This window comes from Streptomyces sp. NPDC004561 (assembly GCF_053602155.1).
On sequence record NZ_JBSGDB010000008.1, the window covers coordinates 1 to 49,008 of the forward strand.

Here is a 49,008-nt window from a genome sequence, read left to right on the forward strand (position 1 = left end):
CGGCGCCGCGCTCGGCCTCGTCGGCGTCGACTTGCACGGCGAGACGAAGCTGCTGGACGGCTCGAACCGCACCGCACCGTCTCTGATCGCCATCGCCGCCGGCGGGTCGAGCGCGATGCACTCCTGGTCCGCGGTCCACGCCAGGCTGCGGGTGGCCGTCGAGGCCGATCCCCGTATCGAACTTCTTCACCACACCGTCGTGGCGAGCGTCGACCAGGACGCCGATGCCGCCTGGGTGACAACCTCGGACGGCAGGACGTTCCGAGCCGACATCGTCATCGGCGCCGACGGCCACCGCAGTGTCGTACGACGAGGTGTCGCACCCCACAAGCCCGACGCGACCTTCGCCGGCTACGTCCTCTGGCTCGGCATCGCCGAGGAAGCCGACCTCCCGGCGGCGCACCGCCTGCGTCGCAACCAGGAAGGACCCGACATGATGTCGGGCGGAGACGACTACTTCGTCGGCTATCCCCTCCTGGGCAAGGACGGCAGTCGCGCCGTCGGAGCCCGCCAGTTGGGCTTCGCCTGGTTCGACGCGACCCGCAACGACCTCTTTCGTGAGAAGGGTCGCATCGTCGGCGACGTGGTGCGGCGCTCGCTGCGCAACGACGACATCCCGGAGCAGACGTACCGCGAACTCGACGCCCAGGCCCGCGACCTGTGGCCCCAGCCGTGGCGGAGCGCGGTACTCGACCGCATCAGCCGGCGTCAGCTCATCGGCACCCCGATCGCGGAATACGTGCCTGACACGATCGCCAACGGACGTCTCACGCTCGTCGGGAACGCCGCGCACGTTCAGACACCGATGACCGGCCAGGGCTTCGACCAGTCGGTGAAGGACGCCGAGGCCCTCGCCGAGGCCCTCGCGGCCGGTCTGCCCGGATCGACCGTGGCGGAGTGCCTCCGGTCGTACCAGATGACGCGCCTGCACAGTGCCCGTGACCTGGTGCGGTCGGGACAGCAGTTCAGCCGCTCCTTCTCCAGTGAAGTCGCCTGACCCGAGCGGACTGATTCCTCAAGTGCCCGGAGTTCTCGGGCTATGACGCACAGCCCACATGACCGGGGCATCCCGATGGGACGGCGCCCTGATTACCCTGCTTACGCTGTGCCGCGCCCCGGTCCCGGAGCCGGTCCATGACATGCCTTCCCCCACGTCTCATGGTTCACTGAAATGGAGCAGGCTTCCCCAGGATTGCGGTGGAACGGAGGCCCTCATGGAGGTCGTCGTCGACCTGACCCGGTGTCAGGGCTACGCGCAGTGCGCGTTCGCCGCTCCGGACGTGTTCACCATGGTGGGGGACGAGGCGCTGCTCTACGACCCGGATCCGGACGAGGCTCAGCGGGTGAAGGTCGAACAGGCCGCGGCGGCGTGCCCGGTTCAGGCGATCTTCCTCGCCCGAAACGGCCACCGGCAGCCGCGCCCAGACTCCGCCCCCGCCGCGCAGGAAGTCGCCGGAAGCCCGGACGAGATGTTCAAGCAGACGGGGAACATCGTCATCGTCGGGGCGTCGCTGGCCGGGCTGCGGGCCGCTCTCGTGCTGCGCAGGCAGGGGTTCACCGGCAGGCTGACCGTGATCGGGGACGAGCCTCGTCCGCCGTACGACCGGCCACCGCTGACCAAACAGACCCTCCTCGGTGAGGCTTCGGCGGAGGGAACCACTCTGCCTCGCCTCGACGAGACCGATGCACAGTGGCGGCTGGGAGTCGCTGCCACGGGTCTTGACCTGCAAGGCAAGCAGGTCGTGCTCGCCGACGGACAGCGAGTGGGGTTCGACCGGCTGCTCATCGCGACCGGGTTGCGGGCCCGCCCGTGGCCGCGAGAGGCGGAGGCCCGGCTCGACGGGGTGTGCACGGTCCGTACCCCTGAGGACGCGGAGGGTCTGCGGCGGCGGCTGGCCGCGGGACCTGGCCGGGTGCTGGTCGTCGGCGGCGGGTTCACCGGCTCCGAGGTCGCCTCCGCCTGCCGTGAGCTGGACCTGCCGGTGACCCTCGTCGACCGGGGAACAGCGCCCTTGTCGGGTGCTCTGGGCGCGGTGATAGGCCGTGTCGCGGCGCGTATGCAGCGGGATCACGGAGTCGACCTGCGCTGCGGCGTTCAGGTCGAGGCACTGGAGGGTGACGAAGCCGGGCGACTGAGGCGAGCCCGGTTGTCGGACGGCAGCGTGCTGGACGTGGACGTGGCGGTGGCCGCGCTGGGCAGCATCCGCAACGTGGAATGGCTGGAGGGCTCGGGGCTGGCGGCAGGGGTCTGGGGAGTGGCGTGCGATGCCGGCTGCCGGGTCCTGGACGCCAACGGCGTCGTCACCGACGACGTGTTCGTGGCAGGTGACATCGCGCGCTTCCCTCACCCGGTGTACGGCTATCAGTTCCTCGCCCTCGAACACTGGGGCAACGCCGTCGCCCAGGCGGAGATCGCCGCCCACAACATGATCAGCACCGAGAGCCGGCGCTGGCCGCACCTGGCGCTCCCGGAGTTCTGGTCCACCCAGTTCGACACCGAGATCAAGTCCGTGGGCGTGCCCACCTTCGCCGACCAGGTCGTCATCGCTCAGGGGTCGGTCGACCAACGCCGCTTCGTCGCCGTCTACGGTTACCACGGACGCATCACCGCGGCGGTCGCCTTCAACCAGTCCAAGTGGCTGGAGTTCTACGGAGGTCTGATCAACCAGGCGGCTTCCTTCCCGCCCTCGTTCCGGGCCGTCGACCGGCCCGCCGACGCGCATCCCGTCGCCGCCGAGGTCCCGGACCGGCCGACCGCCGACGCCACCGTCGTGGTCACCGGCCACACCCCCAGCGAACGGCGTGCCACGTTGGTTCGCAGGCCGTACCTGTGACCCACCCGGGCCGCACCGCACGTTCCGGAGACACCCATCATGGCCGGTAGCCGAGTCTGGCAGGAGATCCTCGACCACTCCAACCGTGCCGATCCGTACCCGCTCTACCGTGAGCTGCGTGAAACGCCCGTGCTGCGGATCGAGGACGGCACCTATGTGGTGAGCACCTACCGGGAGATCGTCGCCCTGCTGCACGATCCGCGGATGAGTTCGGATGTGCGCAACCTTCCGGAAGTGGGCGCCGATGCCGGCCATGCGTCGGGTGAGGGTGCTCCCGGTCTGCCGCCGAACTTCATCCGGATCGACCCGCCCGAGCACGACCGGATGCGCCGGCTGCTGACGTGGAATTACGGGCCGCCCCACTGCCCTCGTCGCGTCGAGGGCATGGCGCCGCAGATGCTCGACATCGTCACCGGCCTGATCGACGCCTTCACGGACGGGGATCAGGCGGGCACGCGGCGCATGGACCTGGTCGACCAGTTCGCCTATCCGTTCCCTGTCACGGTCATCTGCCGCCTGCTGGACGTCCCGCGGCAGGACGAGCCGCGGTTCCAGGAACTGTCCACCGCCGTGATCAGGGCCACCGACCCGTCCGTGGGCGGCGTCGCGGAGCGCAACCGCCGGCGGAACAAGGCCAACGCCGATCTCGGCGCGTACTTCGCCGAGTTGCTCGATGCGCGCCGCGGTGAACCCACCGGCGACGATCTGCTCTCCGGGCTGCTGCGCGGCGACGGGACCGACGAACCGATGACACGGGGTGAGATCCTCAGCAACGCGGGGCTGTTGCTCGTCGCCGGCCACGAGACGACCGTCAACCTCATCGCCAACGGCATGCTGACGCTCCTGCGGCACCCCGACGTCCTCGACCGGCTGCGCGACGGCTGCGACCCCGATCTGGCCGCCCGGGTGGTCGAGGAACTCCTGCGCTACGAACCACCGGTGCAGATGCTGTCCGGCACCACCCGCGTCGCCCTGGACGACGTCGAGATCGCCGGCACCGCCATCCCCCAGGGCGCGCCGGTCATCCTCGTGCTCGCCGCCGGCAGCCGTGACCCGGCCTTCGTCACCGACCCCGACCGGTTCGACCCCGATCGCGAGCACAACGAACACCTCGGCTTCGGCGGCGGCGTCCACTACTGCTTCGGCGCCCCGCTCGCCCGGCCCGAGACCCGGATCGCCCTCACCCAACTGGCACGCCGGCTGCGAAACCCTCGGCTCGTCGCCGACCCGCCGCCGTATCGGGAGGGGGCAAGCCTGCGCGGCCCCAGTCACCTCCTCGTCGACATCGACGGCATCGACCCCGCGTGACCCCGACGCCCGGTTCCATGGAATCCGGTGGGACCGCGGTGCCCCGGGTCAGCAGGTTGGTATGAAGGCGTTCACGCCGGTCAGTTCGGCCGACAGCCGTCACAGACGTGCCGCGGTCTCGGAGTCAGTCGACGGCGTACGCCGCTCCGCCGCTGGCCATGTCGGCGAACCCGCCGGAGTAGCCACCGGTGACGATCGCGAGCTTGCCGATGAGGTCGATTCCCTGCAGGGCGTCGTCGGCCCCCGTCACGGCGTTCCCACTCCAGCGCTTCATCGTCCCAACCGGCGCCCAGGGCCTGATGGTTGACTCGGACACCGAAGCGCTCGGACGATCAGCGGGCCAGCCAGCCGCCCTCGACCGCGAGGCAGTGGCCCGTGACGAACGATGCCGCGTCGGAGCTGAGCCACAGGACCGCGTTCGCGATCTCCTCCGGCCGGCCCAGCCGCCCGATCGGTTCGAGGGCGACCATGGCGGCGCGTCCCTCCTCGGTTCCTCCGCTGAAGGTGGCGGCCATCGGGGTGTCGATGGCCCCGGGAAGCACGGCGTTGACTCGGATCCCTCGCGTCGCGTAGTCGAGAGCCGCCTTCTTCGTCAGACCCACGACCGCATGCTTGGTCGCGGTGTAGGCGGTGAGGCCGAGCGAGGCGATCTCGCTCGCGACGGAGCCCGTGTTGACGATCGCGCCGCCGCCGGTCGCCAGCATCGCCGCAGCTTCGTACTTCATGCAGTAGAACATCCCGGAGAGATTCACCCCGACCACGCGGTTCCAGGCGTCCACGTCCTGCTCGTCCACGGCCTGGGGCGCGTCGAAGGTCGCGGCGTTGTTGAACGCCATGTCCAGCCGGCCGAGCACCTCGACGGTGGAGGCGACGGCGCGTTCCACCTGGCCGGCGTCCGACACGTCCGTGACCATGGCATGGGACTTGCCTCCGGCTTCGGCGATCAGCGCCGCCGTCTCGTCGAGGCCTTCCGCGTTGAGGTCAAGCAGAGCGACCGCGGCTCCCGACCGGGCGAAGGCCACCGCCGTGGCCCGTCCGATACCAGAGCCGGCTCCGGTGACCAGCGCGACCTTTCCCGTGTAGTCGTACGTGACTGTCATGTGCTGACATCCTTTCGGGCGCGTGGGCCCATCCGATCGCCCCGATCGGCAGGAAGCCGGCAGGGCCGTGTCACCAGGTATGCGAGTGCCTCGCGATGCGCCGCCACGATGTAGACGACGTCTTTCGAGGGCCAACCGCAAGATCGTATATCATATATATACTCCTCGGGAAGGCTCCGCGCACCCGCTTCCGGCCCCATTTCCCCACCGGGAAATCCGGTGTCCAACTTCCTGGACACTTCCGCGCCGAGGTCTTCCTCGCAGGGGGATGCAGTGGATGAGATGGCTCGGCGGGCCACGGACGGGCCCGGCGTCCACGAGCGGTCGAGAACACGCCCGCTGGACTCCCCGATCCTCATACGGAGATGCACCTGATGAACGGACGTTTTTACAGCACCAAGGTCGTGGTGGGCGACCTCGATCGCTCTCTCGCGTTCTACTCGGGCGTGTTCGGCCTGCGGGAAGTCGCGCGATTCAACTTCACCGAACCGGACATCACCGAGGTTCTCCTCGAGGACGAGACCGGGGGGCGTCGCGTCATCCTCATGAACGGCGATGTCCTGCCCGTTCCCTCGTGCCCCGGGTGGTCGCCGCTCGTGCTGGAGGTCGACGACGTCCAGGTCGCCCGGGACGAGCTCGCGGCGGCCGGCTACGAGGTGGCGTTCGAGCCGGTCGGTCTGGGACCTCTCAGCATCTTCATGGCCGCCGACCCGGACGGGTATCTGATCGAGGTCTTCGCCGGCGACATGGTCATCGACAATCTGCCCACGGATCAGAAGATTCCGCACCCCGTTCCGCACATTCACGCGAAGAAGTAGCGGGCGGCACGCGGGCGTATCGGCCAGGAAGGCGACGACCGAAGGCGGCCTTCACCTGATCGTCGACGGTCGCCTTCCACGGAACGCAGCGCCGGCAGGCCGGTACCGGGCGCCCTGCCGGCGCTGGAGCTGGTGGGTTGCCCTGGACCGCCCTGCGAACCCCTGCCATCCGCCGGTGGGACGGAGTGGTGTTTCACCGGACGTCGCCGCAGCTCCCCGGGCTGGACGGCATTCGGAATCACGCGCGAGCACACCCTCGACCAGGCGGCTCAGGCCTACCGCGACCAGCGTGTCGGCGAGATCATTCGAGGCGTCGCCCTCTTCGTCACCTAGCTGCGGAGGGGACCCCGCCACCCATGAAAGAACCGCCCCTGACCTGCAGAGACTGGTCAGGGGCGGTTCTTCGGGGTTGATCAGAGGTGCTTCTTGTAGAACGGGATCAGGTGGCCCAGGGCGATCTTGACCGGCTCGGGCTGGTCGTACAGGTCGTAGTGGGAGAAACCTTCCGCGACGACGAGCTCCTTGTCCTTCGATGCCGCGCGGCGGTAGATCTCCATGCCGTCCCGGTAGGCGCCGAACGCACCAGGCTTGTCGCCGACGACGACGCACAGCGGACGCGTGAGGAGGACCTCGGCGCGGTTGAAGGCGTCCCAGCCGACCGACGTGGCATTCCGGGAGAAGAGGCCTTCGGTGCGGCCGCCGGGGGCCTGGCCGCGGTCGGTGCGGTAGTACTCGGTGGCCTCGAACAGATCGAGCTCGGTGAGGCCGTTCTCCTTGGCCACCTCGGGAGAGGCCGGCAGGTACTGGGTCACCTGGCGCTCGGCTCCACGCGCCTCGGCGGTGCGCTGCGCGGCGATGGCGTCGAGGGCGCCGATGGGGTCGTAGCCGCTGAAGGACTCGTGCATGAGGCGTCCGAAGTTCACGCCGGTCACACTTCCGACGGCCTTGATACGGCGATCGGTCATGGCGGCGTTGATGGAGTAGCCGCCACCACCGCACACGCCGATGACCCCGATGCGGTCGGCGTCGACGTACGGCAGCGTCACCAGGTGGTCGATGACGTAGCTGATGTCCTGGACGCGGAACACCGGGTCCTCGATCGACCGCGGCTCTCCACCGCTCGCGCCCTGGAAGCTGGCGTCGAAGGCGATGACGACGAACCCTTCGTCCGCCAGCGCCGTTCCGTAGACGTTGCCGGAGGTCTGCTCCTTGCACGATCCGATGGGGTGGACGCTGACGATCGCCGGGTAGGTCTTGCTCTCGTCGAACCCCGGCGGGAAGTAAATGTCAGCAGCCAGATCCCAGGCGAGTGCCTTGACGGACACGTGCTCGATGTTATTGGTCATGAGTGCGATTCCTCGTCGAACGGTGAACTCCAGGTCGTTGTCGCGACACCTCCATGTTTGCGTGTGACAAGGCGATCCGCAGCCTCTGAGCGGGGTGCGCTCTATCGGGGGGACTGGCAGCCCCTGCCTCGCGGTGATCAGGGAATGCGCCGTCTTCACCCCTTCCGGGCACCGCCGGCCTACCGGGGAACTCGGCGATGACCACGACGTCGTGCCGACGGGCGCGCCGCACGGTCTCGGCGACGAACGCCATCACGTCGGGGTGCCCGAAGTCGTCGGGGGTGGCCGAGCAGTCCGGCCAGGTCCATCATGCCGAGTGCGCTCGCGCGGAGGCCGTCGGCGGACGATATGTCATCAAGGTCGGCCGACGCCCGCTCACTCTAGATGATCGGGATCAGCATGCACTCGGCGTCCGTGATCAGGGGCTCGGCCGCCTGTCCGGCGGCCTCGCTCGCCGAGCCGTGGGCCTGGAGATCGTCGGTGGGCAGGTGGATCCGACGGTGGCCGTTCGTCGTCGAGGGCAGCGCGGCCACCCCAAGGCCGCGCTCGGCCCACCGGACACACCGGTGGCCGTCACGAAAGGCGGAGGTCAGTGCTTGCCGCCTCGGCGGGCGTGATCGTCGAGTAGTCGAGGTGTTGCTTCATGACTGTGGTGGCGGTGCCGGCGTCGCGGTCCTTGATCGCGGCATGGAGCGCGATGCGGTGCCGGACGGCCTGCTTGCCGACTTCGGCGTCGGTGTCGACGAAGGCCGGCGGGTGCGCCACCCGGTGCAGAGCGGACACGAACACCACCAGCACCCGGTTCTGGGTCGCCTGCGCGACCACCCCGTGAAACTCGGCACTGAGGTGCGGCACGCCGGCGTCCGTGACGGTGGCGATCTTCTCCCGCTCGATGGTCTCGTACAGCGCCACGAGATCCTCCTCGGTGCGGTGCGGCGACGCCAGCCGTGCGCACGGCACCTCCAGCAGGTCTGTGTCGATCGGGAGCGGCTCGCCCGAACTGGTCAACGCCTAGGGGATCGCCCGAAGTCGGAGCACCGACTCGCCGGTGAGACTGGCCTTGTCGGTGAGACCGGCCTTGTCGGCGGCGTCGAAGAGAATGTCGGCCCGGAAGTCCGAGGACTTGTGCGCCGAGTGGCCGAACCCGGGCACCCGCCGCTCCGCGGCCATGTACTCCTGGACGACTGTGGCCGCGGCCTCGTCGAAGTAGCACGCGTCGCGTTCGCGGATCTCCTCCGCGCACCGCAGCAGCGGGTCAAAGTGCTCCGGGGACACGGTGTTGCTGCCGGCGGCGAGGACTCCGCCAGCCACGGCGGGCACGAACTGGGGGTTGCCGGAGGCGATGTAACGGGCCGCTCCGCCTGACCGCTGGTGTCCGTGATGCCGCTGGACAACGGCCCGGTACGAGATGTGCCCCCTGCCCGGACGGGGGCAGGGGGCACATCGGTCGAAGCGGGTGCGCGACGCACCGGCACGATCGAGACCGGCCGTACCCACCGGTCAGTCGTAGAGGACGACGCCGCGTATGTTCTTGCCGTCGTGCAGGTCGCGGTAGCCCTGCTGGATGTCGTCGAGCTTGTACGTCCTGGTGACCATCTCGTCCAGCTTGAGCCTGCCGTCGCGGTAGAGCTGGAGCAGGCGCTTGACGTCCCAGTTGCCGGCCGTGCCGCCGAACAGCGAGCCCTGGATGCGCTTCTGGGAGAGCGTCAGGTCGAAGAGCGAGAGCGACGTGTCCACGGCGTCGTGGATGCCCACCGAGGTCACCACGACCGTTCCCCCCTTGCGGATGGCGGCCAGCGCCTGGGTGACGTGCTCAGGCTTGATCACCCCGACCGTGATGATCGCGGCGTCGGCACCCTGGCCGTTGGTGAACTGCCGTGCCAGCTCCGCCGCTTCCTCGATCGAGGCGACGGCGTGCGTGGCGCCGAACACGGAGGCCTGGTCTCGCTTGAAGGCCACCGGGTCCACCGCGATGACGACCGAGGCTCCGGCGTGCGAGGCACCCTGGAGAGCGCTGGCCCCAATGCCGCCGATGCCCATCACGATCACGACGTCGCCCGGCTGCACCTGCGCGGAGTTGACGGCCGAGCCCCAGCCGGTGCTGACGCCGCAGCCGACGAGGCAGGCCTTGTCCAGCGGGATGTCGTCGTCGATCTTCACGACCGAGTTCACCGACACCGTGGTCGTCTCCACGAAGGTGGAGATGCCGCAGTGCTGACCGACCGGGGTTCCGTCCATGGTGTGCAGGCGGTAGGAGCCGTCGGTCCAGCGCGGGCCGGCCAGGATCCCGGCGGTCAGGTCGCACAGGTTCTGCCGTCCGGACGCGCACCAGCGGCAGTACCCGCAGGACGGAATCGCGGAGAAGACGACGTGGTCGCCCTCCTTGATGCCCTTGGCGTTGGGGAAGGCCCTCGTGACGATGCCCGCGCCCTCGTGACCGAGCGCGAACGGATAGGTGCCGCACGGCAGATCACCGTTGACGTGGTGGTCGTCGGAGTGGCAGAGACCGGAGGCGACCAGCTTCACCTGGACCTCGTCGGGACGCGGATCGTCCAGTTCGAGGTCCACGACCTCCAGCTTGCCGGGGGCTTGGCGAATCACCGCTCCACGCGTGCGCATTGCATGAGCTCCTTGGTTGTTGACGATTTCTGCTGTGCGGACTCAGCGGTCGAGCAGGGTGATCACGGACTTGGTCTCGAGGTACTCCTCAAGACCTTCCAGGCCGTTCTCGCGGCCCCAGCCGGACTGCTTGTAACCACCCACGGGCATCTGCACGCCGCCCGCGCGGTGGACGTTGATGCCGATGCGGCCGGTACGCAGCTTCCGCGCGATGGTGTGAGCGCTCGCGATGTCGCGCGTCCAGACGCTGCCGGCCAGGCCGTACTCGGTGTCGTTGGCCGCGGCCACCGCCTCGGCCACGTCCGTGAACGGCATCGCGCCGAGCACCGGGCCGAAGATCTCCTCGCGCACCACACGCATCGACTGGTCGACGTCGGCCAGCACCGTGGGCTCGAAGAAGTAGCCCTTCTCCCCGATGCGCGCTCCCCCGCTGACCAGCCGGGCACCGTCCCTGAGGCCGCTCTCCACATATCCGGTGACGCGGTCCAACTGCCGCTGCGAGACAAGCGGACCGAGATCCACACCCGGCTCGGTGCCATAGCCGACCTTGAGCGACCGTCCGTATTCCGCGACCCCTTGGACGACTTCCTCGAAGACGTCCCGGTGGACGAACAGGCGCGTCCCGGAGGTGCAGATCTGGCCGGTGTTCCAGAAGATGCCCATCGCGACGCCCGGAATGACCTGGTCCAGGTCCGCGTCCGGGAGCACGATGACGGGTGACTTGCCGCCCAGTTCGAGGGAGAGCTTCTTCAGGTTCCCGGCGGCCGCCTGCACGATCTTCTTGCCGACCGCGGTGGAGCCGGTGAAGCTCACCTTGTCCACGTCGTCATGTGCGGCCAGTGCGGCGCCGGCCGGCGCGTGCCCGGTCACCACGTTGACCACGCCCTCGGGGACACCCGCCTCCAGCAGGACGCGCCCCATCGCCAGCACCGTGAGGGACGCTTCCTCCGACGGCTTGACCACGCAGGCGCAACCGGCGGCCAGCGCCGGCGCCAGCTTCATGGAGACGCCGATCAGTGGCGCGTTCCACGACACGATCAGTCCGGCCACACCGAGCGGTTCCTTGTGCGTGATGCCCTGGAAGCGGCGCTCACCGGGGCCGATCTCCACGTTCTGGCCGTGGATCTTGTCCGCCCAACCGGCGTAATAGCGGAAGAGGTTGACCGCCTCGCCGAGCATGGCCCGCGCCTGTGACACGGGCATGCCCACGTCCAGGCTCTCCAGCCGGGACAGTTCCTCGGCGTTGGCCTCCAGCAGATCGGAGACGCGCCACAGCACCACCGCCCGCTGCTGAGCGGAAAGCCCCGTCCAGCGCTCTTCCTCGAAGGCCTGCCGGGCGGCCCGCACCGCGACATCGACGTCGTCCGCGTCGGCCTCTGGTATCTGTGCGACCACCTCACCCGTGCCGGGGTCGACCGCGGGAAACGTCTTTCCCGACCGTGACGGAATCCACGAGCTGCCGACCAGCATCCGTTCCGGCTCCACCAAGGAGGTGAGCCCCGGCGCCGCACTGTGGACTGTCATTGCCGACTCTCCTTCGGTGTGTGCTGGATATCGCGCTGGATTCGATTGCATGAGCCGAAACCGAGTGCTCAATCGGGTTCCGTGTTATGCGGGTTGCAAGGACGCGGCCGTGATCTCCTTGCCCGCGGAACGCAGCTTTTCCCAGTCCCGCGGATCGTGATTGACCCACACCGTGGTGTCCGGCCGTGTCTTGAGGAGTTTGAGCTTGCGCAGCGAGTCCAGCTTGTTCACGATGTCGGCGTCGAACGGCATACCCACCGTGTCGTCGATGTTCTCCCGCACGTGCGCCGCGTCACCGGTCAGGATCAACGTGCGGTCCTCCAAGCGGAGTTGGAGGCCGAGAGCTCCGGGTGTGTGGCCGGGCAGGGAGAGCAGGGTGACGCTGCCGTCGCCGAACATGTCGTGGTCGTAGCCGGCCGGCAGCTCGTTCCACTGGATCCTCGCGGCCGCTTCGAGGTCCTGGTTCCGGAAGAAGGCCGCTGTGTGGCTGTCGGCGTTGCGGGCGTAGCGCAGTTCACCGGCCCCGATGAAGCCCTCGGCGTGCGGAAAATGCTGAAGTCCGCCGGTGTGGTCGAAGTGCGCGTGCGAGAGCACCACACGCTTGACGTCCGCCGCGCTGAAACCGAGCGCCTCGAGCTGCCGGTCGAGACGGCACGCCTCCGGGAAGTGCATCTCGAACATGGCTGCCAAAGGTCCGTACGCGCCTGCCGGATCTCCGGCGGCTTCGGACGCGAGCCCGGAGTCGAACAGCAGCAACCCTTCGTCATGCTCGATCAGAAAAGACGGCGCGGGAACCGTCACGTTCTCTCCCCCGCTGCCCACCAGCAGAATGCTCTTGTCAGCGGTGATCGTGGGGGCGTCGAGCGCCCATACGCGCCTGATCGTCTTCGAATTCGGCATAGCTGTCTCCGCACCAGAGGGGATGTCGGTTCCGTAGGGTGAAAATCATTCGCAGAGCCGCGAGACGATCTCATTCGGCCGCTGGTCGTCCGCGATCTCCCGTCACCAGATCCGCGAGATCGGCTGCCGCCCGCTGGATCAGCAGCCGGCCTTCTTCGGCGTTCGCCCCGGTGGGATCCCCGAGGACGCCGTTGGCGGTGACGGCGGCCAGCCCGGCCTCGCGGAGCCTCGGAAGGAGGCTCTCGACGGCAGCGGTGTTTCCGGCCTCGGCCGCCTGAAGCCTTACGAGGTGGGGCGCCAGCGCCAGCATGACGGAGGTCTCCGTTCTGCCCGCGTGCGCATCGCCTCCCCAGCGCGGGCCCCATGCCAGGACGTCGTGTCCCTCGCCACGCAGCCGGCCCACGGCCCGGGTGACGGGCTGTGCGTTGCCGCCGTGTGCGGAGACCAGGACGACCCGGGGGAACGTCAGGGTCGCGGACCGCACCAGCTCGACCAGGAGCAGTTCGACGGCTTCCTGACCGATCGACAGCGTGCCGGGGAACCCCTGGTGCTCCCCACTGGATCCGAAGGCCACCGCCGGGGCCACGACGACATCGCGGACCTGCCGGGCCAGGCGCTCGGCCAGGGCGACGGCGATGTCCGTGTCGGTCGACATCGGGAGGTGCGGCCCGTGCTGCTCGGTGGAGCCGACGGGCACGGCGAGGGTGGCCTGCCGTCGGGCGAGACCGGCGGCCTCGATCCACGTCACCGAAGCCAGTTCGGTCCTCATCCTCGGTGCGCCCCAGTCGATGACGGCCCTCCGAGAACGCGGGTGAAGCCCTGCGGGAGGACGACGTCGTCGGGGGTCAGTTCGTGGACCGAGGAGCGTCCGAGGCCCAGCAGGGCCGAGTCGATTCCGTTGCGCAGGATGTCGAGCACGTTCTCCACACCGGCCTGTCCGCCCGCGGCCAGGCCCCACAGGTACGCCCGGCCGATCATCACGGCGCGGGCACCGAGCGCCAGGGCCTTGACCACGTCGCTGCCCCGCCGGACGCCGCCGTCCAGAAGCACCTCGACCTGGTCGCCCACGGCTTCGGCGATGGCGGGCAGGGCGCGGATGGCGGCCGGGGTGCCGTCGAGATTGTTGCCGCCGTGGTTGGAGACCGAGATCGCGTCGGCGCCCACGTCCACGGCACGCTTGGCGTCGTCGAGGCGGATGATGCCCTTGATGAGGAACGGTCCGCCCCACTCCTCGCGCATCCACCGCACGTCGTCCCAGGTGGGCGGCGGGGTCTGCATCCATGCGCCATAGGCGCCGAAGAACGTCGGGGCCTCGTCGCCGACGGCGGTGACGTTCGGGGTGGTGAGATCCGGCAGCCGCCGGGTCTTGGCGAAGGCGAGCAGCCAGCGCGGGTGCGTGATCCCCTCGGGGGCGAAGCGCGCCATGGCCTTCAGGTCGAGGCGTTCGGGGATCCAGGGGCTGCCCCAGTCCCGGCCGTGCGAGAACGACCAGTCCAGGGTGACGATCAGGCCCTTGGCCCCCGCCTCGCGGGCACGCTGCATCTGGGCGAGCATCGAGTCCTTGCCGCCCATCCAGTACATCTGGAAGAACGTCTCCGGGTTGGCCGCGACGACCTCCTCAACTGGCTTGCTGGCGAAGGAACTCAGCCCCATCGCGGTGCCCCGTGCCGCCGCCGCGCGGGCCACCGCGACCTCGCCGTCGGGGTGCACGGCCTGCACTCCGGTCGGAGAGATGATCACCGGGAGCGAGACGGGCTGGCCCAGGACCGTCGTGGTCTGGTCGCGCTCGGCGGACAGGTCCGCGACATGCGGCGCGAAACCGACCTCCGCGAAGGCGGCCATGTTGTCCTGGTAGGTCGTGCCGCGCTCGGATCCGGCGAGCAGCGCGCCGTAGACCGATCCCGGCAACCGTCGCTTCGCCCGGCGCTCCGCCACGGCGACGGTCTCGAACCATGCGTTGGGCATGACGCTCCTTTCCCTCTCGTACGCGGCTGACGTGACGTCAACTCGTTCTGGTTCAGCGGAGGTCGAGTCCGGCCAGCGGACTCTCGTCGCACATGCGGTCGGGGCGGCTGTCCCTGCGCGTGGGGATGCCGAGGAGTACGGGCTGTCCCCGCACCGGTCCCCGGTGGGAGTGATCCTCGCTGGGGCGAGGCGCGCCGGAGCGGTCACCGGCGAGCGCCGCCTCCGCGTGGCCCTGTACGCACTCCGGGTCCGGCCCGTCCAGCGGCAGACCGGTGAAGAACTTGGCGGCCATGCATCCGCCCCGACAGGCGTCGTAGGCCGAACACTTGGTGCAGGCGCCGCCGGTCTGCGGCTCCCGCAGTTCCAGGAACAGCGGCGACTCCCGCCACACCCGGGCGAAGCCGCCCTCGTCGCGCACACTGCCGGCCCGGAAGGCGTCGTGGATGGCGAACGGGCAGGCGTACACCTCGCCCACCGGGTCGATCAGACAGACCACCCGGCCCGCACCGCACAGGTTCAGACCGGGCAACGCCTCACCGTAGGCGGAGAGGTGGAAGAAGGAATCGCCGGTGAGCACCTGCTCGCCGTTCGCCACCAGCCAGTCGTACAGCTGTCGTTGCTGCTCGGCGGTGGGGTGCAGCTCGTCCCACACATCGGCGCCGCGCCCCGACGGACGCAGCCGGGTGAGCCGCAGCTGCGCCCCGTACCGGTCGGTGAGGGCCTTGAACTTATCGAGCTGCCCGATGTTGTGTCGGGTCGCCACCACCGAGATCTTGAACCCGGCGAAGCCCGCCGCGGCGAGGTTCTCCATGGCGCGCAGCACGGTGTCGTACGAACCCTCGCCGCGCACCGCGTCGTTGACCTCGGCGGTGGCTCCGTCCAGGGACAGCTGAACGTCCACGTAGTCGCCGGCCGCCAGCCGCCGCGCGACCTCGGGGGTGATCCGGACCCCGTTGGTGGAGAACTTCACGCCCACGTGGTGGGCGGTGGCGTAGTCGACCAGCTCCCAGAAGTCGGGGCGGACCGTCGGCTCGCCGCCTCCGATGTTGACGTAGAAGACCTGCATGCGCTCCAACTCGTCGATGACCGCCTTGCATTCGTCGGTCGTCAGCTCGCGCGGGTCGCGCCGCCCGGAGCTGGACAGGCAGTGCACGCAGGCCAGATTGCAGGCGTAAGTCAGCTCCCAGGTCAGGCAGATGGGAGCGTCGAGGCCGTGCTGGAAGTGGTCCACGAGGCGGGCCGCCCGGACCGGCCTCGCCGGACTCGCGGAAGCGAGTGACACGTCGCCTCCTCTCTTGACGATGGGCGTCAGCGTGGCGCGGCACGCCCCGCGCGCTCGGTGATCATGTGAGACGCCGCCAGCGTGGCCAGCGCGTCCCGGTAGCGCTTCCACTCGGCGGGTTCGACACCCACGTGCCGGCACGCGTCCGCCGCACTCGGGTGGTCGGCCAGCGACGTCACGGCGGCGAGCAGCTTGCGGTCCTTGAGGAACGACAGCCGCCGGGTGCCGAAGTGGTAGAGCAGCGCCCCGAAGGGTTCGGGGCGGATGGCGACCTGGGGATGTACGTCCCAGGCCGCGTCGAGGTCGAATCGCGCGCCGGCGGTACGCGGGCCGGCGTCCACGGAGGTGTGCGCGGGCATAGCGGGCGTTCTAGTAGACGCCGCACATGCCGTCGATGGACACGTCCTCGACGAGCAACTCGTCCTCGATGAGGTGCTCGTCCGTCACGGCGCGGAGGTCGGTGGTGGCCGTCGGAGCGGAAGTCTGCGGCTCATTGCTCATGAGAGAACCCCTCGTCGTCCGGACGCGGCCGTCCGCCGCGTCGGAGGCACAACGTAACGGCACCGAGTGCCGAAATGAAGACCATGCACAAAATTTGATATGGGAAATATGACGGGCGGAGGAAACCGGCGGCGAAGGCTTGTCGGGAGGCAGCCGGAGGGCCATGCTGAGGACTCGTCCCCCTTTCCCGCACCGACCCCACGGTCGGTTCTCCGTGCTGCACGAGGACGCCTGGTGATCGACGTTCCACCGCTGCCTGCCGCCTTTCGACTCCGCCCCGACCCCGGCCTGAACGTCCTGCGGGACGGAAGAGTCCTGCTCGGCGGCGCTCCGTACCGTTTGATGCGGCTGACGCAACAGGCTGTTCCGGTCATCACCGGATGGCTCGACGGGAAGCCGGTCGGGGGCAGGCGGCCGGCCGGGCTGCTGGCACGTCGTCTGGTCCAGGCGGGGATGATGCATCCGCTGCCCCCGCCGGCCTCACCGCGCCCGTCGGTGACGGTCGTGGTGCCGGTCCGGGACCGGGCCGAGCAGCTCGCGCGGTGTCTGTCCGGCCTCCGGGACGGTCCGGAGGTGATCGTCGTGGACGATGCCTCACTGCGTCCCGAGGCGGTGGCGGACGTCGTACGGGCGGCCGGTGCCAGGCTGGTGCGCCGCGCCGTCAACGGCGGACCCGCGGCCGCGCGGAACACCGGACTCGCCCACGCCACCACGGAGTTGGTCGCGTTCGTCGACTCGGACTGCCTTCCGCGTCCCGGCTGGATCGACGCCCTGCTCCCCCACTTCGCGGACCCCGCCGTCGCCGCGGTGGCGCCGCGGATCGTGGCGGACGGGCCCGCGCATGGGCCTCTCGCCTCGTACGAAGCCGAGCGCTCGGCCCTCGACATGGGGACCAAGGAGTCGATCGTCCGGCCCGGCGCGGCCGTGCCCTACGTACCCAGCGCCGCGCTGCTCGTGCGCCGCGCCGCGGTAGGGCGGGGGTTCGACGCGACCCTGCGTGTCGGGGAGGACGTCGACCTGGTGTGGCGGCTGGCTGCCGCCGGACTCCACGTGCGCTACGACCCGTCGGTGACCGTGGCCCATGTCCACCGCACCCGCCCGCGCCAGTGGGTCGCCCAGCGCATCCAGTACGGCGGCTCCGCCGCGCCGCTCGCCGCCCGGCACCCGGGAAAGCTCCCGGCCGCGGCGATGGCAGGGTGGAGCGCGGTCGCGTGGGGGGTGACGCTCGCGCGACGGCCCCTCGCCGGCGCCCTGGTCACCGTCGGCACGACCGCGCTGCTCGCCCGTAAGCTCGCGGCCTGGTCCGACCGGCCGTGGGCCACGGCGGCCCGGCTGGGCGGCGGCGGTACGTTGCTGGCGGGCGAGCAGCTGGGCCGGACACTGACCAGGGCCTGGTGGCCGCTGGCCCTGCCGCTGGCGGCGGCCGTACCCCGGACGAGGCTTCCGTTGGCCGCGGCCGCGGTGCTCGCCCCGCTGATGGAGTACCGGCGCAGCCGCCCCGGTCTTCCGGTGCTGCCCTGGACGGCGATTCGCCTCGCCGATGACGTCGCCTACAGCCTGGGCGTCTGGCGGGGCTGCCTTCGGGAGCGCACGACAGAGCCGCTGCGGCCGAAGCTCTGGTGGTTCTCCGCCGACGGCATCACTCCTCCTGCCGAGCGCACCCGTGGGTGAGAGCGCCGGGCGAAGGGCCGCCGATGTGATCGTGGTCGGGGCGGGAGCCTCCGGCGCGGCTCTGGCGGCACGGCTGAGCGAGGACTCCGCGCGAACCGTGCTGCTGCTCGACGCCGGGCCGGTCCCCGAGCGTCCACCGCACTTCGCGCCCGAGCGTCCACCGGTCTTCGCGCCCGGGCTTCTCGGCGCCGTTCCCGCCGAGCTACGGGACGCCTTCCCGCCCGAGTTGCTGGACGCACGGCTGGTCCCCGGCGCGCAGCCCGGCCACCCGGCCGTCCAGCGGTACGCCGCGCATCTCACGCCCGAGCGGCCCTACACAGTGGTCCGCGGGCGCGGTCTCGGGGGTTCGACCACCGTGAACGGCGGCTATTTCATCAGGGCCCGGCGCGAGGACTTCGACCGCTGGTCGACGGTCGGCAACCCGGCCTGGGCCTACGAGCGGGTGCTCCCCCTGCTGCGCGCGCTGGAGACGGATCTCGACTACGGCGCCGGTGAACTGCACGGCGGTGACGGTCCGATGCGCATACGCCGCGGATCACTTTCCCATCCCGCCGCGGCGGCCTTTCGGTCGGCGGCGGAGGAACTCGGTCATCCTCTCGAGCCCGACAAGAACGACCAGGCACCGCCGGGCTTCGGCCCCGTACCCTCCAACGCCGTCGACGGTCTGCGGCTCAACACCGGCATCGGTTACCTCCTGCCTGCCCTGGCTCGTCCCAACCTCACCGCCATCGGTGACTGCCTCGTTCGCCGGGTCGTCGTCCGGCGCGGCCGCGCATGCGGGGTGGTCGTCCGGCGAGGCGGCCGAGAGACCGTCCTCCATTGCGGGGAAGTCGTCCTGTGTGCCGGCTCCTTCGTCACCCCTCAGCTGCTCCAGCTGTCCGGCATCGGGCCCCGGCCCGCCCTCGAACGATTCGGCATCCCCGTCGTCAAGGACGCCCCCGCCGTCGGCACCCGCTTCAGCGACCACCCCCAACTCGTCCTGGAGTGGGCTCCCCGGCAGGATGTGGGCGCGCCCGACGCATCGTGGCTCGGCGGCTGCCTGCACCTGTCCTCCTCGGACCGCACGTATCCGGGCGACCTCGAGATCCTGCAGTCCCTCGTGCCGATCGCCGGGCTCGTCGGCGGTACTCCGGCCGTCGCCGGCGCGCCGCTGGCGTTCCTCGTCTCGGTCCAGTCACCGGCCTCGACCGGCCGGCTTCGCATCCAGTCCGCCGACCCCGCCCTGCCCCCGCGCATCGAGTACGGCTATCTCGCCACTCCGGACGACCGCCGCCGCCTGCGTGAGGCCGTCCGCGCCACGGCGGAACTCGTCGCCACCCGCGCCTTCGACCGCGTCTCCGAGGGACGGTTGCTCCAGCCCGGCCCCGAACTCCTTGACAGCGATGACGCGTTGGACCAGTGGATCAGCCGCAACCTCGGTACGTCCCACCATGCCTGTGGGACCGCGCCGATGGGACCGGACGGACGCACGGCGGCGGTCGACCAGTACGGCAGAGTCCACGGTGTACCCGGGCTCCGGGTGGCGGACACCTCCCTCCTCCCCTCGGCTCCGCTGCGCGGTCCGGCGGCTACGGCCGTACTCATCGGGGAGTTCACGGCCGACGCCATGCGCCGCGACCTGACCTGAGCGCGGCCCCGGCAGCCCCGAGCGCCGCTCACCTGGTTCCCGTGACTCCCGCGTCCATGACCGCGAGGCCGACCGTCAGCTGCCGAACGGCCCGGTCCATCAACTCCGTCAGATCGGATTCCGGCTGGGCCAGCCAGCTCTCGTACGCCGCGAGGGCCGCTCCGAGGGAGGCGTGACCGGTCAACCGGGGCCCCATGTCGGACGGACGCGAGCCGGTGCGCCTCGCCGCGAACTCCGTGACGATTTTCCGCCAGGCCCGGTAGCGCAGCGTGGCGTCCGCCTGGAGCGTGGGAACGGTGAGGATCAGCTCCATGCGCTGGCGGTGCCACGGCACTTCGGCGGGGTCGAAACGGTTGAACTCGATCACCGCGCAGCGCAGCGCGTCCATCATCGGCAGCGTGGGGTCCGCCGCGAGCAGGTGCTCCAGGCGGGCCAGTTGACCCCCGAAGTCGCCCCACACGAGATCGTTCTTCGAGGCGAAGTAGCGGAAGAAGGTACGGCGGCCGATGCCGGCGGCGGTGGCGATGTCGTCGACCGTCGTCCGCTCGAAACCTTGCCGGGCGAACAACTCGAACCCGATCCGCTCAAGTGCCTGGACCGACGTGGCCGGCGGACGCCCCGTCCTGGCACCGTTCGGCCGCGACTCCACACGCACTCCCTCCCGCTCAGGAGGGGAGGTTACCCGAGACGGAAGAAGATGGAGCCGTCGGGACGCGGTGACGTGATCGCCTGCCGAACGGGCACCGGCTCATGCATCGGGCGTCAGTGGATGCGCAGCGCGCGCATCCGGTTGTAGAGCGTGGACCGGCTCATTCCGAGTACGCGTGCCGCCTGGAGTTTGTTACCCGCGGCGGCCTCGATGGCCGCCACGATGATCTCCCGCTCCGCTTGGCGGAAGGGCGAGACGGGTGCCGGCACCCCGCGGTGCGAGGCGGGCAGGTCCGAGGCGATGATGTCGCCCGCCGAGCGGGTCCTGGCGACGGTCTGGATCACGCGGCGCAGCTCCGCGAGGTTGCCCGGCCAGGGTTGGGCAGCCAGCACCCGCAGGCTGTCGGGCGTGAGTCGCCTGTGTCCGGGGCCGGTCGCGTCGGCCAGCATGCGCTGGGCCAGTCCGGGGATCTCGTGCCTGCGACGGCGCAGGGGTACCAGATCGCGGCGGGCGCCGCACAAGGCTGCCAGCGATGCGTGGACGCCGTCCAGGTGGCCTCCCGGTGTCGTGGTCATCACGGTCATCCGCCGGGTGCCGCGAAGACATCTCGCCAGGAGCAACGTCACCTGTTCGGAGAGCAGTTGAATGTCCTCGATGACGACGGCGGGGCTGTCCTTCTCGAGCAGTGCCACCAGGTTCGAGACCCAGGCCTGCTCGCCGTGCCGAACGACATCCGTCGCGTCGAGCGTGATCGAACCCGGTCCCACGGCCCGACGTGCCTCGGTCGTGCGGCCGCTGCCCGGCTCCCCGACGACCAGCAAGGGCCAGCCGGTGGCGGTGCCCGCACCCCGAGTGCCGCGTCGGCCGGGGTGCTCCGGGACGATGTCGACCAACGCCCCCTCGACGCCGTCGACCGGTGCGCACCTCAGCCGGACGGTCCGGCCGGAGACCAGGGTCAGCCGATGGGTCACCTCGCCTTCGCCGCGCATTCCCTCCGCGCACGCCTGGACCGCCGCGTGGTCGGCCGGCTCCAGCAGGTCGAGCGCGGCCGGCGTGGCCAGCACGAGGCCGTGCCCGACCACCAGAACCGGACGCCTGGGAGAGCGCGCCGCCGCCTGGAACGCCGCCAGCAACCGGCGCTGGGCGCCGGAGGCGTCGAGCTGAAGCCGGTCCTCGATGTCCCGGACGACGCGTCGCACCAGCGGCGAGAACAGCCGGTGCTCGTCCCCCGCACGGCCTCCGATGTTCACGACGCCTTCGAGACGGCGGGTGATCGGGTGGATGATCGGATGCCCGTAGCAGGCGAACTCGTGGAACGCCGCCATGAAGTGCTCGTCTCCACGTACGAAGAGTCCCTTCCGGGTCTCCACCGGTGTACCGACGGCGTTCGTACCCACCTCGTCCTCACCGAGCCTGACGCCCGGCACGATGCCCAGATCGACGAGGGCCCCGCTGAACGCCTTGTCCGCGCAACGGATGTCGACGACACGTGCGGTGCGGTCGGCGAGCACGAAGGCGAACGGGGTGTCGTCGATTTCCGCCCGCACCCGTTCCAGCACGGGACCGGCCGCGCGGGTCAGACCTCCCGCTCCGGCGACCGATTCCTGCTTGAGCCCCGGAGTGTCGTCCGCGCACAGGCCGTTCAGCCGGGATCGGGTCCACGAGGACGCGATCTCGGGCCGTGCCGGTCCGACGTGGGTTTCCCGGGAGGTCCTGTACACGCGAGGCCACCTCTTCTCGCCAGACACATCGGCCTCTTACTCGTGGCGCCCCCGCGCAGGGGTGCTGACTCGCAGTCGTACGCCGATGCAGTCCCGCTCAGTGTTCTACAGCACGCAATCCTCAGGAAACATTATATACCATCCACGAATTTCAACAGGTCGGCGCACGCCCTGTCCTGCCTGTTCCTCCACCGGCTACCTCAGCCGTGAAGCGCGCGGGGGTGTCCAATTTCCTGGACGTTCACGCGCCTGAATCCTTCCTACCTTTGGGCAGGAGCGGCCGAAGGGGTTCGCCAGCACGACCAGAGGGGCGCAGACAGTGTCGACTGTGACCGAGAAGGCTGCCGTTGAGCGGCAGGGTGTTCCGCACTACAGGATGTTCATCGGGGGCGAGTGGGTGGACTCCGATGAGCAGTACGAGGTGATCAATCCCGCTACGGAGGAGTTGGTCGCCACCGCGGCGAAGGGTACGACGGCGCACGCGGACGTGGCGGTCGCGGCGGCGAAGCGGTCGTTCGAGGAAGGGGTGTGGCGCAACACTCCGCCGGTGGAGCGGGCCGCGGTCCTGGACCGGGTCCTCGCCACGCTGGCGAGCCGGATGGACGAGCTCGCCGAGCTCGGTTCCCGCGAATGCGGCTTCCCGTTGCGTCTGTCCCAGGCGATCAGTGTCGGTTTCCCTCTCATGCACATCCAGCACTTCGCCGACTTGACCCGCGCCTACGAGTGGGAGCGCCCCGGACCGGTCACCGGGCAGGTGCTCAACGCCCAGCTCGTGCGCCGGGAGCCCATCGGTGTCTGCCTGGGCATCGTGCCCTGGAACTTCCCTCTGGTCCTGGGTGCGTGGAAGGCGATCCCAGCGCTCGCGGCCGGCAACAGCGTGGTCATCAAGGTCGACGAGAAGACCCCGACGGCCCAGCTCGAACTCGCCACGATGCTGCGGGAGGCGGGCCTGCCCGACGGCGTCTACAACGTGGTCACCGGGGACGGCGAGACCGTCGGTGCCCATCTGGTCGCCCACCCGGACGTGCGCAAGGTGTCCTTCACCGGTTCCACCGAGGTCGGCCGCGAGGTCATGCGCACCGCCGCGGACACCATCAAGAAGGTCACCCTCGAACTCGGCGGCAAGGGTCCCAACATCGTCCTCGACGACGCCGACCTGGACGCGGCCGTCGACGGCTCCCTCTACGCCTTCCTCCTGCACGCCGGCCAGGCCTGTGAGTCCGGCACGCGGCTGCTGCTGCCCACCGCGCTGCACGACGAGTTCGTCGAGCGGCTGATCGCCCGCCTGAAGACGCTGAAGATCGGCAACCCGCTGGACGCGGGCACCGACATCGGCCCGGTGATGAACGCCGTCCAGCGCGACCGGATCCTCGGCTACATTGAGCGTGGCAAGAAGGAGGGCGCCACCCTCGCCCACGGCGGCACCAGCCCCAGCGGGCCCGGTTTCGAGGAGGGCTTCTGGGTCGAGCCGACCGTCTTCACCGACGTCACCAACGACATGTGCATCGCACGCGAGGAGATCTTCGGCCCGGTCCTGTCCGTGCTGCGCTACGACTCCCTGGACGAAGCCATCAAGATCGCCAACGACACGGAGTACGGCCTGTCCGCCGGCGTGTGGAGCCAGGACGTCCAGCGCGCACTCGACGTCGCCCGCCAGCTCCAGGCCGGCAGCATCTGGATCAACGACTGGCACAACATCTCCCAGCACATGCCCTTCGGCGGCTACAAGCAGAGCGGCAACGGCCGGGAACTCGGCCCCGACGCCCTCGACGAGTTCACCGAGGAGAAGGCCATCACGATCGACCTCACCGGCCACGTCTCCCGACGCGCGTACGGACTCGTCATCGGCACGCCCCCCGCCACCAACTGAGCACACCGCCACTGACCACGGCCGCCCGGCAACTGGTTCTCCGAGTTGCCGGGCGGCCGCCGTCCTGCGGGTGGGCAGCCCGTCAGGCGGCCCGGGCACGGGGCACCACGCACATCGCCCAGCCCTCCACGGCCACGTCGCCGTTCTGCCGGGTGCAACGCAGCTCCAGGTCCACTTCGAGACCGTCGTCACCCGTCCGCCACCCGGTCACTTCGCCGGTGCACGTCAGTACGTCCCCCGGCCAGACCCGCTCCTTGAACCGCATGCGATACCGCCGCACGTTCTCGACGCCGAACCACCGCGCCACCCACGCGCCCAGCAAGCCGCCCTGGTACATGCCGACGGAAAAGGGGCTGGGGTGCCCGGCCTGCCGAGCGAACTCCTCGTCGTGATGGACCGGTTGCATGTCTCCGGACGCACCTTGGTATCTCACGAAGTCGGTCCGCGTCACCGGCCCGACGACCAGAGGATCCGGGCACGCCGGGATGTCCCGCGCGTTCATGCGTGCCCTTCTCCCAGTTCGACGGACGTCTTACGGGACTCCGCCACCAAGTGACCTTCCTCATCTCTGAATTCGGTCACGGCGACCATGAAGGTCATGTCGCCGCCTCGGAGTCCGGTCTTGCGGAAGACTTCCTCGATCTTCGTCGCACAGGTCAGGCGGCTGCCCACGCGAGGAGGCTGGCCGAAGAAGACGAACTCCTGCTCCGCGTGCAGTCCCCGCGTCACATCCAGCCCCGACATGGCGATCGGGTCGGCCGACTCGTCGTGCCAGAGGTCCTGGGTGCACAGAAAGGTCGGAAGGACGCAAGGCGTCTCGTCGGGCGAGTCCGTGGAATCGGTCGCGCCGACCGCTCGTACGAACTCGCGGACTTTGCCGAGTTCCACGAGCATCGTGAACGAGGGACTGGTCTTATCGACGATATCGGCGTCCACAGCTGTTGCGCCTCTCAATCGAAGACGATGATGCCGCGGATGTTCCTGCCGGCCTTCATGTCGTCGTAGCCCTGCCCGACTTCGTCGAGGCGGTAGGTCCGGGTGATCAGTTCGTCGAGCTTGAGCTGCCTGTCGCGGTACATGCGCAGCTGCCGGGGGATGTCGGCGTTGGGGTTGCACTGGCCGAACAGCGACCCCTGGATCCGCTTCTGGAGCATCGCGATCTCCCACGGGTTGATCGGCATCCCGTCCGTGGAGTTCATGTCTCCGAGGCCGGTCACGACGACCGTGCCCGCCTTGCGGATCGCCTGGAAGGCCTGGGCGACATGCACCCCCGTGGTGACACCGACCGTCACGATCGCCTTGTCCGCCCCCTGCCCGTCGGTGACGGACCGCGCGAAATCGGCCGCCTCCTCGATCGTCGGGAAGGAGTGCGTCGCCCCCAGCTTCTCGGCCGTCTCCTGCTTGAACGCGACCGGATCCACCGCGATCAGGGTGCCCGCGCCCGCGTGCGCCGCGCCCTGCACCGCGTTGATGCCGATGCCACCGACGCCCATCACGATCACGACCTCGCCCGGCATCACCTCGGCGGCGTACACCGCCGAGCCCCAGCCGGTACCGACACCGCACCCGACCAGCACCGCTTTGTCCAGCGGCAGGTCCTGGTCCACCTTGACCGCGGACTGGGTCGACACCACCGTGCGCTCGGCGAACGTGCCCAGCCCGCACACCTGGCCCACCGGCTGCCCGTCGAGACTGAACCGGAAGCTGTCGAGGTCGTCGAACCGCGACCCACGCAGTGTGTACGCGCCGAGATTGCACAGGTTGCTCCTGCCCTCGGCACACCACCGGCAACGCCCGCAGCTGGGAAGGAAGGAGAACACGACATGGTCCCCGACCTCCCAGCCAGGTGTGTCGGGGCCCACGGCCTCGACGACTCCGGCGCCCTCGTGCCCCATGACGAGCGGATAGTGAGCGAGTACCAGATCGCCCGTCTGGGCGTGGTCGTCGGAGTGGCACAGACCGGCGGCCGTCAGCTTCACCTGGAGTTCGCCCTGACGCGGCACGTCCAGGTCGAGGTCCACGACCTCGAATTTCCCGGGGCTGTTCCGAATGATCGCGGCTCGAGTCCTCACGATTGCCTCCTTGTACTTCGTGCGTGTGACAGACCGATTCACCAAAGAAGCAGTACGGTTATCGGTCCTCCTTGTCGTGCGGTGTGCCGAGCTCGGCGAGCTCGGGGCAGTCCAGCGTGCCGGGCGGACGCCTGAGGTTCGGGTCGACGACGCTCGGCAGGGTTCCGACTTCGTCGTCCCCGCAGCGGACCCGGTCGGCGGAGTCCGTGTCGATCAGCCCGGACCGTTCGGCTTCGCCGAAGTGGGACACCACGGTCGCCTTGATGCCCGTGGAGGCGAACACCTCCCGCCAACGGGCCGCCGGGTGCTGGAGAAAGGCGTCGGTCAACAGCCTCACCGCATCACGGCCGTTCCCGTCCCCGGCGGCCTCCACGGTCAGACCCAGTACGGAGACGAGCCGGTCCCATGAACGGTCGTGCAGTGCGTACACCGCGACGAACCGCCCGTCGGCCGTGGGGTAGATGTGATAGCGCGCGCTGCCGCCACCCAGGAAGTCCTGCCGCGGATCCGGCCAGGAGCCCCGTGCCTGTCGCTGCACGAAGTGCCGGTAGCCGAGCGCCTGGAGATTGTGGGCCATGGAGATCTCCAGCGAGGTCCCCCGCCCGGTGCGCTCTCGCCGGTGCAGCGCCAACAGGATGTTGATCAGCGCGGGATAGGTGCCGCCGGCGATGTCCGCCACGCTCGTCGCCGGCAGTACCGGGGCGCCCTCAGCGGACAGTGCGGCGCCGAGCAGCCCCGAGTCCGCCATGAACGCCAGGTCGAACCCGGCCCGTTCGGCGTGCGGCCCGGACGAGCCGTATCCGGTGATCGCGCAGTGGATGAGCCTCGGGTTCCTCCGGCTGAGCTCGTCGTAGCCGAGGCCCCGGCGTTCGGCGACACCGGGCCGCTCCTGCACGATCACCACGTCGGCGGCCGCGGCCAGTTCCAGGACCGAAGCCCGGTCCCCGGGATCGGTCATGTCGGCGCCGAAGGCACGCTTTCCGCGATTGAGCATCGCGTACATCGCACTGACCCGCCCCGGTCCCAGCAGGGGTTCGAAGGACCGCAGCGGATCACCGGATCCCGCGGGCTCGATGCGTACGACGTCCGCGCCCGCCTCGGCGAGGACCAGCGACGCGAACGGGCCGGGGAGGAACGCGGAGAAGTCGAGCACGCGTATCCCGTGCAACGGCGCGCCGCCGTCTTCGCCACCAGGTGGCGGGGCGGGCCACCTCCCTGTCATGGAAGGGCGACCGCCCTCCTGACGATCTTTCAGCTCTGCCATGTCTCGACCGTCTCCGCCAGGGTCGCCGTCCGGGATACCAGTGGAGTCGGCGCAGTGGTGCCGGCCGCGGACGAGAAGCGGGGCGCACCGGCCGCGACCAGGCCTTCCGGGCCGTCCACGAGCGTCCCCCGCGCCTCGATGTGCGGATGCGTAGCGGCCTCGTCGAAGGAGAGGACCGGCGTCACACAGGCGTCGAGATCCCGGAAGACCTGTTCCCAGTGACCGCGGGGATGCCGCCCGAACGCGTCGGCGAACGCCTTCTTCACGACCGGTCGGCCGTCGGGGTCGTCCTGCGCCGGGAGATCCACCCCGTCGAGACCCAGTCCTGCGACCAGGTTCGCGTAGAACTGCGGCTCGATGGCGCCCACGGCCATGTGCCGGCCGTCGCTGCAGGCGTAGGTGCGGTAATAGGGCCGTCCGCCGTCGAGCAGGTTGTCCTGCCGACGGTCCGACCACTCTCCCTGACCGCGCAGTTCGAGGATCGGTTGCAGGAGGGTGCAGGTGCCGTCGACGGTGGAGATGTCCACGACTTCGCCCCGTCCGGTGCGGCTCCGCTGCAGCAGTGCCGCCAGTACGCCGGTGACGACGAACATGGCGCCGCCGCCGTAGTTGCCCACCAGGCTCAGCGGGGGCACCGGCTCGTCGGCCGTGCCGATGGCGTGGAGCGCGCCGGTCAGGGCGATGTAGTTGATGTCGTGCCCGCCGCGCCCGGACAGCGGACCGTCCTGTCCCCAGCCCGTCACCCGCGCGTACACGAGGCGCGGGTTGATCGCCCGGCACTCCTGGGGTCCCAGCCCGAGGCGCTCGGCCACCCCTGGCCGGAAGCCCTCGATCAGCACGTCCGCGTGGCGGACGAGGTCCGTGAGGCCGCCGCGGGCACGCTCGTCCTTCAGGTCCGCGACGACGATGGTGCGCCCACGCTGCACGTGCGCGTTGCCCTCGCGCTCGTGAACGGCCGCCGTCGGCCGGACGACGCGTACGACGTCGGCCCCCATGTCCGCCAGCTGCATTCCGGCATGAGGACCCGGTCCCATGCCGGCGAGTTCCAGCACCCGGATGCCTTCCAGGGGCCCGCTCATGCGGTCGTCCTCGCCCGCGGGAGCTGCCGACCGGCCGCCCCTGCGGAGATCCACCGCGCCGCATCCTCACGCAGCCGGTTCTTGAGTACCTTTCTGAGGTCGTTGCGGGGCAGATCCTCCTCGAGAAACTCGACGTACTTGGGGATCTTGTATCCGGCGAGCCGTCGGGCGCAGTACTCCCGCACGGCCTCGGTGTCGAGGGGTTCCTGCGCGGCGGGATCGCGTACGACGAAGGCGAAGACCGCCTCCATCGTCCGGCGGTCGGGCACCCCGACGACCGCGGCGGTCTTGATACCGGGCAACGTGGACAGCACCGTCTCGATCTCCGCGGGAGACACGCTGAACCCGTTCGGCTTGATCAGGTCTTTGAGCCGTCCGAGGTATTTCAGGTAACCGCCGGGCAGCACCTGGCCGAGGTCGGCGGAATGCAGCCAGCCGTCCTCGTCGATCAGCGCCTCGGTCGCCTCCAGGTCCTGGTAGTACCCCTGGGTGACCGCGGTGCCCCGCACCAGGACCTCCCCGGCCTCGCCCTCGGCGACTGCCGTACCGGTCCCGGGATCGGCGATCTTCAGCTCCACTCCGGGCAACGGGGTGCCGACCGTGGCCGTGCGGATCTCGACGGGATCGGCGACGCTCGTCATGGTGCTGACGCCGCCGGACTCGGTCATGCCCCAGCCGTTGTGGTACTCGGGAACGCCGAGTTCCTCCCGGATGGCGGCCGCCACCTCGGGTGTCAGAATGCCGACGCCCGTGCGCAGGGAACCCAGGTCGTAGTCCGGCCGCTCCGGCGCGTCGATGATGTCCTGGAACATCGAGGCGACGCCGTACATCGTCGTGCACCGCTCCTGCTCGATCAGGCGCATGCAGTCGGGCGCCGAGAAGGAGTCGAGCAGCACGAACGTACCGTGATGGCTGAGGATCGCGATCAGCCCGTGGGCGCAGCTGAACGCCGAGGCGAGCGGCAGCACGAACAGCATCCTGTCCTCCGGGGTCAGCCGTTGCCGCTCCCCGCTCAGGAAGTTGTTGGCGACGATGTTGCGATGGCTCAGCATCACCCCCTTGGAACGCGACGTCGTCCCCGAGGTGAACAGGAGCAGGAACATGTCATCCGGGGAGACATCGGCTCTCGGTGCGGGTTCACCGGCGTCGAGTGAGCGGCGGCCGCTCTCCGCCACTTCGAAGAACGAGCGTGTCCCCCGCGCACCGGTCTCACCCACCACGACGACCTCGCGCAGGCTCGGCACGGCGACGCTCGACCACCGGCCGGGCCCGGCCTCGTCGATCTCGGGACAGAGCGAGCGGAGCGCGTCGAGGTAGTCGTGCCGCCGGAACCGGTCCTGCATGACGACGGCCTTCGCCTGGGAGGCGTCGAGAACGTGCCGGCACTCGTCCACGGTGTACCGGGGGTTCAACGCGACCAGGACCGCTCCGAGTCGGGCCACCGCGAAGTAAGTGACGAGCCACTCGGTGCGGTTGACCATCCACACCGCGACCCGGTCGCCTCTGGTGACACCGAGCTCCCTCAATCCCTGTGCGAGCCCGTCGACTTGGGTGTCGAGGTCCTCGTAACTGAGGCGCTCCGACCCACAGACCACCGCCTCGCCTCTCGGCCGGCCCCTCACGGCGGACTCGAAGACATCCAGGACAGTTGCCTCGGCCCACGGCTTCATCATCTGCGCGCCCTCTCTGCTCTGCCTCGAAAACGGGAGCCCCGGGGCCGTCGTGCGGCCGGTGGCCCGGGTCGGTGGTCGGCATCAGGTGACAGCGGTCAGTGGTCGACGACGACGACGACCGTGTCCTCGATGTCCGCCCGAGTGGTGCGGAACCGGTTGACCGGATGCTCGGTGTCGGCGTAACCGAAGGAGACCGCGCACACGATCAGCCGGTCCTGCGGAATCCGGAAGAAATCACGCACGTGGTCCGAGTGCATCGCGATCGCCGCCTGCGGAATCGTCGCGACGCCCAGCGACGTGGCGGCGTTGATGAGGTTCGCGACGTAACCGCCGCAGTCGACCGCCCCGTACACACCCTGATCCCGATCGGTGGTGATCACGGCGACATGCGGCGCACCGAAGAACTCGAAGTTCCTCAGCCGCTGCGCCTCACGAGCGTCCCAGTCCTCCCGCGCGATCCCCAGACTGGCGTACAGCGCGTAACCCGCCCCGCGCCGACGCTCCTTGTAGACACCGCGGTATCCCGCGGGCATGTCGAGATCCGACACCTGCTCATGGGTCTTCGCGTGGTCGGTCAGACTCGCCGCGAACCGTCCGGTCGCCTCGCCCTTCGTCAGATACACCTGCCACGGCTGGGTGTTGCACCAGGACGCCGTCCGCTGCGTGATCCCGAACATCTCCGCGATCACGTCGTCGGAAACCTCGTCCGGCAGAAAGGCGCGGCAACTCCATCGGTCACCGAGCAGTCTCTTGAACCCGACGGATGCAGCCGCCTCCGCGAACCCGCCCGTCGGGTGGTCGGCCACGGAACGTACCTGGACTTCGAGGGCTTCTGACGTGCTCACGAGACTCCCTTTGCGTGCCGCCGTGCGGCGGCCTGTCGGTGCCGATGAGAAGAGCCAACACGGGAATATTATATATTGACGCATGCGCGCAACAGAGGCTCAGCCCTCCGCGCGGCCCAGCAGCTCTCTCAGCTGGGCTTTGTGTACTTTTCCGATCGCTGTCCGGGGCAGTTCCGGCAGGAGTCGGTACTCCTTGGGCGTCTTCAGCAAGCCGAGTTTCTCCCGGCAGTGCTCGTCGAGATCGGCGACCTCCAGCGAGGCACCCTGCCGCGCCACCACGAAGGCCACGGGGACCTCTCCCCATTGCGGGTCGGGCCGGCCCACGATGGCGGCCTCGGCCACCGCCTGGTGCATCATGAGGACCCGTTCCACCTCGGCCGCGCCGATGTTCTCCCCACCCGAAATGATCACGTCTTTGAAGCGTCCGGTGATGAAGAGGTAACCCTCGTCGTCGAGGTAGCCCTCGTCACCGGTCAGGAAGAGCCCTTCGTGCCTGCTCGCGGCCGTCGCCTCGGGGTCCCGCCAATACCCCTGGCTCAGCTTCGGCCCACCGATGGCCACCTGGCCGCGCTCGCCCGGCGCGACGGGCCGCCCCTTCGGATCGAGGACCCGCACGGTCGACTCCGCGACCGTGAGCCCCACACTCGTCGGGCGCACTCCCGCCTGCGACTGCGGAAGCACCGTGTCCCCCGTGCTCGTCTCGGTCAGTCCGTAGACATTGGCGTACCACGTGTTCGGGAAGACCGTCGCGATCCGCTCCATCAGTTCCCTCGGAGTCGGCTCGCCGCCGCCGATCATGAGCCGGGGTCCCTCGCCGAGAACGACGCCCCCGGCCTGTCGAGCCGCTTCGAGCACTCCGCGGATCATCACCGGAGCGAGCCAGACGTGGGTCACACCGTCGTTGCGCAGGTGGTCCAGCACCCGGTCGGCGTCGAACCTGCGCAGCAGGCGGGCGGAGCCGCCGACGTACGCCGCGTTCGTCAGCGTGACGTCCAGCGCGGCGATATGGAAGAGCGGCCCCGCGACCAGACCGTGGTCGCGAAAGCTCAGACCGAACTCGCGTGCCTGCGCGGCACACTTGACGAGGATGTTGCGGTTCGTCAGGGCGACGCCCTTCGGCCGGCTGGTCGTGCCGGACGTGTACATGATCCGGCAGACGTCGTCGAGCCCCGCCTCCACCGGTGCCGCGGGCGCGAGATCGCCGAGCCCTGACTCGGCGGCGGGCCGGAGCTCGGCGACCGCGAGCGAGCCGGGGTGGCCGACCGCGGCCCGGCCAGCGAGCTCCCGGAACTCCGGGTCTGCCACGAGCAGTTGGCTCTCGCTGTGCTCGATCAGGTACGCGATCTCGTCGGCGGACAGCCGATGGTTCAGCGGGACCCCCACCGCGCCCAGGTGATGGCAGGCCAGAAGGGTCTCGACGAGCGCGACGCTGTTCCGGGCCAGCAGCGCCACACGGGATCCCGGCTCGACTCCACGGTCGACGAGCCATGTGGCACGCCGGGCGAGCCGGCGGGACATCTCCGCATAGGTCGCTTCCTCCGTGTCGTCGCGCACGAAGAGGGCGTCCGGTCTGCGCGCCGCGTGGTAGGCAACCATCTCGGACCAGGTGCGCATTGCTCGTCCTTCCGGCAGAGGAAGCGGGTCAAGTCGCAGGGAATATACGGTTCTTCGGGCCGCCATCGGGAGACTCCGGAAGTCTTGAACTCCTGAAATATTTAATATACGGTCCGGCCGGCTCAAGAGCTCTTCCCTGTTCGACGACGCACGCGGATGAGGCCCCATGAATCACACGGAGAACACCCCACCCGCAGACGGCAGTCTGCGTGATCACACGGGCGACGGACAGCGCTCCCCCGCCGCGACAAGACGGAACGTCGCCTTCACCAGCGTGATCGGGACTCTGGTCGAGTTCTACGACTTCGCCATCTACGGGGTGGCGGCGGCGCTGGTCTTCCCCTCCGTCTTCTTCCCCGCTCTGAGTGCGACAGCGGGCGTCCTGGCGTCGTTCGCGACGTTCGGTGTCGCGTTCGTGGCACGACCCATCGGCGGCGCCCTCTTCGGCCACTTCGGAGACCGCCTCGGCCGCAAGAGGACACTTGTCACGACCCTGCTGATGATGGGGATCGCCACCGCGGGAGTCGGCTTGCTGCCGACTCCCGATCTGATCGGTGCCGCGGCACCCGTCGTTCTCGTCGCCCTGCGGATCGTGCAGGGGCTGGCGGCAGGCGGCGAGTGGGCCGGAGCCAACCTCTTCGTGACGGAGTACGCCCCGAAGGACAAGCGCGGATTCTGGGCCACATTCCCCCAGCTCGGCGCGACCCTGTCCTTCCCGCTCGCCAACGCGACATTCCTCGCCACGGGCCTGGGCATGGACAACGAGACCTTCACGAACTACGGCTGGCGCATCCCCTTCATCACGAGCGCCGTGCTGGTCGCGGTCGGCCTCTACGTCCGACTCAAGATCGACGAGACTCCGGTCTTCCAGCGGGAACTGGCTCGCAACGGTGCGGCGCGCATGCCGTTCCTCGACGCCTTCCGGCACCAGGCGCGAGAGATCGTTCTCGCGGCCGGCGTCGGCCTCACGCCGTTCGCCTTCTTCTACGTCTCAGGCACCTACCTGACCAACTACGCGCACGGCGAGCTCGGCTTGTCCCGGACGTTCGTGCTCACGGCAGGAACGGTCAGCGGATTGATGCTGGCACTGGGAGGTCTCGTGGGCGCCGCCGCGTCCGATCGGTTCGGCCGCCGGGCGGTCATCGGAGGGGCGAGCGTCACCGCGGCCGTCTGGGCACTCGCCCTCTTCCCGGTCCTCTCCCACGCTTCCGGCCTCACGTTCACGCTCGCGCTGTGCGTCACGATGCTCCTCAGCGGCATCCAGTTCGCACCGATGGGAGCCTTCCTGCCGGAGCAGTTCCACACCCGGTACCGCTACACCGCGTCAGCGGTCTCGTACAACCTGGGAACCGTCGTCGGAGGTTCCGTCTCACCCCTGATCGCGCCCTCGATGACGGAGTCCTTCGGGGCGCCCGCGTTCGGGGTCTACCTGGCCGCGCTGTGCCTCCTGGCGGCGATCTGCACCTTCCGGCTCCGCGAGACGCGAACGGTCGATCTCGATCAGCTCGATCTCGACCAGGTGAATTATATATAATGCTAGATAGTGCAATGACGGCCGACGAGTAGACACACGGAGGCAGCGTGGCTGCGGAGGACCACCTCCATCACGAGCACATCGCGTTCCGCGGCGCACGAGGTGCGCGGGTGGCCGCCGACCAGTGGAGCCCGACGGCCCCCGAACACGGGGTCGTCCTGCTCATGCACGGCGGCGGCCAGACCCGGCACTCATGGGCACGGACCGCACGGAAACTCGCCGCCGACGGCTGGGTGGCCATCACCGTGGACGCACGCGGGCACGGCGACAGCGAATGGTCCGCCGATGGCGATTACACCCTGGACGGCTTCGTCGCCGATCTGTACTCCGTCGTGGACACGCTCGACCGTCCACCCGTGGTGATAGGTGCGTCCCTGGGGGGACGAACCGCTCTCGTCGCGGAGGGCGAACGCCCCGGCACGACGGCCGGGCTGGTTCTTGTCGACATCGCACCCCGAGTCGACGCGGCCGGCCAGGCGAGGGTTCGCGCGTTCATGGCAAGCGCCCCGAACGGGTTCTCGTCACTGGCGGAAGTGGCCGAGGCGGTCAACGCCTACAGCCCCCGTCGCCGCACCTCGCGCAACTTGGAAGGGCTCAAGAAGAACGTGCGGCAGCGCGCCGACGGGCGCTGGTACTGGCATTGGGACCCGCGGTTCCTCGAGTCCAGCACGGACGAGCGGAACTTCGCCGTCGACAGGCTGCGCCGAGCGGCGAGCAACGTGACCGTGCCGACCATGCTGGTACGCGGCGACCACTCGGACATGGTCACCGCCGAGGCCGCGAACGAACTGCTCGAACTCGTACCCTCGGCGCGCCTGGTCGAGGTCGCGGCGGGTCATATGGTCACGGGCGACGACAACGACGTGTTCACCTCCCACCTCCGCGGCTTTCTCACCGAGCGGATCCAGCACGCCGACAGCGTCTGAACGGCGGGCGGGGGCCGGACTTCACCTCGCCGCCATCTTCATCTGGTCAGCGAGGTGACCCGAAAGAAACCGCCTAGGACTGCGGGGCGTCGAAGCGTACGGAGCGGACCTCCAGGGTGTCCTTGGCCGGCGCGCCGTGGGCCTTCAGCCGCCAGTCGGGCCCCTCACAGTTCGCCCCGAGGTAGACGGTCACGGCGGTGTCGGTCTCGTTGTGTGGGGCGTAGCCCGGCAGTTCCGTGTCGTCGCCCACGGAATAGAGGTTGATGCACTTGCCGCTGTGCGGGTCGTGCAGGGTCGCGTACCGCTCCTGACCGTGGTCGTCCACGTACTTGTAGTGGAAGTTGCCCTGGGCGGCCTGGGCCGAACCAGCCATTGCCAGGGCCAGAGCGAGAGCGCCGAGACCGGAGCCGAGGGTGGAGCGGATCTTCATCGAGGAAGTGCCCTTTTCAGAGTGGCTCGAACGTGGTCGTGTGGTGGTGCGGGACTGACCCTAGGAGGGACGTTGCGTGGCGAATCGATTCGCTGGATCGGCCTCCCTGGCGCGTCACCCCGCCGCCACCTGTTCGGGTCAGAACGCCTGCGGCCCGCGGCCGTCCTCGGGCGGAGGTCCCGACGCGCTCTTTCGAAAGGGCCGGGGGCGCGCAGGATGCCGGTGCACCAGCCACAAGACGCACGAGTGGGTTCGGCGGTGACGAGAGCCGGCAACCTGACACTCGACCGAGCGGGCGCGTCTGGCCGCCGTTCAGCGGGCTGCGCTCATGCCCGAGCTTTGCACCGCAGAGGGCACGATTGAGGACGCCCCGGTGTCGCGGTGAGATCACATCCTCACGAGCGAAAACACGAGAGATGAATCCTGAAGCGACATCGCGAAACAGTTAGGCAGTAAGACAGGGGACTCGCCTCGCGCGGGTCAGTCAGGTAGCTCCTGCGATCACCGGGCTCTTGGTGATGGTCGCCATCTGCCTTCTGGCCGCCCTCGGGCACACGGAAAAGATCACAGCTGTGGCGTTGTTCGGAGGCGCCGTGTTCGCCGGCGGCACGATCGCCAACGTGACCGTTCATATCCGCCGCTGATCTCGCGATCAACCGCAGTTTGCATGCGCATTGCTTTGACCCCGGCAGCTGCGATGCCGGGGTCAAGGCGTTGCCACGGGTGGCTACCCGAGCCAGACGATGTCCAGGACGGACAGGTTCCGGGTGAGCCGATTGATCACGTAGACGACCGACAACTGGCCGATGGAGGCAGCACGGACATCCTCGCCTTCTGGGTCGCCGACGTTCCACTGAGGCCAACCCCACGGGGAGCGCACCGCGATATCCCAGGACGTCGCGGATCATCTCCTTCGCGGGTTCGGGGAGTCCGGCGAGCACCTTCGCGGCCTGCGGCGACAGGCGCACCGCCCATGGCTGTTCGGTCACCGGCGGCCACCGAGGACGTCAGCCAGGTCCACGAAGCCGGTCTCGTCACGGCCGGAGTCCACGTACGCGTCGACGGCCGGGGCCGCAGCGAGGTGTAGTTGCCACGTGCGGACCACGTCGTGCAGCGGGGTGAGGCTGTAGGTGTGGCGGGAGTCCTCCAGAGCCTTGGCCCAATCCCGCTCGAAGGCCGGCACCCAGGTGTCGGCGCGGCAGTCGTTGCGCAGCGCTTGGAGTAGCTGCGCGGGGGCCGGCGGGGCGGGGGCTTCCTCGGACTGCGCGCTCATCAGCACCTCCTGGCGGGTCGTACCGTCACCGTACGCGCGGTGCGGGGCGGCGGGGGCTGTCATGCGCCGATCCATTGCCGGCCCGCGATGGCCGGGAGAATCCGGTACGCCCATGTGGCGTCGGGACGGGAGGCGACGGTGCGGTAGTCAGAGGCGGCCAGGATGGCACCGGGCGCCGTGTTCATCGCCGCGCGGACGGCCTCCCAGCGCAGGACGACATCGTCCTCCAGGCGGTCGTCGGCCACCGAAGTTCGACCCGGCCGACTACCGTGAGCGCCACGCGGTCGAGTGCGGCATCAATCGGCTCAAGAGGAACCGCGCTGTGGCCACGGGGTACGACAAGCTGGCCGTGCGCTACGAAGCGACCGTGTTGGTTGCAGCCATCAACGCGTGGTTGTGACCAGCGATGTCAGGTCAGGCTGCGGCGGGCGACGGCGAGAAAATCGGCTTTGAACGGTTCCAGACGCTCGGCCAGGCTCCCTTCGTCACGCTCTTGCCAGACCGCCTGACTAAGGGCGCGGGCATAGGCGGTCGTCGGTGCGTGCATGCCGGGGGCACACAGCAGCTCGACGCCCTTTTCGGCTATACGAAGACCGTCCATCGCCGGCCTGGCCGTCACATACCAGTCATCGCCGGCCTCCCACCGTGACGGCCGCGCATGCGCCACACCCTCAGCGTCCAGCACGCACCGGATGAACTCCAGCAAGGTCCTGATCTGTTCGTCACGTCGCTCCTCCGTCAGTGCCGCAACCCGTCTTTGTTCCTCAGCCCGGTCGGCTGTCCGCTGCGTGGTGCGTTGTGTCAGATACGTCAACGCACCACCCACAGCTACACCGGCCATCGACATCACGGGGGTCCACACGTCTGCTGCCATGGCCGACTACTACCAGCACCTGCCCACCGCCCGCTGTGGATCTTGCGAGCCGGCCACGCCCGTCGCAGAGGCCGAGCCGTTCCAAGATCCGTTTTTGATACACGACCTAGTCGAGGTTGATGTAGACGGCCTTCGGGTACAGGTAGCCCTCCACGTGCTCTCGGGCCCCCTTCCAGCCGTAGCCGCTCATCTTGGTGCCGCCGAAGCCGACGGCCGGGTCGAGGACGCCGTAGCAGTTGACCCAAATCGTGCCGGCCTTGATGCCCTGTGAGACCTTGTGCGCGGTGGAGAGGTTGCGCGTCCACACACCGCCGGCCAGGCCGAACGGAGTGTCGTTGGCGATCCGCAGCGCGTCGTCCATGTCGTCGAAGGGGATCACCGAGGCGACCGGCCCGAAGATCTCCTCTCGGGCGATCGTCATGTCGTTCGTCGCGCCGGCGAAGACGGTCGGCTCGACGAAGAAGCCAGAGGCCAGATCGCCGCCGAGGCGTGTGCCACCGCTTGCCAGCCGCGCGCCTTCGCCGCCACCCAGGTTGATGTAGTGCATGACGCGCTCCAGCTGCCGCTCCGAAATCAGCGGTCCCAGCTGGGTGTTCGGGTCGAGCCCGTCTCCGACGCGGATGGTCTTCGTGAACTCCTTCATCCGCTCGACGAACTCGTCATGGATCGAACGCTGAACCAGGATGCGCGTACCGGCGACGCAGACCTGACCGCTGTTGGTGTACACGCCCATGGCGGCGCCGGGCACGGCCTTGTCCAGATCCGCGTCGGCGAAGACGATGTCGGGCGACTTGCCTCCCAACTCAAGTTGCAGACGCTTGAAGTTGCCGACCGAGGCACGGATGATCGACTGCGCCGTGCCGGTCGATCCGGTGAAGGCGATCCGGTCGACGTCCTTGTGTTCCGCCAAGGCCTGGCCCGCATCGGCGCCGTAGCCCGTCACGACGTTGATCACGCCGTCGGGCACACCTGCCTCCACCATCAGTTCAGCCACGCGCAGCACCGACAGGGAGGCGTCTTCGGCAGGCTTGAGAACGGCGGTGCATCCCGTGGCGAGTGCCGGGCCGAAGATCCACCAAAGGCCGATCAGGGGGCCGTTCCACGGAATGATCCCGCCGACCACACCGACGGGGGCGAGGTGCTTCAGCGTCAGGAACCGGCCGGGAAGCGAGTTCGGCGCCGTCGACGCGGTCGCGGCGTCGCACTGCGTGGCGAAGAACTGCAGAACCTGTGAGGTCCACTCCTTGAGTCCCTGTGTCCGCGACAGCGGCGCCCCCATGTCCAGTGTCTCGATCAGGGCCAGTTCGTCGAAGTGGTCGATGATGACGTCATGGACCTTCAGTATCAGCTTGCGACGCTGATGCGGCGTCCAGCGACTCCACTCCCCCTCGAAGGCCCGGCGGGCCGCCGCGACGGCAAGATCGACATCCGCGGCATCCCCCTGGGCGATGCTGCAGAGCGATCGCCCTGTCGCCGGGTTGACGGCCTCGATCTGCCGCCCGGATCGGGCCTCGACCCACTTGCCGTCGATCAAATGCCTCTTCGAGCCCGAGACGAAATCCGGGACTGCGGGCGCGGTACCTTCTCGTGCAACCATTCCATGCTCCCCTCTTCCGCCTCGGCCACGGGCGGAGGCGGTCTGGACGGGCGGTCGGGCAGTAGACGAGGGACGTTGGTATATTTTATATGATCCAGCGCAGGCACTTTAAATAACACCGAGCACTCGGTCAAGGAGGACAAGCGGCAGCGGCCGGGCTCATATGTGCCCGGCCGCCGTGACGTCGTGCCGACAGCGGTTCGTCAGCCCTGGTCAGCGGGCTTGACGGTGAGGTGCTCCTTGAAGAACGGGGCGGCCTCCTCGATGGCGCGGTCGACGTACTTCGGGACGTCGTAGAAGTCCATGTGGGTGCCGCCCTCGACGACCACGAGCTTCTTCGGACTGGTCACGCTGCCGTGCAGCCTGGTGGTGTGCCACAGGGATCCGGCGTCGCCGCCGGCCACCATGAGAATCGGCTGGGTGAGCAGGTCCTCGACGAGGTGGAAGGCGTCGAACGCAACCATCTTCGAGATGCTCTTGGCGAAGAGCATCTTGTTCTGCGCGTTGGGGTGCTGGGCACGCGGGGTGAGGTAGTAGTCGCCCGCCTCGACCAGGTCACGCGGGGTGTTCTCGTCGGGCTCCGGCGGGACGTACGGGGCGTAGGCGACCTCCGCGCCCCTGGCTTCGGCGGTCCGCAGCCGGGCGGCCGCGTCGAGCGTGGGTACGGCCGCCGAGTCGAGTTCGCCGCCGTACCAGCCCTGCCGGGCGCTGGCGCCGATGTTGACGGCGCTGACCGTGGTGACCGCTTTGATCCGGTGGTCGGTCATCGTGGCGTTGACGGCATAGCCGCCGCCGGCACAGATCCCCAGGGCGCCGATCCGGTCCGCGTCGACGTAGTCCAGCGTCTGCAGGTAGTCGACGGCCGCGCGCACGTCCTCGACCCGGGTGGCCGGGTCCTCCAGGAAGTGCGGTTCGCCACCGCTGTCGCCCTGGTGGGAGGCGTCGAAGGCGAGCGTGACGTAGCCCTGTTCGGCCACCTTGCTCGCGTACAGGCCCGCGGCCTGCTCCTTCACGCCGCCACCCGGGTGGACGACGACGATCGCCGCGTAGCTGCCCTGGGGGTCGAAGCCCGCGGGGAGGTAGAGGTTGCCCGCCATGGCGACCGGGCCGTTGGGGAAGGTCACGGCTTCCATCGTGTGCTCCTGATGTGGGGAGGGGTCACGGGATGCGCAGGTGCGCGAGGTCGTCCCGGACGCGGGCGGGTTCGGCGTCGACGGGCAGGTTGGCTGCGTCCTTGACCGCGTCGAGGGCGCCGGGCGCATCCGGAACGGTCTCGCCGAACAGCGCGGTGAAGTCGGTGGTGGCGGGTCCGGGGCCGGAGAAGACCTCGAAGGTCCTGCCGATCGCGTCGTCGTGGAACAAGGTCTCGACGAGCAGGAGACCGAGGGCTTCACGGCTCATGTCGCCCTCGACGGTGTCGCCCTGCTCGATGCGCAGGTGCGCCCCCTTCTTGCCCGCGTCGAGCCATCCGGGGCGCACGATCGTGTACGGGGCTCCACTGAGGCGCACGAGGCGTTCGGAGCGGCGTTTCCAGTCCAGGGCGTGGCCGCCGTCGTTGAAGAAGTGGTCACGGTGGGTGATGTAGAACGTCGTCATGAGGACGGTCCGGGGGCGGCGGTCGCCGAGCGCGCGCAGGACGCCCACGACGCCGCCGTAGTCGACGCGCTCGAAGGAGTCGGGGCGGGAGTCGTCGTCGGAGCCGTGGACGAAGATCACCGCGTCGATGTCGCGGACGGCTTCCGTGAGGGTGTCCGCTGCGGTGAGGTCGCCGGTCACGATCTCGGTGCCCGAGGGCAGCACTTCGCGTGCGTGCGCTTCGGAGCGGGCGAGTGCGACGGGCGTCAGGCCGTGCGCGGCCGCCTGCGCGACGACGTGCCGCCCGGTGCGGCCGGTGGCACCGACGACGAGCACGTGGTTGATGGTGGTCATGACACTCTCGGCTTTCGCGGCTGAATTCACTGGATATCCCCCATCGATCATGGCAGGGGTATTCATATATCGACGGCGACAACGTCACGGCTGACGGAATTCCGTCCCGGATTCGACATCCGGTGGCCGGACACCCCGAGGGAACCTCACACGGTGGGGCCTATGTGAAGAGGTTCTCGTTGAACCTGCCTACTCTCCGGGATGCACTCCGGGTCACATCCAGCACTCTGGCACGCACTACACGCATCCACCAGGGGAGACCGCTATCCCGGGAGGGACTCATCCAGGGAGAAAAATCTCCCTCCCACCCGAGTTGCGTCAAGACGGAGGACAGAGCGATCCACGCGGGTCGCTGCCACACTGGAACCATGAATGCCGGCACCGGCGACCCGAAAGAACTGGGCACCTTCCTCAAGGCGCGCCGGGCCGAGCTTGATCCCTTCCAGGTGGGCCTGCCCGACACCGTGACCCCGCGCAAGGTGGCGGGCCTGCGCCGCGAGGAGGTCGCGAAACTGGCGTCCATCAGCACCGACTACTACACGCGGGTCGAGCAGGGGCGCATGCAGGCGTCCGTCCCCGTCCTGCAGGCGCTCGCCCGGGCCCTGCGCCTCAACGACGACCAGCGCGCCTACCTCTTCGACCTCGCCGGCTGCCCGCCGGACGAACCGCCCGCCCCGCCGCGCAGAGCCATCGCACCGCACACCCGCAGGCTGCTCGACCAGCTGACGGAATCTCCCGCCCTCGTGCTGTCCGACACGATGGACGTCCTTGCCTGGAACCGGCTCGCCGCAGCCCTGCTCACCGACTTCGGGCAGGTCCCGGCCGAGGACCGCAACTACGTCTGGCTGCTCTTCAACGACCCCGCGCTGCGCGCCCTGTACGACGACTGGCACGCCGGCGCCCGCGCCTGCGTGGCCTACCTGCGCATGCACACCGCACGCCACCCGGACGACCCACGCCTGCGCGACCTCCTTGCGCGAATGGACCCGCACGCCGACTTCCAGCGCTGGTGGCAGGCGCGCGAGGTCGCCGTCCAGGGCACGGGGAACAAGGTGTTCCACCACCCGGTGGCCGGCACCCTCATCCTGGACTGGGACACTCTGACCAGCTCCACGGCCCCCGACCAGCACATCGTGGTCTGGACCGCGCAGCCTGGCAGTCCCTCGGAACAGGGACTGCGCCGCCTGGCGGCAGACGCGGCCGCGCAGGGATCGGACCAGTGCCCCCGCCCTCCGGCACGTCTTTCGTGAAGGATTCCGCCGGGTCGTCGGGAGTCGTGATCAGCGGTCAGCAGTGAGTGGTCAGTGGTCGACGACGACGACCGTGTCCTCGACGCCCACCCGAGTGGTGCGGAACCGGTTGACCGGATGCTCGGTGTCGGCGTAACCGAAGGAGACCGCGCACACGATCAGCCGGTCCTCCGGAATCCGGAAGAAATCACGCACGTGATCCGAGTGCATCGCGATCGCCGCCTGCGGAATCGTCGCGACGCCCAGCGACGTGGCGGCGTTGATGAAGTTCGCGACGTAACCGCCACAGTCGACCGCCCCGTACACACCCTGATCCCGATCAGTGGTGATCACGGCGACATGGGGCGCACCGAAGAACTCGAAATTCCTCAGCCGCTGCGCCTCACGGGCGTCCCAGTCCTCCCGCGCGATCCCCAGACTGGCGTACAGCGCGTAACCCGCCCCGCGCCGACGCTCCTTGTAGACACCGCGGTACTCTGCCGGCGTCTCCAGGTCGGGCGTCGGCTGATGGGTTTTCGCGTGGTCGGTCAGACTCGCCGCGAACCGTCCGGTCGCCTCGCCCTTCGTCAGATACACCTGCCACGGCTGGGTGTTGCACCAGGACGCCGTCCGCTGCGCGATCCCGAACATCTCCGCGATCACGTCATCGGGCACCTGGTCGGGCAGATAGGCGCGACAGCTCCAGCGATCGTCGAGCAGCCTCTTGAACCCGACGGGCATGGCCTGGACTTCGAGCGCTTCTGACGTGTTCACGAGACTCCCTTTGCTTGCCGCCTTACGACGGCCTTTCTGTGCCGATCAGTTGTGGGGAGGCAGAACCAGGACGGCCGGTATCAGGCGGCCGTCCTGGTTCAGAGAGCGTGGCCGTCAGAACTCGATGACGGCCTTGCCCCGCACCTGCTTGTCGAACTCCTTGTACGCGGCGTCGGCGTCCTCGATGCTCCAGCGATCGGTGAACAGCTTGTCCACGTCGATGGCGTTCTTGGCCACGAACCTGGCGCAGTCGCCCAGTCCCACGTTGGAGAAGGTGTAGGAACCGATGAGCGAGATCTGCTTGATGATGATGTCGGGGGACACATCCAGAGTGATGTCGCCACCGAGCCCGACCAGCGCCACACGACCCCAAGGACCGAGAGATCGCGTCGCCGCGACCCGTGCCGCGGGAGCACCGGAACATTCGATGGAGACGGTCGCCCCCCTGCCGCCGGTGATCTCCCTGATCGCGGCTGTCGCGTCGGTGTCACTCGAGTCGACGACGTGGTGAGCCCCGAGTTCACGTGCCCGGGCGAGCCGGTCGGCGGCGATGTCGACCGCGATCACCTCGGCACCCATGGCCGAGGCGAACTGGATGGCCGACTGGCCGATCGGCCCGAGCCCGAACACCGAAACGGTGTCCCGACCGGTCACGTCCGCACGCCTCAGCGCGCCGAACGCTGTACCGGTACCGCACGCGATGGCGGCGCCGGCCGAGAAGCTGATCTCCTCGGGCAGGCGGACGAGGGTCTCGGCGGGCGTGACCATGTAGTTCGCGTGGCCGCCGTGGGCGGTGGCGCCGTAGATGGTGGCCCCCTGGGGACACATCTGGCTCCATCCGGTGCGACACAGGTCGCAGTATCCGCATCCCTTGTAATGGAAGACCATGACCCGGTCCCCGACCTTGAAGCTCCGGGGATCGACGTTCGGACCGAGCTCGGCCACCACGCCGCAGGGCTCATGCCCTGCGATGATCGCGGGGACCTCCGCCATGCCCCGGGAGGCGAAGTCCTTGAATCCGAGGGCCTTCAGGGCGGCCTCGGGCGGGTCGCGGTAGAACTTCAGGTCGCTGCCGCACAGACCCGAGGCCTTGATCTCGATCACTACTTCACCGGGGCCGGGAGTCGGGTCCGGGAAGTCTCTGACCTCGAGCTCTCGATTCCCCTTGAACACCACGCCGCGCATCAGATGACTCCAGTCTCGCCGTCAGGCTGTGTTGCGGGCCGAGCAGCCGTCCGACGCGTCACCGCTTGGCCGCCATCATCGTCGCCACGATCACGACCGGCTCGGTGGTCCGGTTGCTCCAGATGTGCTTGACACCCCGCGTGACGAACGTGTCGCCCTGCTTGAGGAGGGTCTCCCCCGTCTCGGTGACGGCGTGCAGCTCGCCCGAGATGACCGTGACGACGTCCACCGTGTCTGTGAGGTGCCAGACCCCGCCGCCCTCACTGGTGTCACCGTCGTGGGTGTCGCCTCCGCCGAAGGCGTCGAGCGACGCGGCGTAGTCGGCCGCGTCGAACTCGCTGTCCGGCGGGAAGCTCGCCAGCCGGACCACGAGGCCCTCCGGGGGCGGTGCGATGACCGCGTCCGCACCGAGGGTGTTGGGCCCGTCGACGCGCGACGGGAGGCTGTCGAACTGCCACACATCCATGACCGTGAAGCCCGGCGCCGCCATCCGCGTCGGGGTCGGCTCGTCGGCTATGATCGCCGACTTGCCTTCGGCGTCGAGGCCGGACACCACACGTCGCGCCTGAGCCTTCAGGTGCTCTCCGCTCACTTCCCACTCCCTTGTGGTTCGGTGCTCTGCTGTTGCTATGTGGTTTGGTGCTCTGCTGCTGCCTTGCGGTTTGGTGCTTTTCTGCTGTCCGGCGACTTCACGCCGGGACATCGAGCCCTTGCGGCAGGCCGATGGACTTCAGCTCGACGTACGCGTCGAACCCCTCCAGCCCGGCCTCACGGCCGATGCCGCTCGACTTGAACCCCCCGATGGGGGCGTGGAATCCGACCGGGCTGCCATTGACCTCGATGGTGCCGGTGCGGATGCGGCGCGCGAGCGCGACGCCACGTTCGGGGTCTGCCGTGAACACGGAGCCGTTCAGGCCGTAGGACGAGTTGTTGGCGATCGCCACGGCCTGGTCCTCGTCGTCGTAGGTGAGCACCGAGACGACCGGACCGAAGATCTCCTCCTGGGCGATGGTCATCGACGGGTCGACACCGGCGAACACCGTGGGCTCCACGAAGAAGCCCTCCGAGAGGTTCGCGGGCCGCCCGCCACCCAGCACGACCCGGGCGCCCTGCGCACGGCCGGCCTCGATGTAGCCCTCCACGCGCTCCCGCTGGCGGGCGCTGACGAGCGGGCCGATCTGCGTGCTCGAGTCCTTGGGGTCACCCACCGGCATCGAGGAGACGACGGCCTCGAAGGCGTCGAGGAACTCGGCCTCCCGCGACCGGGGCACCACAATGCGGGTCTTGAGGCTGCACACCTGTCCGCTGTTACGGAACGACCCCACGCGCAGCGACTCGGCGGCGGCCACGAAGTCGGCGTCGTCCAGGAGGATGGCGGCGGACTTCCCGCCCAGCTCCAGCGTCACCCGCTTCAGGTCGTTCCCGCACAGCGAGGCGACCCGGCGGCCGGCCGCGGTGGAGCCGGTGAAGGTGACCTTGTCGACGCCGGGGTGGGTGACGAGGTGCTCGCTCGCCTCCCGGTCGGCGGGGACGATGTTCACCACGCCGGCCGGAAGCCCCGCCTCCACCAGGAGCTCGCCGAGCAGATAGGCGTCGAGCGGGGTGTCCGGGGCGGGCTTGAGCACCATCGTGCAACCGCTGAGCAGCGCAGGAGCCAGCTTGAGCATCGTGATGAGCAGGGGCGCGTTCCACGGGACGACCGCGGCGACGACTCCGACCGGCTCCCTCAGTACGAGCGCCCGCCCCGTCGCCGACTGCCGGACGTCGGTGAACGGGTACTGCAGAGCGAGTTCCAGGAAGCTGTCCAGCAGCACCTTGGGGCTGGCGGCCTGCATGGACCGCGACAGCGTGATCGGACAGCCCATCTCGTCCGTCACGAGCGAGGCGATGTCGTCCGTCCGCTGCCCCATCAGCTCGCTGAGCCGACGCAGGACCCGCATGCGCTCCTGCAGCGTGGTCCGCGACCATTCGCCGCAGTCGAACGCCTGCCGCGCGGCGGCCACGGCGCGGTCCATGTCCTCGGCGGAGCCCGCCGGCACGTTGGCGATCGGCTTCCCGGTGAAGGGGTTGATCACCTCGATCGTCTCGGTCGACCGCGGCTCGACCCACTCGCCCCCGATGAAGAACCGCGCGTAATTTCCTTGCCAGACCACAGCTTTGCCCTCCCGCCGAACGGCGACCCGGGTGTCTCCTCGCGGTCGCGCAGTTCGTAAGATGGCGCCACTTTATACAATATATTAAATGCGTCAACCCCCTCGGCGGAGTGGGATTTCCCCACCGCGGAAACAGCCCGGCGCCGGCCTCGAAAGCCGGCACCCATGGGCAACCCACCCCGCTGACCGACCAGTTCAGTGGGTGCGGAACTCGGCCAGGTCGGACCGGACGCGGGCCGGCTCCTCCTCCAGCGGCATGTTGGCCGTGTCCTCGACGGCGTCCAGCGCCCCGGCGGCATCCTCGACCGCCCGTCCGAACAGGGCGGCCCAGTCCCGGGTGGCCCTGCCGGGCCCGGAGTACGCCTCGAAGGTCTTGCCGAGCGCGTCCTTCGTCAGCAGCGCCTCCACCAGGAGGGTGCCGAGCACCTCGCGGCTGATGCCGCCTTCCCCGGTGTCGCCCTGCTCAATGGTGGCGTGACGGCCGGCCTCACCACCGTCCAGCCAGCCCGGACGCACGATGGTGTACGGAGCGCCACTGAGCCGGACGACCCGCTCCGAGCAGCGCTTCCAGTCCAGGGCATGGCCGCCGGCGTTGAAATAGTGGCCGCGGCGGGTGACGAAGATCGAGGTCTGGAGCACGATCCGGGGCTTGCGGTCGCCCAGGGCCCGCATGACGTTGACGACGCCGCCGTAGTCGACGCGCCGCGCGGAATCGGCCCGGCTGTCGTTGTCGGAACCGTGGACGTCCGGTGCGTCCGGTGGCTCCGACGACGAGAACGCGGGTGGGAGTGGTGGACATGAGCTGATCTCCTCTGCGAGCCTCCGGGCGACGGGGCTGCCGCGCGCCTGCGGCCAGGAGGCGGCGGGACTACTTGGGGGCGTACGGCTCCGCGGTCTCGGCGCCGTCCGGCGCCGGTGTGCGCTGTTCGGTCGCGGCCCAGCTGGAGAGCAGCATGAGCGCTTCATGTGAGGGTGAGCCGGGTTCGGCGGTGTAGCCGATGACGGTGAGGCCTGCGGCGCTGGTGACGTCGAGGGCTTCGAAGCGCAGGGTCATGTCACCCACCGCATGGTGATGGAAGTCCTTGCTGCCGCTGCGGTGGGCGCGTACGTCGTGGGCGGCCCAGCGGGTCCGGAACTCGGTGCTGCGGGTGGCCAGCTCTCCGATCAGGCCGGTGACGGCCTTGGAGTAGGGCGACCGGGTGGCTTCGACCCGCAGGAGTGCCACGGCGTCGTCGGCGGCCTTCTGCCAGGCGGGGAAGACCTCGTCGGCGCGGGCGTTGAGGAAGATGAAGCGGGCGAGGTTCGGCGGCTCGGACGGGTGTTCGAAGACGGCACCGTAGAGGGCTCGGCCCAGCGGGTTGGCCGCGACGATGTCGAGGTGGGCGTTCTGCACAATGGTCGGCGCGGTGACCATGGTGTCGATCAGTGCCTGGACGCTCTGCGGGACCTGCGGGCGGGGGCTGCGGGCACGCGCCTGCCTTCTGCCCGCCTTGGCGGTGGCGGCCCTGGCCAAGTCGAACAGGTGCGCCGTCTCGACCTCGTCGAGCCGCAGGGCCGTGGTGATGGCGTGCAGAACCTCGTCGGACACCCCGGCGACCTGACCGCGCTCGATCTGGATGTAGTACTCGACGCTCACACCGGCCAGCAACGCGACCTCCTCGCGGCGCAGGCCGGGCACCCGGCGGCGCCCCGCGGTGGGAAGGCCCACCTGGTCGGGGGTGATCTTCGCACGCCGCGTCGTCAGGAAGTCCTTGATGTCCTTGGCGGTCTCCACAGTGTCCATGCTTCGAGACTAAGCGCCTCGTACACCCCCAAGGAGAGGCTGCCAGTACCCCCGATAAGCGGCATCTCCCACAGGCTCGCGAACGCCCGCAGTCTGAATGTCGTCGCCCGAACCAACCGGTCGAGCGCATCAAGGCACAAGACAGCACATGGAGCATCCAGTGGAAGCCATCACCTTCCCCAACGGCCCGATCACCATGGCCGGCCACCTGTACCTCCCCGCCGGCTTCGACCCCGAGGGCAGCTACGCCGCCGTCGTCACCGTCCACCCCGGTGGTGGGGTCAAGGAGCAGGCGTCCGGACTGTACGCGAGCAAGCTCGCCGAGCAGGGCTTCGTGGCCCTTGCCTTCGACGCCTCCTTCCAGGGCGACAGCGGCGGCGAGCCGCACCACCTGGAGGACCCCTACGCCCGCGTCGACGACGTACGGGCCGCCGTCGACCACCTCCAGTCACTCCCCTACGTCGACCCCGAGCGCATCGGCGCGCTCGGCATCTGCGCCGGCGGCGGCTACGCCGTCAACGCCGCCATGACCGACTACCGCATCAAGGCGGTCACCACGGCCAGCGGCCTGAACATCGGCACCTCCTTCCGCCGCAACTGGTACGGCACCGACTCCGACGCCGCCGCCGTGCCCACCCTCCAGGCCCTCGCCCAGCAGCGCACCGCCGAAGCACAGGGCGCCGAGGTCGCCTACCTCCCCTACGTTCCCGCCGAGCCGGACGAGACCACCCCGCGCGACCTGGTCGAGGCACACGACTACTACCTCACCCCGCGCGCCCAGCACCCCAACGCCAAGAACAAGTTCCTCTTCACCAAGAGCGTCTCGCGGATCTTCACCTTCGACGCCTTCCACATGGTCGAGGACCTGCTCACCCAGCCCATCCTCATCGTGGCCGGCAGCGAGGCCGGGTCCCTGTGGATGTCCACCGAGCTCCACGGCCGCGTCCGCAGCCCCAAGAAGCTCGTCGTCGTCGAGGGCGGCGCCCACATGGACTTCTACGACGTCCCGAAGTACGTCGACCGCGCCATCGAGGAGGCC

Annotated in this window: 49 protein-coding genes and 1 pseudogene; 13 read left to right on the top strand and 37 right to left on the bottom strand. The window is 69.2% G+C overall.

Going from position 1 to position 49,008, the window contains the following annotated elements:
* The 3 genes from ACWEN3_RS02000 to ACWEN3_RS02010 all read left to right on the top strand — a co-directional run.
* The coding region (locus ACWEN3_RS02000) for an FAD-dependent monooxygenase (protein ID WP_452964427.1) at positions 1-997 on the top strand (997 nt) is incomplete at its 5' end.
* Between the two features lie 217 nt (positions 998-1,214).
* A complete protein-coding gene (locus ACWEN3_RS02005; protein WP_452964430.1) occupies positions 1,215-2,834 on the top strand; it encodes an FAD-dependent oxidoreductase in 1,620 nt (539 codons plus the stop codon).
* A 39-nt stretch (positions 2,835-2,873) separates the two neighbouring features.
* Positions 2,874-4,142, top strand: a complete 1,269-nt coding sequence (locus ACWEN3_RS02010; protein WP_452964432.1) for a cytochrome P450 — start codon at positions 2,874-2,876, stop codon at positions 4,140-4,142.
* A 124-nt stretch (positions 4,143-4,266) separates the two neighbouring features.
* Here ACWEN3_RS02010 and ACWEN3_RS02015 read toward each other — a convergent pair whose 3' ends face one another.
* A complete protein-coding gene (locus ACWEN3_RS02015; RefSeq protein ID WP_452964435.1) occupies positions 4,267-4,416 on the bottom strand; it encodes a hypothetical protein in 150 nt (49 codons plus the stop codon).
* A gap of 58 nt (positions 4,417-4,474) precedes the next feature.
* Positions 4,475-5,242, bottom strand: coding sequence for a glucose 1-dehydrogenase (locus ACWEN3_RS02020; protein WP_452964437.1), 768 nt, complete (start codon positions 5,240-5,242; stop codon positions 4,475-4,477).
* A gap of 365 nt (positions 5,243-5,607) precedes the next feature.
* On the opposite strand from ACWEN3_RS02020, the gene ACWEN3_RS02025 reads away from it, so the two are divergent.
* Entirely contained in the window at positions 5,608-6,060 is a 453-nt protein-coding gene (locus tag ACWEN3_RS02025; RefSeq protein WP_452964440.1) for a VOC family protein, read from the top strand.
* Between the two features lie 413 nt (positions 6,061-6,473).
* Here the strand turns inward: ACWEN3_RS02025 and ACWEN3_RS02030 are convergent, their stop codons facing one another.
* The 12 genes from ACWEN3_RS02030 to mftA all read right to left on the bottom strand — a co-directional run bounded on the left by ACWEN3_RS02030 (position 6,474) and on the right by mftA (position 16,197).
* Positions 6,474-7,406 carry an alpha/beta hydrolase gene (locus tag ACWEN3_RS02030; protein WP_452964442.1) on the bottom strand — a complete coding sequence of 311 codons (933 nt, stop codon included), beginning with the start codon at positions 7,404-7,406 and terminating at the stop codon, positions 6,474-6,476.
* Positions 7,407-7,786: 380 nt separating this feature from the next.
* Positions 7,787-7,939 (bottom strand): hypothetical protein, encoded by a 153-nt coding sequence (locus ACWEN3_RS02035; RefSeq protein ID WP_452964444.1) that lies wholly within the window; start codon positions 7,937-7,939, stop codon positions 7,787-7,789.
* A gap of 40 nt (positions 7,940-7,979) precedes the next feature.
* The gene (locus tag ACWEN3_RS02040) at positions 7,980-8,366 is read right to left on the bottom strand and encodes a FadR/GntR family transcriptional regulator (RefSeq protein ID WP_452964556.1); all 387 of its coding nucleotides are present in this window, start codon (positions 8,364-8,366) and stop codon (positions 7,980-7,982) included.
* A 51-nt stretch (positions 8,367-8,417) separates the two neighbouring features.
* The gene (locus tag ACWEN3_RS02045; protein ID WP_452964447.1) at positions 8,418-8,903 is read right to left on the bottom strand and encodes a citrate/2-methylcitrate synthase; all 486 of its coding nucleotides are present in this window, start codon (positions 8,901-8,903) and stop codon (positions 8,418-8,420) included.
* Positions 8,904-8,906: 3 nt separating this feature from the next.
* Positions 8,907-10,025 carry an NDMA-dependent alcohol dehydrogenase gene (locus ACWEN3_RS02050; RefSeq protein ID WP_452964450.1) on the bottom strand — a complete coding sequence of 373 codons (1,119 nt, stop codon included), beginning with the start codon at positions 10,023-10,025 and terminating at the stop codon, positions 8,907-8,909.
* Positions 10,026-10,067: 42 nt separating this feature from the next.
* The gene (locus tag ACWEN3_RS02055; protein ID WP_452964453.1) at positions 10,068-11,549 is read right to left on the bottom strand and encodes an aldehyde dehydrogenase family protein; all 1,482 of its coding nucleotides are present in this window, start codon (positions 11,547-11,549) and stop codon (positions 10,068-10,070) included.
* An 84-nt stretch (positions 11,550-11,633) separates the two neighbouring features.
* Positions 11,634-12,449 (bottom strand): N-acyl homoserine lactonase family protein, encoded by an 816-nt coding sequence (locus tag ACWEN3_RS02060; protein ID WP_452964456.1) that lies wholly within the window; start codon positions 12,447-12,449, stop codon positions 11,634-11,636.
* Between the two features lie 70 nt (positions 12,450-12,519).
* On the bottom strand, positions 12,520-13,197 hold the full coding sequence (mftE, locus tag ACWEN3_RS02065) for a mycofactocin biosynthesis peptidyl-dipeptidase MftE (protein ID WP_452964459.1): 678 nt from the start codon (positions 13,195-13,197) through the stop codon (positions 12,520-12,522).
* Positions 13,198-13,214: 17 nt separating this feature from the next.
* Entirely contained in the window at positions 13,215-14,414 is a 1,200-nt protein-coding gene (gene mftD, locus ACWEN3_RS02070) for a pre-mycofactocin synthase MftD (RefSeq protein ID WP_452964462.1), read from the bottom strand.
* Positions 14,415-14,466: 52 nt separating this feature from the next.
* Positions 14,467-15,696: a mycofactocin radical SAM maturase gene (mftC, locus tag ACWEN3_RS02075; RefSeq protein WP_452964465.1), complete on the bottom strand. Its 1,230-nt coding sequence runs from the start codon at positions 15,694-15,696 to the stop codon at positions 14,467-14,469.
* 26 nt (positions 15,697-15,722) lie between these two features.
* Positions 15,723-16,055 (bottom strand): mycofactocin biosynthesis chaperone MftB, encoded by a 333-nt coding sequence (gene mftB, locus ACWEN3_RS02080; RefSeq protein WP_452964468.1) that lies wholly within the window; start codon positions 16,053-16,055, stop codon positions 15,723-15,725.
* Positions 16,056-16,065: 10 nt separating this feature from the next.
* Entirely contained in the window at positions 16,066-16,197 is a 132-nt protein-coding gene (gene mftA, locus ACWEN3_RS02085; protein ID WP_452964470.1) for a mycofactocin precursor MftA, read from the bottom strand.
* Between the two features lie 234 nt (positions 16,198-16,431).
* Here mftA and mftF point away from each other — a divergent pair, with 234 nt between their 5' ends.
* Both mftF and ACWEN3_RS02095 read left to right on the top strand, forming a co-directional pair.
* Entirely contained in the window at positions 16,432-17,868 is a 1,437-nt protein-coding gene (gene mftF, locus ACWEN3_RS02090; RefSeq protein ID WP_452964472.1) for a mycofactocin biosynthesis glycosyltransferase MftF, read from the top strand.
* Positions 17,861-19,495, top strand: coding sequence for a GMC family oxidoreductase (locus tag ACWEN3_RS02095; protein ID WP_452964474.1), 1,635 nt, complete (start codon positions 17,861-17,863; stop codon positions 19,493-19,495). The genes mftF and ACWEN3_RS02095 overlap by 8 nt, the downstream gene beginning before the upstream one ends.
* A gap of 28 nt (positions 19,496-19,523) precedes the next feature.
* Here ACWEN3_RS02095 and mftR read toward each other — a convergent pair whose 3' ends face one another.
* On the bottom strand, positions 19,524-20,144 hold the full coding sequence (gene mftR / locus ACWEN3_RS02100) for a mycofactocin system transcriptional regulator (RefSeq protein WP_452964477.1): 621 nt from the start codon (positions 20,142-20,144) through the stop codon (positions 19,524-19,526).
* A 113-nt stretch (positions 20,145-20,257) separates the two neighbouring features.
* Positions 20,258-21,865, bottom strand: coding sequence for a sigma-54-dependent Fis family transcriptional regulator (locus tag ACWEN3_RS02105; RefSeq protein WP_452964480.1), 1,608 nt, complete (start codon positions 21,863-21,865; stop codon positions 20,258-20,260).
* Positions 21,866-22,193: 328 nt separating this feature from the next.
* Here ACWEN3_RS02105 and ACWEN3_RS02110 point away from each other — a divergent pair, with 328 nt between their 5' ends.
* A complete protein-coding gene (locus ACWEN3_RS02110; RefSeq protein ID WP_452964483.1) occupies positions 22,194-23,735 on the top strand; it encodes an aldehyde dehydrogenase family protein in 1,542 nt (513 codons plus the stop codon).
* An 82-nt stretch (positions 23,736-23,817) separates the two neighbouring features.
* Here ACWEN3_RS02110 and ACWEN3_RS02115 read toward each other — a convergent pair whose 3' ends face one another.
* From ACWEN3_RS02115 to ACWEN3_RS02150, 8 genes are all read right to left on the bottom strand, one after another.
* Positions 23,818-24,237, bottom strand: a complete 420-nt coding sequence (locus tag ACWEN3_RS02115; protein ID WP_452964486.1) for a MaoC family dehydratase — start codon at positions 24,235-24,237, stop codon at positions 23,818-23,820.
* A complete protein-coding gene (locus tag ACWEN3_RS02120) occupies positions 24,234-24,671 on the bottom strand; it encodes an FAS1-like dehydratase domain-containing protein (protein ID WP_452964489.1) in 438 nt (145 codons plus the stop codon). The genes ACWEN3_RS02115 and ACWEN3_RS02120 overlap by 4 nt, the downstream gene beginning before the upstream one ends.
* A gap of 14 nt (positions 24,672-24,685) precedes the next feature.
* Complete coding sequence (locus ACWEN3_RS02125) at positions 24,686-25,807, bottom strand: NDMA-dependent alcohol dehydrogenase (protein ID WP_452964492.1); 1,122 nt, start codon at positions 25,805-25,807, stop codon at positions 24,686-24,688.
* A 58-nt stretch (positions 25,808-25,865) separates the two neighbouring features.
* Entirely contained in the window at positions 25,866-26,960 is a 1,095-nt protein-coding gene (locus ACWEN3_RS02130) for a CaiB/BaiF CoA transferase family protein (protein WP_452964495.1), read from the bottom strand.
* Positions 26,961-27,058: 98 nt separating this feature from the next.
* Positions 27,059-28,150: a CaiB/BaiF CoA transferase family protein gene (locus tag ACWEN3_RS02135; RefSeq protein ID WP_452964498.1), complete on the bottom strand. Its 1,092-nt coding sequence runs from the start codon at positions 28,148-28,150 to the stop codon at positions 27,059-27,061.
* Entirely contained in the window at positions 28,147-29,823 is a 1,677-nt protein-coding gene (locus tag ACWEN3_RS02140; protein WP_452964501.1) for an AMP-binding protein, read from the bottom strand. The genes ACWEN3_RS02135 and ACWEN3_RS02140 overlap by 4 nt, the downstream gene beginning before the upstream one ends.
* 95 nt (positions 29,824-29,918) lie before the next feature.
* Entirely contained in the window at positions 29,919-30,668 is a 750-nt protein-coding gene (locus tag ACWEN3_RS02145; RefSeq protein ID WP_452964503.1) for a nitroreductase, read from the bottom strand.
* A gap of 99 nt (positions 30,669-30,767) precedes the next feature.
* Complete coding sequence (locus ACWEN3_RS02150; protein ID WP_452964506.1) at positions 30,768-32,282, bottom strand: class I adenylate-forming enzyme family protein; 1,515 nt, start codon at positions 32,280-32,282, stop codon at positions 30,768-30,770.
* A gap of 166 nt (positions 32,283-32,448) precedes the next feature.
* Between ACWEN3_RS02150 and ACWEN3_RS02155 the strand changes: the two genes are divergently transcribed.
* Both ACWEN3_RS02155 and ACWEN3_RS02160 read left to right on the top strand, forming a co-directional pair.
* Positions 32,449-33,816, top strand: a complete 1,368-nt coding sequence (locus ACWEN3_RS02155) for an MFS transporter (protein WP_452964509.1) — start codon at positions 32,449-32,451, stop codon at positions 33,814-33,816.
* A 47-nt stretch (positions 33,817-33,863) separates the two neighbouring features.
* A complete protein-coding gene (locus tag ACWEN3_RS02160) occupies positions 33,864-34,742 on the top strand; it encodes an alpha/beta fold hydrolase (protein WP_452964512.1) in 879 nt (292 codons plus the stop codon).
* Positions 34,743-34,815: 73 nt separating this feature from the next.
* On the opposite strand, the gene ACWEN3_RS02165 is transcribed toward ACWEN3_RS02160, so the two are convergent.
* Positions 34,816-35,172, bottom strand: coding sequence for a hypothetical protein (locus ACWEN3_RS02165; RefSeq protein WP_452964515.1), 357 nt, complete (start codon positions 35,170-35,172; stop codon positions 34,816-34,818).
* A 515-nt stretch (positions 35,173-35,687) separates the two neighbouring features.
* Between ACWEN3_RS02165 and ACWEN3_RS02170 the strand changes: the two genes are divergently transcribed.
* The gene (locus ACWEN3_RS02170) at positions 35,688-35,816 is read left to right on the top strand and encodes a hypothetical protein (protein ID WP_452964518.1); all 129 of its coding nucleotides are present in this window, start codon (positions 35,688-35,690) and stop codon (positions 35,814-35,816) included.
* Between the two features lie 341 nt (positions 35,817-36,157).
* Here the strand turns inward: ACWEN3_RS02170 and ACWEN3_RS02175 are convergent, their stop codons facing one another.
* Both ACWEN3_RS02175 and ACWEN3_RS02180 read right to left on the bottom strand, forming a co-directional pair.
* Positions 36,158-36,508 (bottom strand): DUF6247 family protein, encoded by a 351-nt coding sequence (locus ACWEN3_RS02175; protein WP_452964521.1) that lies wholly within the window; start codon positions 36,506-36,508, stop codon positions 36,158-36,160.
* The gene (locus ACWEN3_RS02180; protein ID WP_452964558.1) at positions 36,505-36,690 is read right to left on the bottom strand and encodes a hypothetical protein; all 186 of its coding nucleotides are present in this window, start codon (positions 36,688-36,690) and stop codon (positions 36,505-36,507) included. Before ACWEN3_RS02180 ends, ACWEN3_RS02175 begins: the two co-directional genes overlap by 4 nt.
* On the opposite strand from ACWEN3_RS02180, the pseudogene ACWEN3_RS02185 reads away from it, so the two are divergent.
* Positions 36,678-36,845, top strand: a pseudogene (locus ACWEN3_RS02185) (IS5 family transposase); the annotation flags it as partial. The gene ACWEN3_RS02180 and the pseudogene ACWEN3_RS02185 overlap by 13 nt on opposite strands.
* Positions 36,846-36,854: 9 nt before the next feature.
* Here the strand turns inward: ACWEN3_RS02185 and ACWEN3_RS02190 are convergent.
* From ACWEN3_RS02190 to ACWEN3_RS02205, 4 genes are all read right to left on the bottom strand, one after another.
* Positions 36,855-37,319, bottom strand: a complete 465-nt coding sequence (locus ACWEN3_RS02190; RefSeq protein WP_452964523.1) for a hypothetical protein — start codon at positions 37,317-37,319, stop codon at positions 36,855-36,857.
* A gap of 106 nt (positions 37,320-37,425) precedes the next feature.
* Positions 37,426-38,853, bottom strand: coding sequence for an aldehyde dehydrogenase family protein (locus ACWEN3_RS02195; RefSeq protein ID WP_452964526.1), 1,428 nt, complete (start codon positions 38,851-38,853; stop codon positions 37,426-37,428).
* Positions 38,854-39,119: 266 nt separating this feature from the next.
* Complete coding sequence (locus ACWEN3_RS02200) at positions 39,120-40,178, bottom strand: alpha/beta hydrolase (RefSeq protein WP_452964529.1); 1,059 nt, start codon at positions 40,176-40,178, stop codon at positions 39,120-39,122.
* Positions 40,075-40,845 (bottom strand): SDR family oxidoreductase, encoded by a 771-nt coding sequence (locus ACWEN3_RS02205; RefSeq protein WP_452964532.1) that lies wholly within the window; start codon positions 40,843-40,845, stop codon positions 40,075-40,077. Before ACWEN3_RS02205 ends, ACWEN3_RS02200 begins: the two co-directional genes overlap by 104 nt.
* A gap of 368 nt (positions 40,846-41,213) precedes the next feature.
* Here ACWEN3_RS02205 and ACWEN3_RS02210 point away from each other — a divergent pair, with 368 nt between their 5' ends.
* Positions 41,214-42,095: a helix-turn-helix domain-containing protein gene (locus tag ACWEN3_RS02210; protein ID WP_452964535.1), complete on the top strand. Its 882-nt coding sequence runs from the start codon at positions 41,214-41,216 to the stop codon at positions 42,093-42,095.
* 51 nt (positions 42,096-42,146) lie between these two features.
* Here ACWEN3_RS02210 and ACWEN3_RS02215 read toward each other — a convergent pair whose 3' ends face one another.
* The 6 genes from ACWEN3_RS02215 to ACWEN3_RS02240 all read right to left on the bottom strand — a co-directional run bounded on the left by ACWEN3_RS02215 (position 42,147) and on the right by ACWEN3_RS02240 (position 47,969).
* Positions 42,147-42,815 (bottom strand): nitroreductase, encoded by a 669-nt coding sequence (locus ACWEN3_RS02215; protein WP_452964537.1) that lies wholly within the window; start codon positions 42,813-42,815, stop codon positions 42,147-42,149.
* 147 nt (positions 42,816-42,962) lie between these two features.
* A complete protein-coding gene (locus tag ACWEN3_RS02220; protein ID WP_452964540.1) occupies positions 42,963-44,033 on the bottom strand; it encodes a zinc-dependent alcohol dehydrogenase family protein in 1,071 nt (356 codons plus the stop codon).
* Between the two features lie 58 nt (positions 44,034-44,091).
* Complete coding sequence (locus ACWEN3_RS02225) at positions 44,092-44,625, bottom strand: cupin domain-containing protein (protein ID WP_452964542.1); 534 nt, start codon at positions 44,623-44,625, stop codon at positions 44,092-44,094.
* A gap of 97 nt (positions 44,626-44,722) precedes the next feature.
* Positions 44,723-46,186 carry an aldehyde dehydrogenase gene (locus tag ACWEN3_RS02230; protein ID WP_452964544.1) on the bottom strand — a complete coding sequence of 488 codons (1,464 nt, stop codon included), beginning with the start codon at positions 46,184-46,186 and terminating at the stop codon, positions 44,723-44,725.
* Positions 46,187-46,381: 195 nt separating this feature from the next.
* The gene (locus ACWEN3_RS02235) at positions 46,382-47,152 is read right to left on the bottom strand and encodes an NAD(P)H-binding protein (protein ID WP_452964547.1); all 771 of its coding nucleotides are present in this window, start codon (positions 47,150-47,152) and stop codon (positions 46,382-46,384) included.
* Positions 47,055-47,969, bottom strand: coding sequence for a helix-turn-helix domain-containing protein (locus tag ACWEN3_RS02240; RefSeq protein ID WP_452964550.1), 915 nt, complete (start codon positions 47,967-47,969; stop codon positions 47,055-47,057). Before ACWEN3_RS02240 ends, ACWEN3_RS02235 begins: the two co-directional genes overlap by 98 nt.
* Positions 47,970-48,129: 160 nt before the next feature.
* Between ACWEN3_RS02240 and ACWEN3_RS02245 the strand changes: the two genes are divergently transcribed.
* Positions 48,130-49,008: alpha/beta hydrolase (locus ACWEN3_RS02245; RefSeq protein ID WP_452964553.1), on the top strand; the 879-nt coding region annotated here is incomplete at its 3' end.

Excerpts from the sequence above, each read along its gene's own strand:
- ACWEN3_RS02115 (WP_452964486.1), bottom strand. The coding sequence starts at position 24,237 with ATGAACGCGCGGGACATCCCGGCGTGCCCGGATCCTCTGGTCGTCGGG.
- ACWEN3_RS02165 (WP_452964515.1), bottom strand. The coding sequence starts at position 35,172 with ATGAAGATCCGCTCCACCCTCGGCTCCGGTCTCGGCGCTCTCGCTCTG.
- ACWEN3_RS02055 (WP_452964453.1), bottom strand. The coding sequence starts at position 11,549 with ATGACAGTCCACAGTGCGGCGCCGGGGCTCACCTCCTTGGTGGAGCCG.
- ACWEN3_RS02020 (WP_452964437.1), bottom strand. The coding sequence starts at position 5,242 with ATGACAGTCACGTACGACTACACGGGAAAGGTCGCGCTGGTCACCGGA.
- ACWEN3_RS02200 (WP_452964529.1), bottom strand. The coding sequence starts at position 40,178 with ATGCGCCCGGCGCCCTCGACGCGGTCAAGGACGCAGCCAACCTGCCCG.
- ACWEN3_RS02015 (WP_452964435.1), bottom strand. The coding sequence starts at position 4,416 with ATGAAGCGCTGGAGTGGGAACGCCGTGACGGGGGCCGACGACGCCCTG.
- ACWEN3_RS02140 (WP_452964501.1), bottom strand. The coding sequence starts at position 29,823 with ATGATGAAGCCGTGGGCCGAGGCAACTGTCCTGGATGTCTTCGAGTCC.
- ACWEN3_RS02050 (WP_452964450.1), bottom strand. The coding sequence starts at position 10,025 with ATGCGCACGCGTGGAGCGGTGATTCGCCAAGCCCCCGGCAAGCTGGAG.
- ACWEN3_RS02220 (WP_452964540.1), bottom strand. The coding sequence starts at position 44,033 with ATGCGCGGCGTGGTGTTCAAGGGGAATCGAGAGCTCGAGGTCAGAGAC.
- ACWEN3_RS02060 (WP_452964456.1), bottom strand. The coding sequence starts at position 12,449 with ATGCCGAATTCGAAGACGATCAGGCGCGTATGGGCGCTCGACGCCCCC.
- ACWEN3_RS02240 (WP_452964550.1), bottom strand. The coding sequence starts at position 47,969 with ATGGACACTGTGGAGACCGCCAAGGACATCAAGGACTTCCTGACGACG.
- ACWEN3_RS02205 (WP_452964532.1), bottom strand. The coding sequence starts at position 40,845 with ATGACCACCATCAACCACGTGCTCGTCGTCGGTGCCACCGGCCGCACC.
- ACWEN3_RS02010 (WP_452964432.1), top strand. The coding sequence starts at position 2,874 with ATGGCCGGTAGCCGAGTCTGGCAGGAGATCCTCGACCACTCCAACCGT.
- mftB (WP_452964468.1), bottom strand. The coding sequence starts at position 16,055 with ATGCCCGCGCACACCTCCGTGGACGCCGGCCCGCGTACCGCCGGCGCG.
- mftD (WP_452964462.1), bottom strand. The coding sequence starts at position 14,414 with ATGCCCAACGCATGGTTCGAGACCGTCGCCGTGGCGGAGCGCCGGGCG.
- ACWEN3_RS02025 (WP_452964440.1), top strand. The coding sequence starts at position 5,608 with ATGCACCTGATGAACGGACGTTTTTACAGCACCAAGGTCGTGGTGGGC.
- ACWEN3_RS02155 (WP_452964509.1), top strand. The coding sequence starts at position 32,449 with ATGAATCACACGGAGAACACCCCACCCGCAGACGGCAGTCTGCGTGAT.
- ACWEN3_RS02005 (WP_452964430.1), top strand. The coding sequence starts at position 1,215 with ATGGAGGTCGTCGTCGACCTGACCCGGTGTCAGGGCTACGCGCAGTGC.
- ACWEN3_RS02210 (WP_452964535.1), top strand. The coding sequence starts at position 41,214 with ATGAATGCCGGCACCGGCGACCCGAAAGAACTGGGCACCTTCCTCAAG.
- ACWEN3_RS02215 (WP_452964537.1), bottom strand. The coding sequence starts at position 42,815 with ATGCCCGTCGGGTTCAAGAGGCTGCTCGACGATCGCTGGAGCTGTCGC.
- ACWEN3_RS02235 (WP_452964547.1), bottom strand. The coding sequence starts at position 47,152 with ATGAAGCGCTCATGCTGCTCTCCAGCTGGGCCGCGACCGAACAGCGCA.
- ACWEN3_RS02175 (WP_452964521.1), bottom strand. The coding sequence starts at position 36,508 with ATGACAGCCCCCGCCGCCCCGCACCGCGCGTACGGTGACGGTACGACC.
- ACWEN3_RS02150 (WP_452964506.1), bottom strand. The coding sequence starts at position 32,282 with ATGCGCACCTGGTCCGAGATGGTTGCCTACCACGCGGCGCGCAGACCG.
- ACWEN3_RS02190 (WP_452964523.1), bottom strand. The coding sequence starts at position 37,319 with ATGGCAGCAGACGTGTGGACCCCCGTGATGTCGATGGCCGGTGTAGCT.
- mftA (WP_452964470.1), bottom strand. The coding sequence starts at position 16,197 with ATGAGCAATGAGCCGCAGACTTCCGCTCCGACGGCCACCACCGACCTC.
- ACWEN3_RS02135 (WP_452964498.1), bottom strand. The coding sequence starts at position 28,150 with ATGAGCGGGCCCCTGGAAGGCATCCGGGTGCTGGAACTCGCCGGCATG.
- ACWEN3_RS02030 (WP_452964442.1), bottom strand. The coding sequence starts at position 7,406 with ATGACCAATAACATCGAGCACGTGTCCGTCAAGGCACTCGCCTGGGAT.